The 57671-nt window shown below is 63.7% G+C and carries 51 protein-coding genes and 1 pseudogene (1 of these 52 running past the window's edge); 30 read left to right on the top strand and 22 right to left on the bottom strand.

The features are described from left to right. The 3 genes from mgtE to NFV80_RS15445 all read left to right on the top strand — a co-directional run. Window positions 1-834 carry the 3' portion of a magnesium transporter gene (mgtE, locus tag NFV80_RS15455; protein WP_295330076.1) on the top strand. Its footprint begins 561 nt before the window's first position, so the window shows 834 of its 1395 coding nt (coding positions 562-1395); the start codon falls outside the window, past its left edge; the stop codon is at window positions 832-834. Between the two features lie 87 nt (window positions 835-921). After that, complete coding sequence (locus NFV80_RS15450) at window positions 922-1446, top strand: hypothetical protein (protein ID WP_296759247.1); 525 nt, start codon at window positions 922-924, stop codon at window positions 1444-1446. 278 nt (window positions 1447-1724) lie between these two features. Continuing rightward, window positions 1725-3083, top strand: a complete 1359-nt coding sequence (locus NFV80_RS15445) for a CorA family divalent cation transporter (RefSeq protein ID WP_295330072.1) — start codon at window positions 1725-1727, stop codon at window positions 3081-3083. 146 nt (window positions 3084-3229) lie between these two features. On the opposite strand, the gene hemL is transcribed toward NFV80_RS15445, so the two are convergent. The 3 genes from hemL to NFV80_RS15430 are packed head-to-tail and all read right to left on the bottom strand — an operon-like array spanning window position 3230 to window position 5976. Beyond that, window positions 3230-4516 carry a glutamate-1-semialdehyde 2,1-aminomutase gene (hemL, locus tag NFV80_RS15440; protein WP_295330070.1) on the bottom strand — a complete coding sequence of 429 codons (1287 nt, stop codon included), beginning with the start codon at window positions 4514-4516 and terminating at the stop codon, window positions 3230-3232. Further along, window positions 4485-5153, bottom strand: a complete 669-nt coding sequence (gene thiE / locus NFV80_RS15435) for a thiamine phosphate synthase (protein WP_295330068.1) — start codon at window positions 5151-5153, stop codon at window positions 4485-4487. The genes hemL and thiE overlap by 32 nt, the downstream gene beginning before the upstream one ends. After that, window positions 5146-5976, bottom strand: a complete 831-nt coding sequence (locus NFV80_RS15430) for a hydroxymethylpyrimidine/phosphomethylpyrimidine kinase (RefSeq protein WP_295330066.1) — start codon at window positions 5974-5976, stop codon at window positions 5146-5148. The genes thiE and NFV80_RS15430 overlap by 8 nt, the downstream gene beginning before the upstream one ends. A gap of 115 nt (window positions 5977-6091) precedes the next feature. On the opposite strand from NFV80_RS15430, the gene NFV80_RS15425 reads away from it, so the two are divergent. The 6 genes from NFV80_RS15425 to NFV80_RS15400 all read left to right on the top strand — a co-directional run bounded on the left by NFV80_RS15425 (window position 6092) and on the right by NFV80_RS15400 (window position 15396). After that, complete coding sequence (locus NFV80_RS15425) at window positions 6092-6280, top strand: rubredoxin (RefSeq protein ID WP_295330064.1); 189 nt, start codon at window positions 6092-6094, stop codon at window positions 6278-6280. 126 nt (window positions 6281-6406) lie between these two features. Beyond that, window positions 6407-6766 carry a response regulator gene (locus NFV80_RS15420; protein WP_295330062.1) on the top strand — a complete coding sequence of 120 codons (360 nt, stop codon included), beginning with the start codon at window positions 6407-6409 and terminating at the stop codon, window positions 6764-6766. A 36-nt stretch (window positions 6767-6802) separates the two neighbouring features. Continuing rightward, window positions 6803-7165, top strand: coding sequence for a response regulator (locus tag NFV80_RS15415; protein ID WP_295330060.1), 363 nt, complete (start codon window positions 6803-6805; stop codon window positions 7163-7165). 14 nt (window positions 7166-7179) lie between these two features. Beyond that, on the top strand, window positions 7180-7689 hold the full coding sequence (locus NFV80_RS15410) for a chemotaxis protein CheW (protein WP_296759241.1): 510 nt from the start codon (window positions 7180-7182) through the stop codon (window positions 7687-7689). 69 nt (window positions 7690-7758) lie between these two features. Beyond that, complete coding sequence (locus NFV80_RS15405) at window positions 7759-9924, top strand: methyl-accepting chemotaxis protein (protein WP_295330056.1); 2166 nt, start codon at window positions 7759-7761, stop codon at window positions 9922-9924. Between the two features lie 123 nt (window positions 9925-10047). Further along, the gene (locus NFV80_RS15400) at window positions 10048-15396 is read left to right on the top strand and encodes an Hpt domain-containing protein (protein WP_296759238.1); all 5349 of its coding nucleotides are present in this window, start codon (window positions 10048-10050) and stop codon (window positions 15394-15396) included. Here NFV80_RS15400 and NFV80_RS15395 read toward each other — a convergent pair. Further along, on the bottom strand, window positions 15374-16819 hold the full coding sequence (locus NFV80_RS15395) for a deoxyribodipyrimidine photo-lyase (RefSeq protein ID WP_295330053.1): 1446 nt from the start codon (window positions 16817-16819) through the stop codon (window positions 15374-15376). The genes NFV80_RS15400 and NFV80_RS15395 overlap by 23 nt on opposite strands. A gap of 47 nt (window positions 16820-16866) precedes the next feature. Here NFV80_RS15395 and NFV80_RS15390 point away from each other — a divergent pair, with 47 nt between their 5' ends. The 5 genes from NFV80_RS15390 to NFV80_RS15370 are packed head-to-tail and all read left to right on the top strand — an operon-like array spanning window position 16867 to window position 20617. Beyond that, window positions 16867-17427 carry a YqgE/AlgH family protein gene (locus tag NFV80_RS15390; RefSeq protein WP_295330051.1) on the top strand — a complete coding sequence of 187 codons (561 nt, stop codon included), beginning with the start codon at window positions 16867-16869 and terminating at the stop codon, window positions 17425-17427. After that, the gene (gene ruvX / locus NFV80_RS15385) at window positions 17420-17893 is read left to right on the top strand and encodes a Holliday junction resolvase RuvX (RefSeq protein WP_295330049.1); all 474 of its coding nucleotides are present in this window, start codon (window positions 17420-17422) and stop codon (window positions 17891-17893) included. The genes NFV80_RS15390 and ruvX overlap by 8 nt, the downstream gene beginning before the upstream one ends. Beyond that, the gene (gene pyrR / locus NFV80_RS15380; RefSeq protein ID WP_295330047.1) at window positions 17890-18405 is read left to right on the top strand and encodes a bifunctional pyr operon transcriptional regulator/uracil phosphoribosyltransferase PyrR; all 516 of its coding nucleotides are present in this window, start codon (window positions 17890-17892) and stop codon (window positions 18403-18405) included. Before ruvX ends, pyrR begins: the two co-directional genes overlap by 4 nt. After that, window positions 18398-19357: an aspartate carbamoyltransferase catalytic subunit gene (locus tag NFV80_RS15375; protein WP_295330045.1), complete on the top strand. Its 960-nt coding sequence runs from the start codon at window positions 18398-18400 to the stop codon at window positions 19355-19357. Before pyrR ends, NFV80_RS15375 begins: the two co-directional genes overlap by 8 nt. 3 nt (window positions 19358-19360) lie before the next feature. Further along, a complete protein-coding gene (locus NFV80_RS15370) occupies window positions 19361-20617 on the top strand; it encodes a dihydroorotase (RefSeq protein ID WP_295330043.1) in 1257 nt (418 codons plus the stop codon). A gap of 53 nt (window positions 20618-20670) precedes the next feature. Here the strand turns inward: NFV80_RS15370 and NFV80_RS15365 are convergent, their stop codons facing one another. The 4 genes from NFV80_RS15365 to NFV80_RS15350 form a co-directional block, all read right to left on the bottom strand. Beyond that, complete coding sequence (locus tag NFV80_RS15365; protein WP_295330041.1) at window positions 20671-20961, bottom strand: DUF167 domain-containing protein; 291 nt, start codon at window positions 20959-20961, stop codon at window positions 20671-20673. Between the two features lie 115 nt (window positions 20962-21076). Continuing rightward, window positions 21077-21616 (bottom strand): YggT family protein, encoded by a 540-nt coding sequence (locus NFV80_RS15360; protein ID WP_295330039.1) that lies wholly within the window; start codon window positions 21614-21616, stop codon window positions 21077-21079. Then, window positions 21616-22431: a pyrroline-5-carboxylate reductase gene (gene proC, locus NFV80_RS15355; protein ID WP_295330037.1), complete on the bottom strand. Its 816-nt coding sequence runs from the start codon at window positions 22429-22431 to the stop codon at window positions 21616-21618. The genes NFV80_RS15360 and proC overlap by 1 nt, the downstream gene beginning before the upstream one ends. Beyond that, window positions 22428-23117: a YggS family pyridoxal phosphate-dependent enzyme gene (locus tag NFV80_RS15350; RefSeq protein ID WP_295330035.1), complete on the bottom strand. Its 690-nt coding sequence runs from the start codon at window positions 23115-23117 to the stop codon at window positions 22428-22430. Before NFV80_RS15350 ends, proC begins: the two co-directional genes overlap by 4 nt. Window positions 23118-23193: 76 nt before the next feature. Here NFV80_RS15350 and NFV80_RS15345 point away from each other — a divergent pair, with 76 nt between their 5' ends. From NFV80_RS15345 to NFV80_RS15335, 3 genes are all read left to right on the top strand, one after another. Beyond that, a complete protein-coding gene (locus tag NFV80_RS15345) occupies window positions 23194-24240 on the top strand; it encodes a type IV pilus twitching motility protein PilT (protein WP_295330033.1) in 1047 nt (348 codons plus the stop codon). Between the two features lie 27 nt (window positions 24241-24267). After that, window positions 24268-25404 carry a PilT/PilU family type 4a pilus ATPase gene (locus tag NFV80_RS15340; protein ID WP_295330031.1) on the top strand — a complete coding sequence of 379 codons (1137 nt, stop codon included), beginning with the start codon at window positions 24268-24270 and terminating at the stop codon, window positions 25402-25404. A gap of 486 nt (window positions 25405-25890) precedes the next feature. After that, complete coding sequence (locus NFV80_RS15335) at window positions 25891-27054, top strand: CaiB/BaiF CoA-transferase family protein (RefSeq protein ID WP_295330029.1); 1164 nt, start codon at window positions 25891-25893, stop codon at window positions 27052-27054. Between the two features lie 35 nt (window positions 27055-27089). Here the strand turns inward: NFV80_RS15335 and mobA are convergent, their stop codons facing one another. The 5 genes from mobA to NFV80_RS15310 form a co-directional block, all read right to left on the bottom strand. After that, on the bottom strand, window positions 27090-27689 hold the full coding sequence (gene mobA / locus NFV80_RS15330; RefSeq protein WP_295330027.1) for a molybdenum cofactor guanylyltransferase MobA: 600 nt from the start codon (window positions 27687-27689) through the stop codon (window positions 27090-27092). A 74-nt stretch (window positions 27690-27763) separates the two neighbouring features. Further along, the gene (locus NFV80_RS15325; protein WP_295330025.1) at window positions 27764-28345 is read right to left on the bottom strand and encodes a DUF3365 domain-containing protein; all 582 of its coding nucleotides are present in this window, start codon (window positions 28343-28345) and stop codon (window positions 27764-27766) included. A 53-nt stretch (window positions 28346-28398) separates the two neighbouring features. Further along, window positions 28399-29478 (bottom strand): GTP-binding protein, encoded by a 1080-nt coding sequence (locus tag NFV80_RS15320; protein ID WP_295330023.1) that lies wholly within the window; start codon window positions 29476-29478, stop codon window positions 28399-28401. Between the two features lie 160 nt (window positions 29479-29638). After that, window positions 29639-29836, bottom strand: coding sequence for a YbdD/YjiX family protein (locus NFV80_RS15315; protein ID WP_295330021.1), 198 nt, complete (start codon window positions 29834-29836; stop codon window positions 29639-29641). Window positions 29837-29875: 39 nt separating this feature from the next. Continuing rightward, entirely contained in the window at window positions 29876-31939 is a 2064-nt protein-coding gene (locus NFV80_RS15310) for a carbon starvation CstA family protein (protein ID WP_295330019.1), read from the bottom strand. 543 nt (window positions 31940-32482) lie between these two features. On the opposite strand from NFV80_RS15310, the gene NFV80_RS15305 reads away from it, so the two are divergent. From NFV80_RS15305 to thrC, 3 genes are all read left to right on the top strand, one after another. Further along, window positions 32483-32956 (top strand): hypothetical protein, encoded by a 474-nt coding sequence (locus tag NFV80_RS15305; RefSeq protein WP_295330018.1) that lies wholly within the window; start codon window positions 32483-32485, stop codon window positions 32954-32956. Between the two features lie 318 nt (window positions 32957-33274). Then, window positions 33275-34009 carry a GGDEF domain-containing protein gene (locus tag NFV80_RS15300; RefSeq protein WP_295330016.1) on the top strand — a complete coding sequence of 245 codons (735 nt, stop codon included), beginning with the start codon at window positions 33275-33277 and terminating at the stop codon, window positions 34007-34009. A 104-nt stretch (window positions 34010-34113) separates the two neighbouring features. Continuing rightward, on the top strand, window positions 34114-35595 hold the full coding sequence (gene thrC / locus NFV80_RS15295; RefSeq protein ID WP_296759227.1) for a threonine synthase: 1482 nt from the start codon (window positions 34114-34116) through the stop codon (window positions 35593-35595). A gap of 63 nt (window positions 35596-35658) precedes the next feature. Here the strand turns inward: thrC and NFV80_RS15290 are convergent, their stop codons facing one another. Then, window positions 35659-35802 carry a hypothetical protein gene (locus tag NFV80_RS15290; protein WP_295330012.1) on the bottom strand — a complete coding sequence of 48 codons (144 nt, stop codon included), beginning with the start codon at window positions 35800-35802 and terminating at the stop codon, window positions 35659-35661. Window positions 35803-35862: 60 nt separating this feature from the next. Further along, window positions 35863-36720: a carboxylating nicotinate-nucleotide diphosphorylase gene (nadC, locus tag NFV80_RS15285; protein ID WP_295330010.1), complete on the bottom strand. Its 858-nt coding sequence runs from the start codon at window positions 36718-36720 to the stop codon at window positions 35863-35865. A 59-nt stretch (window positions 36721-36779) separates the two neighbouring features. Here nadC and NFV80_RS15280 point away from each other — a divergent pair, with 59 nt between their 5' ends. Further along, window positions 36780-38288, top strand: coding sequence for an FMN-binding glutamate synthase family protein (locus NFV80_RS15280; RefSeq protein ID WP_295330008.1), 1509 nt, complete (start codon window positions 36780-36782; stop codon window positions 38286-38288). Here the strand turns inward: NFV80_RS15280 and recQ are convergent. The 4 genes from recQ to NFV80_RS15260 are packed head-to-tail and all read right to left on the bottom strand — an operon-like array spanning window position 38234 to window position 41921. Next, window positions 38234-40057 carry a DNA helicase RecQ gene (gene recQ / locus NFV80_RS15275; RefSeq protein ID WP_295330007.1) on the bottom strand — a complete coding sequence of 608 codons (1824 nt, stop codon included), beginning with the start codon at window positions 40055-40057 and terminating at the stop codon, window positions 38234-38236. The two genes, NFV80_RS15280 and recQ, sit on opposite strands and share 55 nt — an antisense overlap. 46 nt (window positions 40058-40103) lie before the next feature. Further along, window positions 40104-40835, bottom strand: coding sequence for a UDP-2,3-diacylglucosamine diphosphatase (locus tag NFV80_RS15270; protein WP_295330005.1), 732 nt, complete (start codon window positions 40833-40835; stop codon window positions 40104-40106). A 31-nt stretch (window positions 40836-40866) separates the two neighbouring features. After that, the gene (locus tag NFV80_RS15265; RefSeq protein WP_295330003.1) at window positions 40867-41358 is read right to left on the bottom strand and encodes a peptidylprolyl isomerase; all 492 of its coding nucleotides are present in this window, start codon (window positions 41356-41358) and stop codon (window positions 40867-40869) included. After that, window positions 41355-41921 carry a peptidylprolyl isomerase gene (locus NFV80_RS15260; RefSeq protein ID WP_295330001.1) on the bottom strand — a complete coding sequence of 189 codons (567 nt, stop codon included), beginning with the start codon at window positions 41919-41921 and terminating at the stop codon, window positions 41355-41357. Before NFV80_RS15260 ends, NFV80_RS15265 begins: the two co-directional genes overlap by 4 nt. Window positions 41922-42188: 267 nt before the next feature. Here NFV80_RS15260 and cysS point away from each other — a divergent pair, with 267 nt between their 5' ends. Next, on the top strand, window positions 42189-43562 hold the full coding sequence (gene cysS, locus NFV80_RS15255) for a cysteine--tRNA ligase (protein WP_295329999.1): 1374 nt from the start codon (window positions 42189-42191) through the stop codon (window positions 43560-43562). Between the two features lie 75 nt (window positions 43563-43637). Here the strand turns inward: cysS and NFV80_RS15250 are convergent, their stop codons facing one another. Together NFV80_RS15250 and NFV80_RS15245 are read right to left on the bottom strand one after the other, a co-directional pair. After that, window positions 43638-43865, bottom strand: coding sequence for a sulfurtransferase TusA family protein (locus NFV80_RS15250; protein WP_295329997.1), 228 nt, complete (start codon window positions 43863-43865; stop codon window positions 43638-43640). A 32-nt stretch (window positions 43866-43897) separates the two neighbouring features. Further along, on the bottom strand, window positions 43898-45358 hold the full coding sequence (locus tag NFV80_RS15245) for a M48 family metalloprotease (RefSeq protein WP_296759221.1): 1461 nt from the start codon (window positions 45356-45358) through the stop codon (window positions 43898-43900). Window positions 45359-45484: 126 nt separating this feature from the next. Here NFV80_RS15245 and moaC point away from each other — a divergent pair, with 126 nt between their 5' ends. Next, the gene (gene moaC / locus NFV80_RS15240) at window positions 45485-45967 is read left to right on the top strand and encodes a cyclic pyranopterin monophosphate synthase MoaC (RefSeq protein WP_295329993.1); all 483 of its coding nucleotides are present in this window, start codon (window positions 45485-45487) and stop codon (window positions 45965-45967) included. 124 nt (window positions 45968-46091) lie between these two features. On the opposite strand, the gene NFV80_RS15235 is transcribed toward moaC, so the two are convergent. Beyond that, window positions 46092-46295, bottom strand: a complete 204-nt coding sequence (locus tag NFV80_RS15235; RefSeq protein WP_295329991.1) for a cold-shock protein — start codon at window positions 46293-46295, stop codon at window positions 46092-46094. Between the two features lie 272 nt (window positions 46296-46567). On the opposite strand from NFV80_RS15235, the gene clpS reads away from it, so the two are divergent. From clpS to NFV80_RS15200, 7 genes and pseudogenes are all read left to right on the top strand, one after another. After that, on the top strand, window positions 46568-46876 hold the full coding sequence (gene clpS / locus NFV80_RS15230) for an ATP-dependent Clp protease adapter ClpS (protein WP_295329989.1): 309 nt from the start codon (window positions 46568-46570) through the stop codon (window positions 46874-46876). After that, the gene (clpA, locus tag NFV80_RS15225) at window positions 46876-49134 is read left to right on the top strand and encodes an ATP-dependent Clp protease ATP-binding subunit ClpA (RefSeq protein WP_295329987.1); all 2259 of its coding nucleotides are present in this window, start codon (window positions 46876-46878) and stop codon (window positions 49132-49134) included. Before clpS ends, clpA begins: the two co-directional genes overlap by 1 nt. A gap of 61 nt (window positions 49135-49195) precedes the next feature. Further along, window positions 49196-49690 (top strand): ribonuclease E activity regulator RraA, encoded by a 495-nt coding sequence (rraA, locus tag NFV80_RS15220; protein WP_295329985.1) that lies wholly within the window; start codon window positions 49196-49198, stop codon window positions 49688-49690. 131 nt (window positions 49691-49821) lie between these two features. After that, window positions 49822-50334, top strand: coding sequence for an ankyrin repeat domain-containing protein (locus NFV80_RS15215; protein WP_295329983.1), 513 nt, complete (start codon window positions 49822-49824; stop codon window positions 50332-50334). A 77-nt stretch (window positions 50335-50411) separates the two neighbouring features. Beyond that, window positions 50412-55520 carry a RecQ family ATP-dependent DNA helicase gene (locus NFV80_RS15210; RefSeq protein WP_295329981.1) on the top strand — a complete coding sequence of 1703 codons (5109 nt, stop codon included), beginning with the start codon at window positions 50412-50414 and terminating at the stop codon, window positions 55518-55520. A 239-nt stretch (window positions 55521-55759) separates the two neighbouring features. Then, window positions 55760-57058: an isocitrate lyase gene (gene aceA, locus NFV80_RS15205; RefSeq protein WP_296759214.1), complete on the top strand. Its 1299-nt coding sequence runs from the start codon at window positions 55760-55762 to the stop codon at window positions 57056-57058. A gap of 176 nt (window positions 57059-57234) precedes the next feature. Further along, window positions 57235-57671 (top strand): annotated as a pseudogene (locus NFV80_RS15200) (alcohol dehydrogenase catalytic domain-containing protein); the annotation flags it as partial.

Raw genomic sequence — 57671 nt, 5'->3', positions numbered from 1 at the left:
GTCACCGGTTTTGGCGGCCGCCTGGAAGGCGTGATTTCACTGCGACAACTGCTGCTGGCTCCGCCGAACGCACGGCTCGAAGAGCTGATGAACACGCAAACCATCAAGGTGACGACCGATACCAAACAGGAAGCGGTTGCTCGTCTGGTGGACAAGCACAACCTGCTCGCGCTGCCGGTAGTCGATGCCGATGGCGTACTGGTCGGCGCGGTCACGGTGGACAACGTACTCGACGTCATCCAGAGCGAAACCACCAAGGAAATGCTGCGGATGGCGGGTACCAGCGAGTCGGAGATTCTCACCCACTCGCCGTTCCGCATCGCCCGCATTCGTCTGCCCTGGCTGTTGGCGGCGTTCGGTGGCGGACTGGCCGCGACCGGGGTGATCGAACACTTCGAAGGAATTCTCGCCAAGGTGCTCGCGCTGAGTGCCTTCCTCCCGGTGATCATGGGCATGGCGGGCAACGTCGGCGTGCAGTCGGCGACCGTCGCGGTGCGTGGTCTGGCGACGGGCGCGATCGATCTGCACCACACCGGTCGCTTCCTGTTCAAGGAACTGCGCGTGGGCGCGATCCTTGGCGCGCTATACGGCAGCAGCCTTGCCCTTTTCGGCTATTTCGTCCACCACAGTCTTCAACTCGGCCAGGTCGTTGGCCTGACGATCTTCGGCAACATGACCGGAGCGGCCGTTCTCGCAGTCGTGCTGCCAATGATGTTTCACCGGCTCAAGATCGACCCGGCAATCGCGACTGGACCATTCGTCACCACCGCCATCGACGTCCTCGGCGTGCTCAATTATTTCGCCATCGCCACTGCGATCTATGGTCTCAACTGAGCGCCGCACGCACGGGCGTGAAATGCAAGCACCAGCGCAGGATCCTCGCTCGTCCGCTGGCAACAGTTCCCACGACAGGAGGCAGAAATGGTACGACCTTGTTTGACATTGGCGACGATGGCTCTGACGACCTTTGCCGGCCACGCGCTGGCACAGGTCACGCAAGCACCGGGAGAGACTTCGGTCAAGCTGATTGCTGCCGATTTCGCCCCGGAGGACGGAAGGAGTTACGACCCGAAATGGGCAGGACCGCCGAGAAGAGCGTGGACCGAAGCCGACAGGAAGCTCTACACGCTGACCGCGAAGCTCTCGATACCGGCACAGGAGGATTTTTCTGTCGCCTTTCTGGTTCGTGAAAACAAGACCTGGGATTTCGACCCGGTGCTCGCATCGGTGATCGTCAGTTTCGCCCGCGGCGATACCAGCGCGCAGGGAACGTTCTGGTTGGTGTGCAACAAGGAAGGCCGGATTCAGGGCAATCTCGGACGTGAATTCGACGGCTACGGAAATCTCTACCTGAAAGCCAACGCCCTGGTCACCGATCCGCTCCTCGATACCTGGAAATTCTCCATTTCGGCGCCGACGATTCCGCATCAGGTGCAGTGCAGATAAGCATTTCCGCATTGCTCATCTGCTTCGCATGTAACCGAGAAGATTCGTCCCAGCGCGCGCCGGATTCGCGATCCTGATGCCGGGCCGTGCCCGTGGGAGGGCATGCGTGTCGACACCGCGGGTTTGCCGAGACCGATCGCAAGCTCCTGCATTTGCACAGGAAAGACGCCTGGCGTCTTCCCCCGGCTCATCCGGCCGTGCTAGAATTTCGCGCTTTGCGAGGCAGTCAACGGGAGATTGGCAAGATGGGCGAAGAAAAGAAATCGAATGCATCCAGCATGGAACCGCGCAAGGGCATCGCCGACGTTCACCTGACCGAGGTGCGTTCGCTGCTCTCCCTGCAAAAACTGGTCGAAGACCTCGTCCCCGACCCGGATGCACACAGCCAGAACGAACCGGACCCGGAGATTCAACAGCAATATCGCAAGGAGCTTCGCGACAAGCTCAAGCGGATGCCGGCGAAGGAAATCGCCTACATTCTCGAATCGCTCGAGCCCAACGAGCGCTTGGTTGTCTGGGATGAAGTCAAGGAAGGGGCCGACCCGATCCTGGCACTGCTCTCCGACGACGTTCTCGAAGAACTGATCGACGACAGCCACTACCGCAACGAGAAGACGGTGATCACCGCTTTCGAGTTGCGCGAAGGCAAGTTGCGCCAGATCCAGGTGCATGGCCCCGACGATCTGAAGGACGTGCATCCGATCTGGGTGGACCTGATTGCCCCGACCAAGAAGATGCGCACCTGGCTTGGCGAGATGTTCGATGTCGAGATCCCGGACCCGAGCAGCCTCACCGACCTCGAAGCGAGCGCGCGCTTCTACGTTGAGGACGACGGCGAGGTGCATCTGCACTCCGACTTCCTGCTCGATACCCGCGACGAATCGCGCAACGTCCCGGTAGCGCTGATCCTGCACAACGAAATCCTGTTTACGGTGCGCACCGAAGAGCTTCCGGTGTTTCGCCTGCAGCGCGCACGCGCGCGCACCCGGCCCGGCTACGTCAGCGACGGCAAGGATGTTCTTCTCGATCTGTACGCCGCCGACGTCGAGTATTCGGCAAACGCCCTTGAGGACGTATACGGCGAACTCGAAAAAGTCGGCACGCAGGTCCTGCAGTCGCACATCACCGACGTCGAAGCCTCCCAGATACTGGCTGGCATCGCCGAGGCCGAGGATCTCAACGGCCGCACTCGCCGCAGCGTGCTGGATACCCGGCGCGCGCTCTCGTTCCTGATGCGCGGCAAGCTGCTGTCGGAGGCGCAACATGCCGATGTGCGCGAGATCCTGCGCGACATCGAATCGCTCGACGGCCACACCGCTTTCCTGTTCAACAAGATCAACTTCCTGCTCGACGCCACCGACAGCGGCATCAACATCAACGCCAACAAGAAAATCGAGCGCCTGACGATCATGACGGTCACCTTCATGCCGATCAACATCCTCGCCGGCATCGGCGGAATGTCGGAGTTTTCGGACATGGCAAAGACCATGGAATGGTCGCTGGTCACCACCTACGGCGCCTTTTTCGCAGCGATTCCCGTAGTCTCCGGAGTGACTTATCTCTGCCTACGCTTCATGGAAAAACGCGAGGCCAAGCGCGGACGTGGACGTACCGGCGGCATTCGCCGCACTGCATGAACGAGGCCGCGGCGAACGACGGCGAAATTCGCTGGCCATTCGCGGCGCACTGACCGACCGGTCGGACAATCGGCTAGCCGCGATTTCGCGAACCGCGGCGAGTCACCATCGGCCACCGGCGAATCGAGCCCGGCATCGCCGCAAATTCATCGCCAGGAGCTGAAAACGTCTTCGGCCGCGGCGACGGTGGCGGAGATATCCGGCTCGCCGTGCGCGGCCGAAACGAAACCCGCCTCGAAGGCCGACGGCGCGAAGTAGTGGCCGGTGTCGAGCATGGCGTGAAAGAAGCGTTTGAATGCCTGCGTGTCGCACTCCATGACTTCGGCATAGCTTCGCGGGCACTGCGAGCGGAAATAAAGACCGAACATGCCGCCGATCGACTGCGCAGAAAATGGCACGCCATGCCTGCCAGCAACGCCGACCAGCCCGTCTGCGAGTTGCCGGCTGCGCTGCGCCAGCGTCTCGTAGAAGCCTCGCTCGCGCAACTGCTGCAGCGTCGCCAATCCGGCCGCGACCGCCACCGGATTGCCCGACAGGGTACCCGCCTGATAGACCGGACCGAGCGGCGCGATCCGGCTCATGATTTCGCGCCGGCCGCCAAACGCGCCGACGGGCATGCCGCCGCCGATCACCTTGCCGAGCGTCGTCAGATCCGGGGTAATGCCGTACAGTCCCTGCGCGCCTTGCGGGCCGACGCGGAAACCGGTCATCACCTCGTCGAAAATCAGCACCGCCGCGTGCCGGCTGCACAACTCGCGCATGCTCTGCAGGAACTCGCGACTTGGCGCGACCAGGTTCATGTTGCCGGCAACCGGCTCGACGATCACCGCGGCGATGCGCGAGCCGTGCTCGGCAAACGCCGCCGCGAGCCCGACGCTGTCGTTGTAGTCGAGAACCAGAGTGTGCCGAACGAAGTCGGCCGGCACCCCGGAAGAGCTCGGGTTGCCGAAAGTGAGCATTCCCGATCCGGCTTTGACGAGCAGGCTATCGGAATGACCGTGGTAGCAACCCTCGAACTTGATCAACAAATCGCGCCCGGTGAAACCGCGCGCCAGGCGGATCGCGCTCATCGTCGCTTCGGTACCCGAGCTGACCAGGCGGACCATTTCCAGCGAGGGCAGCATCTCGCACAACAACTCGGCCATCTCGACCTCGCCTTCGGTCGGCGCGCCGAAGGACAGGCCATCGCGCACGGCTCTCTGTACGGCCGCCAGCACTGCCGGATGCGCGTGCCCGAGGATCAACGGCCCCCAGGATCCGACGTAGTCGAGATAGCTGCGGCCGTCGACGTCGCGAACGCGGGCGCCGGCACCGGCGGCGAAAAAGCGCGGCGTACCGCCGACCGAGCGGAAGGCCCGTACCGGCGAGTTGACGCCACCGGGGATGTGCTGCTGCGCACGCTCAAATAGTTGCTGACTGCGGGAAGTCGTCATCGTCTTGCTCGCAAAGTTGTCGATAGGCAGCGGCACGTGCCGCCACGTCAGGTGCGTCGAACAGGTCGCTGATCACCGCCAGCAGGTCGGCACCGGCAGTCAGCAGCGGCCGCGCATTGTCGATGCAAATTCCGCCGATGGCACAGGCGGGCACCCGCAGTTCGCTGCGGCAGCGGGCAAACAGCGACAGCGGCGCGCGCTCGGCCAGTGGCTTGGTCGGCGAATGGTGCACAGCTCCGAACGCGACGTAATCGGCGCCCGCCGCCACTGCGGCGCGCGCGCGCGCGAAGTCGGCATAGCAGGAGGCACCGAGCAGAGCGCCCGGGCCAAGCGCCTGCCGCGCCGCCGACAGGTCGCCGTCGGCGGCGCCGAGATGGACACCGTCGGCGCCTATCGCCAGCGCCAGCGCGAGATCATCGTTCACCAGGAGGCGGGCACCTGCCTGCCGACAGAGATACAGCAGGGCGCGGGCAACCTCGCTGCGTCGGTCGTCGTCCCGACTCTTGTCGCGATATTGGACGAGTACCGCGCCCCCACGCAAGGCTGCAGCGACGCGTCCGAACAGGTCCACCGCCGGCAGATCGGTCGGCGTCACGGCATACAGGCCACGCAGGCTCCCGTTGACCACTTCAGCCACCCTCCCCACCTCGAGCGGCGTAGGAATGGGCGAATCGATTCGGAATGAATTGCCCCCTGCCCGGCCGGAAGCCGGCCGCCAGAGCCTGCCAGGTGTACTCCTGCGCGGCCCACACCGCCTGCTCCACGGACATGCCCCTGGCCAATTGGGCGGCAATCGCCGAAGCCAGCGTACAGCCCGAACCGTGGTAACTTCCGGGCAGGCGATCCCAGGCATCGCTGCGCAGCGCGCCGAGCCGCCGGGCGTACAGCGTGTTCACCACGCGCTCGCCTGGTTCATGGGTACCGGTCACCAGCACGTACGCGCAGCCGAGGGCGAGCAGGCTGTCGGCACACTCGGCAAGAGTCCGCTGTTCGCCAGGCAGCAGGCGGCGGGCTTCGAGCGAATTCGGCGTCAGGATCGTCGTCAACGGTATCAGCAATTCACGCACACCGACTATCACTTTGTCATCGACCAGGCGTTCACCGCGCCCGGAAGCGAGCACCGGATCAAATACCAGCGGGATGCCGGGGTGCTCGGCGACGATTTCGGCGATCGCCGCGACGTTCTCGATGCTGCCCAGCAGACCGATCTTGAAAGCGGCAACGGGAATGTCCGCCAGCACGATCCGCGCCTGCTCGCTGACGCAGGCCGCATCGACCGGCAGGACGCGGCGAACACCGATCGTATCCTGCACAGTGAGGGCCGTGGTCACCGACAGAGGATGACAGCCGAGAGAAGCAATCGTCATCAGGTCCGCCGGCAGACCCGCGCCCCCCGAGGGATCGTTCGCGGCAAAGGTCAGAACAATCGGCGGCAGGGCCTGTGCGGAGAAAGCGTTCATCAGGAATGACTGGGTCGGCGAGAGCCGGCCGCCGATAAATCTTGGCAGCCGCAGAAAGGTTTGGCTAGAATCCGCAGATTTTCTTATCGATTCTAACTGAAAACCGCCAACAATCATGAATACAGCAAGTGACGAACCGTATCGCACGTGGATGTGCCTGACCTGTGGTTTCGTTTATGACGAAGCGGCAGGAATGCCCGACGAGGGACTGCCAGCGGGTACCCGCTGGCAGGATGTGCCGATCAACTGGACCTGTCCGGAATGCGGAGCCCGCAAGGAGGATTTTGAAATGATCGAAATCTGAAAGCAATGCGGTATAGTAATGCTGGCAGGGAATCATGCTGGACCCGGAAATCAGACAAGACGGTTACCCGCGACACTCTGGAGGAGAGAATTGGCTGAAGCGGCAAACCTGCGCGGTGTCAAGGTCATGGTCATCGATGACAGCAACACGATACGACGCAGCGCGGAAATTTTTCTGGTGCAGGCCGGTTGCCAGGTCCTGCTCGCGGAAGATGGTTTTGACGCCCTGGCCAAGGTCGCCGATCACCAACCCGAAGTAATCTTCTGCGACATCGTGATGCCTCGTCTGGATGGCTATCAGACCTGCGCCCTGATCAAGAAAAATCAGCGATTCCGCTCGACACCGGTAATCATGCTCTCCTCCAAGGACGGTCTGTTTGATCGTGCCCGTGGCCGTATGGTCGGCTCGGATCACTATCTGACAAAACCGTTCACCAAGGACAGCCTGTTGCAAACGGTGGCAACCTTCGCGCCGGCAGCAGCCTGAGGGCTTGCCACAGACAGCTAGGGAAACCGGAAGAAAATGACCATCAGGAAAATTCTCGTTGTGGACGATTCACCGACCGAACGCCATGTCCTCGCGGCATTGCTGACTGGTAGCGGCTATGAGGTCATCACCGCCGAGAGTGGTGAAGAGGGTATCGCCAAGGCGAGAAGCGAATTGCCGGACCTCGTCCTGATGGACGTCGTCATGCCCGGGCTCAACGGCTATCAGGCAACCCGAACCTTGACCCGCGATCCGGTGACGAAGGACATTCCGGTAATCGTGTGCACCAGCAAAGGTCAGGAAACCGACCGAATCTGGGGATTGCGACAAGGTGCGAGGGATTACCTGGTCAAGCCGGTCAACGGCCCCGAGTTGCTGGCCAAGATTGCAGCGCTCTGAGTGGCGGCAAGAGCATGGCGAAGAAAATCAGCCTACATGAATTTCAGACCTACCTCGCGGCGCGCCTCGCCGGCACCAGCAACCAGAGTTCCGCTGGCCTCATCGGAATTCAGGCCGGTTCCGATTTCTGGCTGCTCGACCTTGCCGACTCCGGGGAAATCGTTCCACTGCCGGTATTGACGAAGGTGCCCCTGACCAAGGGCTGGTTTGCCGGAATCGCCAACATTCGCGGCAATCTGTACTCGGTCGTAGACCTCTCCGCCTTTCTCGGCCGCGAGGCGACTCCCCAGAACACCAGTTCGCGGCTCCTGCTGATCGGCACCCGCCATGGCAGCAATGCTGCCTTGCTCGTAACGCGCATGATCGGTCTGCGTAATATCGAAGCCTTGACCCCGGCAGCGATTGCTTCCGACGCGCCGCCGTGGGCCAATGAAGCATACACGGACAAGGATGGACGCCACTGGAACAGACTCAAGGTGCGCGAACTGCTCAACGACCGGATGTTCATGGACATCGCGGCTTGAGCCCGCCTGCCGAGAAATCCTCAATGACGGTGCCTGACATCGTCGAGAATGTGTAACCGGAGGAGCAACATGAAGTTCACACCCAAGCTACCCGCTTTCTTGTCCCGGATACGCGCTGCGGCCAGCGAGGCTCTTTCCTCTCGCGCTGCGACCGATGGCGAAGCGGCGGTGAGCAGGAGAAAGTTTTCGTATTCGCCTGCACTGTGGAAGCAGCTTCCGGTAGCCAAACAGTTGCAGATGCTGGGAGGCAGCCTGTTGCTGGTGATGCTGGTGATTGCCATCGTGGTCTATCGCGATGACCGCCAGTCGAGCTACAACACGGCCTACATCGCTACTGCCGGAGAAATGCGCATGCTTTCGCAGCGCTTGGCAAAGGCGTCGAGCCTGGCTCTGCTCGGCGATGCCGTCGCCTTCCGGCAACTCAGGGAGTCGCGTGATGGTTTCGCCAGCAACCTCGACAAACTGACCAATGGTGGTGAGCTGGCGGGTACTCAGGTGCCGCCTTCTCCGGACAGTGTGCAGCCGCAGTTGCAGGCACTGACCCAGACATGGGAGAAGACCGACAAGAACGCGTCGCGCGTTCTCGAAATGGAGAAAAACCTGATCTCGCTCGGCAAGGACGTCAACCTGATCAACGACAAGAATCCGCAGTTGCTCGAACTGTCGGAACAGATCGCCGCGCTCAAGTTGCAGGGTGCAAGCAGCGTCCGCGAGATTGCCGCCGCCAACCTCCTGGTGATGCTGACCCAGCGGATCGCCAAGAACGCCAGCGCACTTCTGTTGGGCGACGCGATCGACCCGGAAATCGCCTTCCTGCTTGGCAAGGATACCAACACCTTTCGCGACACCATCCAGTCGCTGACCAAGGGTAGCGAGACGCTGCGCATTGCTCCGACGACGGACCCCGACACCCGGCAGAAACTCAATGAACTCGACGCCAGCTTTGGCGAGTATCGCACCGCCGTCGGCGGCATCCTCGGCAACATGCAGAAACTGATCATCGCCAAGCAGGCCGGCTCACAGATTTTCCGCGACAGCGAAGAATTGCTCGGCGCCACCTTCCAGTTGGCACAGGCGTATCAGGGTGGCTTCATGCAACGAACCGCCTACGCCATATCGCTGCTGGTGCTGATTCTCCTGGCAGTCGCGCTGGTGGTTCTGCTGGGAAGGACCTACCTTGCAGAGAGCAAGCGTCAGACCGAACAGGCCGATAAGCGCCGCCAGGAAACCGAACTGGTCAACCGCCAGAATCAGGATGCCATTCTGCGCCTGATGAATGAACTCGGCGACCTCGCCGACGGCGACCTGACGGTAACGGCAACGGTTTCCGAAGACATTACCGGCGCCATCGCCGACTCGATCAATTACACGATCGAAGAGTTGCGCGTGCTCGTCGGCCGCATCAACGATGCAGCTGGACGCGTCACCCTGGCGACCGAGATCGCCCAGCATACGTCCGCCGAACTGCTCGCGGCAGCAGAGCGACAGGCGGCCGAAATCCGGGGAGCTGGCCATTCGGCACTGGCGATGGCCAGCTCGATGACCAATGTGTCGAGTGAGGCGAAACAGTCGGCGACCGTCGCACGCCAATCGCTGGCAGCTGCCAGCAAGGGCGCACAGGCCGTGGAAGACTCGATCAAGGGCATGAACAAGATTCGCGAGCAGATTCAGGAAACCTCGAAGCGGATCAAGCGTCTCGGTGAATCGTCACAGGAGATTGGCGAAATCGTCGAGCTGATTTCAGACATCACCGAACAGACCAACGTGCTGGCGCTCAATGCCGCCATTCAGGCGGCTTCGGCCGGCGAGGCCGGGCGCGGCTTTACGGTCGTCGCCGAGGAAGTGCAACGCCTGGCCGAACGGTCGGGCGAAGCGACCAAGCAGATCGGGGCGATCGTCAGGACGATCCAGACCGACACCCAGGACACAATTTCGGCAATGGAGGAGTCTACCCGTGGCGTGGTCGATGGCGCCCAGCTTTCGGATGCAGCAGGCAAGGCACTGGCCGAGATCGGGGAGGTCTCCCGGACGCTGACGGCGTTGATCGAAAACATCTCCGGGGCAACCCGCCAGGCCGCCGAATCGGCAACCAAGGTGGCACGCAAGATGCAGGAAATCCTGCTGGTAACCGGACAGACGACCGCCGGCACGCAAAAGACGGCAACCGCGATCGGCGAACTCGCGGGCCTGGCCACCGAGCTGAGAGGTTCCGTTGCCGGGTTCAAGGTTTCCTGAGAACCGCCACAGGGATCGTGGTGAGCAGGGGGTGCCAGGCGTGAGCAGTGGCAAATCGGCCACGCAATAGAAACTCGTTCGCTGCCGGCAAGCCCGGAGACTGGATTGGAGAGACTGTCCCAGATGAATGCCCCGACGGACTTCGACATCGGCCCACTCACCTGGGTCAAGAGCGAGATCGACCTGGCGCTCGAGCGCAGCGACAAGGCATTGCAGCAGTTTACCGAGAGTGCAGTCGACGGTAACGGCGATCTCACCCAAATCAGGTTCTGCCGGACGCATCTGCACCAGGTGCAAGGTGCGCTGACGATCGTCGGGCTCGACGGCGTGACGCACTTTGCCGAAGCGCTGGAGCTTCTGCTTGAGTCGATCGAGCAGCAGCAAAGTCCTGCCAAGCCGGCGTCGATCGTCCTTGCCCAGGACGCCCTGGCCGCACTGCACCATTACTTGGACGATCTGATCCGCGGCCAGCCAAATCAGCCGCTTCGCCTGCTGCCGCTTTACCGTCGGGTGCAGGCGGCGCGCGGTCTGGAACGTGTCCCGCCGACTGACCTCTTCTTCCCGGACCTCAGCATACTCCCGCCAAACCACGGGGAGCCCGTGCCGAAGAGGACTCGGGAGGAACTTGCACATCGCCTGCGCCAGCAGCGAGCGCGTTTTCAGCGTGGACTGCTGGCATGGTTGCGCGCGCCTGGAGACGGCGTCGGAGCATCCGAAATGCTCGGTGCCGTGAAGCGCATCGAGGCAGTGCAGGAGATCCCCTCGGCGCGCGCCTTCTGGTGGGTGGCCACCGCCTTCCTGGCTGCGCTGGGTGAAGGCACACTGCCGCCAGACGCCGAGGCACGGCAGTTGTGCAGCCGCATCGACCTGCAGGCACGTCGTCTTCTCGAAGGTTCGAGCAATGTCGCCGAGCGTCTGATGCGCGACGCCTTGTATCTGGTTGGCAGTGCCAACAGTCGCGACAGTCGGGTACTCCAGGTACAGGAAACGTATCACCTGGCGACGTTGATTCCGGATGCGGCGGGCGCCCACGGCGCGCCTGCGGTGGCGGTCGAGTCTGTCCGGCGGCGCTTGCGCGAAGCGATCTCGGCGAGCGAAGAAGCCTGGAACCGATTCTGCTCGGGAATGGCGCAGGCGCTTCCGGTATTCCGGGCAAACACCGCCGCACTGTCCACCCTCGTCGAGGAACTCGGCCATGCGGACTTTCGCCGCCTGGTGCGGGCGATCACCGACGTCGCCGAACTGCTCGTGCAATCCCCGGCTCGCCACAACGATGCGCTGGCCATGGAAACGGCCACAGCCATCCTGCTCGCCCAGAACGCGCAGGAAAACATCCAGTACCTGGATCAGAGCTTTTCCCACCAGGTCGACGTGATGGTCGACCGGATCCGGGCGTGCATCGCAGGAGAGCTTCCGCAACCGGGATCCGAACTCCCTTCGCTCGACGAGATGTCGCGCGAGGCGCAGGAAAAGCTGCTCGTAGGCCAGGTCGCCAGGGAAATCAAGAGCAACCTGGCGCAGATCGAGCAGGTACTCGACGGTTTCTTTCGCGAAGTCGAGCGGCGCGGCGAACTGAGCAGCCTGGAGATTCCGGTACGACAGGTCGTCGGCGCGCTCACCATGATGCGCCACGATGGTGCGGTTGCCGTTCTCCGCCAGTGTGCCAAGAAAATCGAGGCTTTCTCGCTGCCGGAGTACGTGCCGCAGGACGGCGATTTCGAAGCGGTTGCGGAACAACTGTCGTTGCTCGGCTTCTTCGTCGATGCGATACCGCAAGGGGCGACCGATTTCGAGAATTTCGTCCGCAGCATGCGCGCCAGCACGGCACCGGCGCATGCCGACGAAACGGCTGCGGCCACGGTCGAACAGGAACTGGAGCAACAAAAGCGCGACACGCACGCACTGCTGGTCGCGCTCAAGGAACAGCCGGAACATGCCGGTCTGCGCCAGGAAGTGCAGCAGAATCTGACCTCGCTGCAAAAGGATGCCGACCTCGTGGCCGACAAGACGCTCGGCCAGCAAACCAAGCATGTGCTCTCGGCGCTGGCATCGGGTGGCGACGCGGTCGAGCAGATCGACGCAGCGATGGCAACGCTCAAGCTGCAGGTACCCGAGGCCCCGCCACCCTCGGCGGAAACCATCCAGCTCTCGCAAGCGAGTGCCGAAGAAGTCGACGCAGAACTGCTGGAAATCTTTCTCCAGGAAGCCGACGAGGTGCTTGCCAGCGTACAGGCGAACCTGCTCCTGCTGCACGAACAGCCGCATGATGTAGCGCTGCTCACCGCGCTCCGTCGTTCCGCCCACACCCTCAAGGGTAGCGGCCGCATGGTCGGGCTTCGCGACCTCGGCGAAGCGGCGTGGTCGGTCGAGCAGGTGCTCAACCTCTGGCTGCGGCAGGAACAGGTGGTCACACCCGAGCTCTTCGATTTGCTGGAACAGGCCTATGGCGTATTCTTCGCGTGGGTCGAGCACCTGAAGAGCGGTCAGGGCGAGTTGCCCGATGCGACGCGCATGGTCGCTCTTGCCAACGCGCTGCGCGACGGCAGCGAAGCCGCCCAGCCCTTGCCGCTGATCATCGAGGCAAAGGCAGTGCCGGCTGTCGAAATCGCGGAGGCCCCCGAGCTCCCCGAAGAAACCGAGCTCGCCTCGCCATCCGCGAAAGCGCCAGCGACTGGACTGACGCCCCCGACACGCCTTTCCCTCGCGCCCGCACTGGCCGCGATTTTCCACGGCGAGGCCGGCACCCACCTGGCCACGCTGCAGCGAGAGTTTTCCAGCCTGGAGGCCGACCACGCCGCCCCGACCACGCACGAAATCTACCGTGCCGCCCACACCCTCGCCGGCATCTCGGGAACGGTCGGCATTCCAGCGGTACAGGCGCTCGCGCACGCGCTCGAATGCGCGCTTCAGCGGCGCGATCACGGCGCGCGCCGCGAAGACGCGGACGCCTTGGCGACGGTCGGGGCGACGATCGCTGCGCTCGCCCGCATGCTTGCCGAAGTGGCTCGCGAGGATGAGCCGGAAGCGGCCCCCGAACTGTGCGAAGCCCTCGACAAGTTGTACCCGAAGGCGGCAGCCGAGCCGCCGCCAGCGCCGCCCAGCGCCGGCCCACAGAAAGGGACGGCAAGGGAGGTCGGCACGCCGGCACCAAGTCCGGCGGTTGCCGCGCCCGAGATATCGCAACTGCAGGACGAGCTCGACGAACAATTGCTGCCACTGTTTATCGAGGAAGCACTCGATCTCAATCAGAGCATTGCTGCGCAGTTGCACTCCTGGCGCAACGACCCCGCCGACGGCGAGGCACCCCGCCGCCTGGCGCGCCTTTTTCACTCGCTCAAGGGCAGCGCACGCATGGCCGGCGCGATGAATCTCGGCGAGCTCACGCATGCCATCGAGACGCGCATGCAGCAGGCACAGGACGCGGGCAGCGCGCCACTGCAACTGATCGACGACATCGACAATGCTTTCGACGTGATCGTGCAAATCGTGGAGGGACTGCAGCGAGGTGAAGCGGCGGAGTCGACGATCGAGATCGCGGACGCTGCGGCGACTGAAATTGCGTCAGCGGGCACGCCCCAGCCGGCACCGGGAATTCCGTCGACTCAGGCCGAGGCGCCGGAACCGGAAACCGAAGCGGCCGCACAACGGGCCATGCTGCGCGTGCGCGCCGACCTGATCGACCGGCTGGTCAACGAAGCCGGCGAGCTGTCGATTGCCCGTTCGCGGATCGAAGGCGAGATGCGGGCGATCAAGGAATCGCTGCTTGACCTGACCGAAAACGTCATCCGTTTGCGTCGACAGCTGCGCGACATCGAATTGCAGGCCGAACTGCAGATGCAGTCGCGCGCCGGACAAAGCGCCGAACAGCACGTTGATTTCGATCCGCTGGAATTCGACCGCTTCACCCGCTTCCAGGAATTGACGCGGATGATGGCTGAATCGGTCAACGACGTGGCGACCGTCCAACAGAACCTGCTCAAGAATCTGGACGATGCCAACGCCGCGATCGTCGCGCAGGCGCGCCTCAACCGTGAGGTGCAGCAGGAACTGATGTCGGTGCGCATGGTGCCGTTCGGCAGCGTGGTCGATCGGCTCTATCGGATCGTTCGGCAGGCGGCCAAGGAGGTTGGCAAGCGAGCCAACCTCGAAATTCGTGGCGCCCAACTGGAACTCGACCGAACGGTTCTCGACAAGATGCTGGCGCCGCTGGAACACATGCTGCGCAACGCCGTCGCACATGGCCTCGAAGACACGTCCACCCGTCTCGCCAAGGGCAAGCCGGAAATCGGCGAGATATCGCTGAAGCTGGCGCAGGAGGGCAACGAGATCATCGTCTCGCTCGCCGACGACGGTGCCGGTCTCGACCTCGAACGGCTGCGCGAACGCGGTCTGGAAGCGGGTCTGCTGACGGCCGATGCGGCGATCGACCCGACGCGTGTCGTCGATCTGATTTTCGCCCCGGGAATCTCGACCGCTGCCGAAGTTTCACAACTGTCCGGGCGCGGGATCGGGATGGATGTTCTCAAGAGCGAAGTCACCAGCCTCGGCGGGCGCATCGAAGTCTTGTCCAGCCCCGACCAGGGGACGACCTTCCGCCTGTATCTGCCGCTCACGCTGGCGGTGACGAAGGCGCTGCTGGTCCGCTCCGGCAAGCGACACTACGCGATCCCGTCGGTCATGATCGCGCAGGTGCTCGACCTCAAGGAACCGGCACTGGCGGATATCCGCGCGGCCAGGGAAGCGGTGTGGGCGGGAAACCCATACCCGTTCGGCTACCTGCCGCACCTTCTCGGCGAGACGCAGGCGTTGCCAGAGAAACGTTCGCGCTACTGGGTCCTTCTGCTGCGCAGCGGCAGCAAGCGAATCGCGCTGCAGGTCGACGAACTGCTGGGTAACCAGGAAATCGTCGTCAAGAATATCGGCCCACAGCTCGCCCGGGTGATCGGTATCGACGGTGCAACCGTCCTCGGCAATGGTCAGGTCGTGCTGATCCTGAACCCGATTGCCTTGGCCAGTCGCGATCGCATGGCGGCCGCCGTGTCGCCAGTACCCACCGTACGCGAACCGCAGGTGAGCGACAGTGTCACTGGCGCAGTGCCGACGATCATGATCGTCGATGACTCGCTGACCGTGCGCAAAGTCACCAGTCGCCTGCTGGCGCGCGAAGGTTACCAGGTGATGGCCGCAAAGGATGGCGTAGACGCCCTCGAACAACTGGTGGCGCTGGTCCCCGACGTACTGCTGGTCGACATTGAAATGCCGCGCATGGACGGTTTCGAGTTCACCCGCAACGTGCGCGCCGACAAGCGCCTGCAGTCCATTCCGATCATCATGATCACCTCGCGCACTGCCGACAAACACCGTCAGTACGCCTTCGAACTGGGCGTCAACCACTACCTCGGCAAACCCTACCAGGAAGATGAACTGCTCGGCCTGGTCGCCGGGCACGTCAAGGAACAGCGCCAGACCTGACGACCGCGTAGCGTTGCAGCGTTCGCTGCCGTGCCTGGGTGTGGTCGACCAGTGGCGCCGGCGTGTGTTCGCCGATGCGCACGCCACAGGCCGCCTGCTCGGCTGGACTCATCCGCCACGGAGCGTGCAGGAAGCGGTCGGGAACCATCGCCAGCTCCGGCAGATAACGGCGAATGAACTTGCCGGCCGGGTCGAAGCGCTGCGACTGCGTCACCGGATTGAAGATTCGGAAGTACGGCTGTGCATCACAACCAGAAGACGCCGCCCACTGCCAGCCGCCGTTGTTGGCCGCGAGATCGAAGTCATTGAGCTGACGCGCAAAGTATGCTTCCCCGCGGCGCCAGTCGATACCCAGATCCTTGCTCAGAAAGGAAGCCGTCAGCATACGCAGGCGATTGTGCAGGTAGCCAGTGCCATTGAGCTGACGCATTCCCGCGTCGACCAGAGGATAACCGGTGCGCCCGTCGCACCAGGCGGCAAAGGCGGCGTCCGCCTGCGCCCCCTGCTCCCAGACGATGGCGTCGTACGCCGGCTTGAACGAGCGTTCGCAGACATGCGCAAAGTGGTCGAGAATCATGAAGTAGAAGTCGCGCCAGATCAGTTCGGAGAGCCACGCCGCGGCCCCCTCGCCACCCATGCGCAAGGCACCGGCGGCGATCGCCTGCGACACCAGCTCGCGAATCGAGACGGTGCCGAATCGCAGATGCACGGAGAGGCAGGAGACACCCTGCAGCGCAGGGTAGTCGCGTTGTTGGTGGTAGAGGGCAATCCGTCCGAGAAAATCGGCCAGTCGCCGCCGCCCGCCGGACATTCCGGGTTCGATCCCGAGCGCTCGCAGATCGCTCGCGGCAAAACCGATCTCCGCCAGCGTCGGCACGCCGGTAATCGCCGGCGCCACCAGGCGGGCCCCGCTACCGTCGTGCGGCAGCCAGTCGTCCTCGCCGAGACGCCTGAGCCAGGCGCTGCGATACGGGGTGAACACGCTGTGCGGCCGACCAGCCTGGGTCAACACTTCGACATCGTCGAAAATGACCTGATCCTTGAACGACTCGAACGCAATTCCGTCGGCCTGCAATGCCGTCCGGACGCGGGCGTCACGCTGCTTGGCCTGCGGTTCGTAGTCGCGATTGGCGAACACCGCGGTCACTCCGAGTTCCCTCGCCAGCCGCGGGATCTCGCTGATTGCCCAGCCATGGCGGACGATCAGTGCGCCGCCACGCGCCCGCAAGGCCCGGTCGAGTTCGACGAGTGACTCGCGAATGAAGTCGACGCGACGATCGACCCGCCACTCGAGCGCATCGAGAATTTCACGGTCAAAGACGAAAGCGCAATAAACGCGGCGTCCTCGCCGCAGCGCCGTGCAAAGCGCCGCGTGATCAAAATCACGCAGGTCGCGCCGAAACCAGACAAGAATCGAATCCATCGCCGATTACCTTTGTGTCGGCCGCCACCGCCGATTAGAATATATCCATGCAAAGCATCAACCTGACCGACCATTTTCTCATTGCCATGCCGGCATTGGTCGATTCCTATTTTTCGAAGACGCTGGTCTACGTCGCCGAGCACAATGATCGCGGTGCGCTTGGGGTAATCGTCAATCGTCCGATCGACATGAGCCTTGGAACGCTCTTCGAGAAAATCGACGTTCCCTTGCAGGCCCAAGGCTTTGCCAACCTGCCGGTGCTCTTCGGTGGGCCGGTGCAGACCGATCGTGGCTTCGTCCTCCATCGTCCGGTCGGACATTGGCAATCGACGCTGGTGATCAACGCCGAGATCGGTCTCACCAGTTCACGCGACATCCTGCAGGCTGTGGCGCGCAGTGGCCAACCCCGCGATGTGCTGGTGACGCTTGGCTATGCGGGCTGGGCAGGAGGCCAACTTGAACACGAATTGGCACAGAACGCGTGGCTGACCGTACCTGCCGAAATCGGCATCCTGTTCGAACTGCCCTACGAGGAGAGACTCGCATCGGCACTCGATCTGCTTGGCGTGAACCTCGCCAACCTTGCCGATGCCGCTGGCCATGCCTGAGCCCGCCGGCACGGGCACCGTCCTCGCATTCGATTTCGGCGAAAAGCGCATCGGCGTCGCCGTTGGCGAGTGGCAACTGGCACAGGCCCATCCTCTCACCACCCTGCACGGTCAGTCGGCGCAGCAGCGCTTTGCGGCGATAGCCGCGCTGATCCGCGAATGGCAGCCCACAGCCCTGGTGGTCGGCCGGCCGGTGGCACTAGACGGCACGGCAACCGCCATGACCGCGCACTGCACTCGTTTCGCCAACCAGCTGCGCGGCCGCTTCGGCCTGCGCGTCGATTTTGCCGAGGAGCGTCTTTCCTCGGTCGACGCCGAGGATCGATTGCGTGCCGCCGGCCACGACAGTCGCAGCGCAAGGCGGAACCTTGACGCCGTCGCCGCACAACTGATCCTGCAGAGCCATTTCGCAGCGCATGCACCAGCAACCCTCCCTCCCACCGATTGCAGCCGGACACCGAGATGAGCAGCGAGCCCGCGATTGATCTCCCCGACGCCGATGCCCAGTGCGCGCAACTGGCCGAATTGATCCGACCACGGCTGCAGGAGGATACGGTCCTGGTCGGAATCCACAGCGGGGGCGCCTGGGTTGCAAGGCGCCTGCGGGAACTGCTCGGCCTCCACGCGGAAATCGGTCTGATCGACGTCTCGTTCTATCGCGACGATTACGGCGCAAGAGGTCTGCGCGCCCGGGTCAGGCCAAGCTCGATTCCGTTCGATGTCGAAGGTCGACCGCTGATCCTCGTCGATGACGTGCTGTATACCGGCCGCACCACGCGCGCGGCGATCAACGAACTCTTTGACTATGGTCGCCCGGCGAGCATCCAGTTGGCCGTACTCGCCGATCGCGGCCGTCGGCAGTTGCCGATCTGCGCCGACTTCTGCCCGTGGCGGGTCGATCTCGATCCATCACAGGAACTGGTGCTTTCGGCGGACGCCAACGGTCGCCTGCAGTGGAGCCTCGCGGCAAATGCATAATCCACAGCTCAACACCAACGGTGAGCTGACCCATCTGCTGTCGATCGATGGGTTGCCGCGCGCCGTGATCAACCACATCCTCGATACGGCGTCGAGCTTTCTCAAGGTTTCCCACCGGGATGTGAAGAAGGTGCCCTTGCTGCGCGGAAAGAGCGTGTTCAATGTTTTCTTCGAGAATTCCACGCGCACCCGGACCACTTTCGAGATCGCTGCCAAGCGCCTTTCCGCCGACGTGATCAACCTCGACGTGACGCGCTCCTCGACCGCCAAGGGCGAGACGCTGCTCGATACGGTAGACAACCTGGTCGCCATGCACGCCGACATGTTCGTCGTCCGACACGCGGCCAGTGGCGCGCCACACCTGATCGCCGACCACCTGCGCCGGCTCGGCCGCAACGACGTGCATGTGGTCAATGCCGGCGACGGCAGCCACGCGCATCCGACGCAAGGCCTGCTCGACATGTATACCATCCGTCACTTCAAGCAGGATTTCTCCAATCTGTCGGTGGCCATCGTCGGCGACATCCTGCATTCGCGCGTTGCGCGCTCCGACATCCACGCGCTGACCACTCTCGGTGCCGCCGAGGTGCGGGCTGTTGGCCCGCAGACGCTGTTGCCGACGGCAATCGAGAAAATGGGCGTGCGCGTCTGCCACGACTTGGCAAGCGGCCTGCGCGATTGCGACGTGGTGATCATGCTGCGCCTGCAGAACGAGAGGATGAACGGCGCCCTGCTCCCTTCGGCACGCGAATACTTCCGCTGTTACGGGCTGACCCCTGCGATGCTGGCGCTCGCCAAACCCGACTGCATCGTCATGCACCCGGGGCCAATGAATCGTGGCGTCGAGATCGATTCGGATGTGGCCGACGGCACACAGGCGGTGATCCTGCCGCAGGTCACCTTCGGCATCGCGGTGCGCATGGCGGTCATGGGAATTCTGGCAGGAAACTGAGCAATGAGTGAGCAAGCCCTGCAAATCAGCAATGCCCGACTGATCGACCCGGACAGCCGACTCGACGGCCACCACGAGCTGTACATCAGTGACGGACGAATTGTCGGCATTGGCCAGCCGCCACCCGGATTTTCCGCCCAGCGCCGGATCGACGCCGGCGGGTTGATCGCCTGTCCGGGCCTGGTCGATCTTTCCACGCGACTCGGCGGCATCGAGCCCGAACTTGGCGCAGCGGTTGCGGGCGGCGTAACTTCCCTGGCCTGTCCACCGGACACCAAGCCGCCGCTCGACGAACCTGGGCTCGTCGAACGCCTGGTTCGGCGCAGCGCGACTCTGGGCCTGGCACGGGTCTACCCGATCGGAGCGCTGACGCAGCAACTGGGAGGCGAAAGGCTCGCCGAGATGAACAGCCTGGCGCGCGCCGGCTGCATCGCTTTCTCGCAGGCCAGGAATCCGGTCGTGGACACGCAGTTGCTGCTTCGTGCGATGCAATACGCCGCGACGTTTGGCTACGCGGTACGACTGCGGCCACAGGATCGGTTTCTCGCGCGTGACGGCGTCGCACACGATGGTGAGGTCGCATCGAGACTCGGTCTCGCCGGCATTCCGGTGGCCGCCGAGACCGTCGCCATCGCCACGGCGCTGCAACTCGCCGCGCACACCGGCGTTCGCCTGCACCTGTCGCGCCTCTCGTCCGCCGCTGGCGTCGCACTGATTCGGGCAGCTCGGCAGTCGGGCGTACAGGTCAGCTGCGACATCGCGATCCATCATCTGCACCTGTCCGAAATGGACATTGGCTTTTTCGACAGCAACGCTCGCTTCGACCCGCCATTGCGCTCGGTAAGCGATCGCAATGCGCTGCGCGCCGCGGTTCGCGATGGTTTGGCGGCGATCTGCTCGGACCATACGCCGGTCGACGCCGACGGGAAGCAACTGCCGTTTGCCGACGCGCTGCCGGGAGCGACCGGCCTCGAACTGTTGCTGCCTCTGACCCTGCACTGGGCCGCTCAGGAGAAGCTGCCGCTGTCGCTGGCGCTGGCGCGCATCACCTGCGACCCGGCAGCGATACTCGGCATCGAGGCAGGCTCGCTGGCGGTCGGCCGCGCGGCCGATCTCTGCCTATTCGACCCGGACGAGTCCTGGCGCGTCACGCCGGAATCCCTGCGCAGCCAAGGGAAGAACACGCCGTTCCTGGGCCAAGAGATGTGCGGCCGGGTGCGCATCACCCTGGTCGGCGGGAGGGTCGTCTTCTCCGCCTGAAGTCGGGGCGATGCATGGGCGTGGGATTGCCACCGTTCTGCTCGCGCAACGACTCATTGGACCAGCAGGCGCCGCACCTCGTCGACCGATGCGCCAGATACCAGCAACAGCTTTTGCCGGGAAGTCTGGCCGCTACGGAGTTCGACCGACCCTCTTGGCAAGCCCAGTCGCTCGGCGACGAACGCCAGCAGCGCGGCGTTGGCCCTGCCCTCCGTCGCCGGCGCCGCAAGGCGGATCTTCAACGCATCACCGTGCAGGCCAGCCACTTCGCTGCGCTTGGCGCCCGGCTGGGCATGCACGTAGAGCCCGACCCTGCCATCGAGTTGGCGCAGCCAGTCACCCATGGCTCAAAGGCGGCGAAGGAACCAACCGGGCCAGAGGATCGGCAGTGCTGCTGACTCGCTGCCCCACGGCCGCCGGTACGCCCGCAAATGGCGCCACCGATCCTTGCCCAATGTGTCAGAGGAAGATCAGCAGCAATTGGGCGAGGACGATGGCAATCAGCGGCGACAGGTCGACCGTGCCGATCGGCGGCACGACGCGCTGGATCGGACGCAGCACCGGTTGCGTGAGCTGCGCCAGCGGCCGGCTCAACGGCGAGTACGGATTGACCCACGACAACACGGCCTGCACGACCAAGGCACCGATCAAGATATAGATGCTGAGCCGCACGGTGCTCAGCAAGCCCTGCCAAAGCAGCAGCGGCAACCAGGCTGCCGACGACCAGAGGTCCGCGCCGCCGCGCAATGCGAAGACCGCCAGAACAAGAACGACCTGCAGCAGGTACGCCGGCAAGAGACTGGCCAGATCCAGGCCATGGAAACCGGGCACCAGGCGGCGTAATGGCCTGACCAGCCAGTTGGTCAGTTCGACGACAAAAGTGCCGACCTGATTGTTGAACGAGACGCGGCAAACCTGCATGAAGAAACGCAGCAGCAGCGCAACGGTCAGGAAGCCGGTCAGCGCGTCGAGCAGAAACAGGCCTGCCTGTGCGATCATCAACCGTCCTTGCCGAGCAGTTCGCCCAGCTCGCGACCGCGGCTGTTGGCCGCCAGCACGCCGGCAACGAAACCCTCCTTGACGCCGCGTTCGGCCATGGTACGCAGCGCCGCCTCGGTCGTTCCGCCTTTCGAAGTCACGCGCTCGCGCAGCACACTGGCCGCTTCATCCGACTGCGAGGCAAGCTTGGCGGCGCCAAGAACCGTGTCGATCGACAGCTGACGAGCCTGCCCCGGCGTCAGCCCCAGTTCGTTGGCCGCCTGCTGCAGCGCTTCGATGAACAGGAAGACATAGGCCGGGCCACTGCCCGATATGGCGGTCACTGCGTCCATCTTGGCCTCGTCGGCGATCCAGACAGTGTTGCCGACCGACTGCAGGATGCGCTCGGCGCCGAGCCGCTCGGCCATCGACACCGCCGGCGAGGCACACAGACCGGTAATGCCTGCACCCACCAGCGCCGGCGTGTTGGGCATGGCGCGCACGATCTTGCCATACCCGCCGAGCCAACGCGAAACATCGGCCATGCGCAGCCCGGCGGCGATGCTGATGATCAGTTGCTGTTTGAGAAAGTTCGGCAGCGGCATGCAGGCTTCCCGCATCTGCTGTGGTTTCACCGACAACAGCACGGCATCGCAGTCAAATGCCGCCGCGCTCGGCGCTTCGTAGCAACGAACGCCATACACCAATCGCAGCCTGGCCCGCCCCTGTGCTCCCAACTCGATCACGGCGATGTCGGAAGCCGAAAAACCGGTCTTCACCAGGCCACCGATCATCGCGTTGGCCATGTTGCCACCACCGAGAAAAGTGATCTTCATGCTGTGATTCTCTCACCAAAAATTGCGGTACCGACCCGTACCAGCGTCGCACCCTCGGCAATCGCTGCTTCGAGGTCATGCGACATGCCCATCGAAAGTGTATCAAACGGAAGACCTTCGGCCTGCAGGTGTTCGGAAAGTTCGCGCAAACGGCGAAAGGGACGACGCTGGTCGAGAAAGTCGTCGCTCGGCGCCGGAATTGCCATCAGGCCACGCAATCGCAGCCGTGGCAAAGCCGCGACGGCATGCGCCAGGTCCGGCGCCGCAGCCAGCGAAACGCCCCTTTTCGTTGCTTCGCCACTGACATTGACCTGCAGACAGACCGACAGCGGCGGCAGCGACGATGGCCGGCTGGCGGAGAGACGCTGCGCGATTCGCAACCGGTCGACCGAGTGTACCCAGTCGAAGGATTCGCTGACCAGGCGCGTCTTGTTGGCCTGCAGCGCGCCGATGAAATGCCACTCCAGCGCCAGTTCGCGCAGCCGCCCGATCTTGTCGATGCCTTCCTGCACGTAGCTCTCGCCAAAAGATCGCTGCCCCGCTGCTGCCAGCTCCGCCACGGAAGTGGTGGGCCAGGTCTTGCTCACCGCGAGCAGGCGAACGTCGCTCGCGGCACGCCCGTACTGCCGCGCGGCATCGGCGATTCGCGCGAGAACGGCTTGCAGCCTGGCGGTAAGTGTGATCATAATCGGGCACTGCGCAGAATCCTGAGAGTATAGCACCGCGCCCTGCCCGCCGCCCGAGCACCGAGGATCGAACCGGATGGACATCACCGAATTGCTGGCCTTCAGTGTGAAGAACAAGGCCTCCGACCTCCACTTGTCGGCCGGCCTGCCCCCGATCATTCGCGTGAACGGCGATGTGCGGCGGATCAACCTGCCGGCGATGGAGCACCGCGACGTGCATGCGATGGTGTACGACATCATGAGCGACAGCCAGCGCAAGCAGTACGAAGACACGCGGGAATGCGACTTCTCGTTTGAAATTCCAAATCTTGCCCGTTTCCGCGTGAACGCCTTCGTACAGAATCGCGGCGCTGGTGCGGTGTTCCGGACCATTCCGTCGAAGGTGCAAAGTCTGGAAGAGCTCGGTTGCCCGCGCATCTTCAAGGACATTTCGGAGTATCCCCGAGGCATCGTCCTGGTCACCGGACCGACCGGCTCGGGCAAGTCGACCACGCTGGCGGCGATGATCAATCACGTCAACGAAAATGCCTATAGCCACATTCTCACCGTCGAGGATCCGATCGAATTCGTTCATCAGCCGAAGAAGTGCCTGATCAACCAGCGCGAGGTCGGACCGCACACGCTGTCTTTCCAGGCGGCGCTGCGCTCGGCGCTGCGCGAAGACCCGGATGTCATTCTGGTGGGCGAAATGCGCGACCTCGAAACCATCCGCCTGGCACTCACCGGCGCAGAAACCGGACACCTGGTGTTCGCCACGCTGCATACTTCGAGCGCCGCCAAGACGATCGACCGCGTCATCGACGTCTTTCCGGCCGCCGAAAAGGAAATGGTTCGGTCGATGCTTTCCGAGTCGCTGCGCGCAGTGATCTCGCAGACCCTGCTCAAGACCAAGGACGGACTGGGCCGAGTCGCCGCGCACGAGATCCTGATCGGCACGCCGGCGATTCGCAACCTGATCCGAGAGAACAAGGTAGCGCAAATGTATTCCGTATTGCAGACGGGGCAGCAGTTTGGCATGCAGACACTGGACCAGTGCCTGGGGGAACTGGTCAAACGTAACGTCGTTTCGCTCGCCGAGGCGCGCATGAAGGCGGCCAACAAGGACACCTTCGGCGGCGTTTGAGCGTACCTGACACGCAGGAGAAGAACCATGGAAAACGATCAGGCGCTGAAATTCATGCACGAGCTGCTACGCCTGATGACGCAGAAGAACGGTTCCGACCTCTTCATCACGGCGAATTTCCCGCCGGCGATCAAGGTGGATGGCAAAGTGGTACCGGTTTCCAATCAGCCGCTGCAACCGCAGCACTCGGCGGAACTCGCGCGCTCGATCATGAACGACCGACAGGCGTCGGAGTTCGAGGCGACCAAGGAGTGCAACTTCGCCATCTCGCCGGCCGGAATCGGCCGGTTCCGGGTGAACGCCTTGGTGCAGCAAGGGCGGGTTGCGGTCGTCTGCCGGACGATCAACCTGACCGTCCCGACACTTGAAGAACTCGGCCTGCCAGCCGTGCTCAAGGACATTGCAATGAGCCTGCGCGGCCTGGTCATTTTCGTCGGCGGCACAGGCACCGGCAAGACGACGTCACTGGCGGCGCTGCTCGATCACCGGAACCGTAACAGTCATGGACACATCATCACCATCGAGGACCCAATCGAATTCGTCCACGAGCACAAGAAATGCATCGTCACGCAACGCGAGATCGGCGTCGATACCGATAACTGGGAAGTCGCGCTGAAGAACACCCTGCGGCAGGCGCCCAACGTGATCATGATGGGAGAAATCCGGGATCGCAACACGATGGACTACGCCATCGCATTTGCCGAAACGGGCCACCTCTGCCTTGCGACTCTGCACGCCAACAGTACCAACCAGGCGATCGACCGGATCATCAACTTTTTCCCGGAGGAGCGCCGGCAGCAGTTGCTGATGGACCTGTCGCTCAATCTTCGCGCCATGATCTCGCAGCGATTGATGCCGAAGAAAGACGGCAAGGGTCGCGTGCCGGCAATCGAAATCATGATCAACTCGCCGCTGATTTCCGACCACATCTTCAAGGGCCAGGTACACGAAATCAAGGATGCGATGAAGAGATCGCGCGAACTGGGCATGCAGACCTTCGACCAATCGCTTTTCGATCTCTACGAGGCTGGACAGATCAGCTACACCGATGCCCTGCGCAACGCAGATTCGCTCAACGACCTACGACTGCAAATCAAACTGCACGGCAAGGAGGCGAAGGACCGCGATCTGACTGCCGGCATCGGTCACCTCGATATCGTCTAGTCCAGCGCAGCGCAGGCCGGCTGCGGTCGCGCTCCGCGGCCGGCGTCGAGGATTGAGGCGCCGACCGGGAACCGTGCGCCCTGGTCGACGTAGGAATGACTACCCGGTCCTCTCCCTAGGACTTCTTCTCTGCTTCCGAAGCGGGCGGCTCCGCCCCCGCCTTCGGTGCATCGCCGAGCACGGTTTTCAGGGGACAAATCGAAAAAGCCGGGCACTTCTTGCAGCCGGCGACAATGGCGATCGGGCAGACAGTCATGGCAGTTCCTTCGTCAGAGTTAATGACGACGCTCAGGATACCGTGTTTGCGGCAAAATGGGGAATCACTGCGGGCAGGTGGGACGAAGCCTCATCGCCTCGGGGGACGCATCCGGGCGGGGAGAGTGCGCCGATCGGCAGCTGACGTGAGCCAGGCGGCGGCCGCTGCGTGGGGCTACAATGGCAATTGCACATCTTCCCTGCAAGTCCTTTTCCTGAAAGCCGATCCCGATGCGTACTCCCCCTCTCGCCGGCCTCCGCGTGCTCGACCTGACGCGCCTGCTGCCAGGGCCACTCGCCAGCATGCACCTCGCCGACCTCGGCGCCGACGTGATCAAGGTCGAAGATACCGGCAGTGGCGACTATGCGCGCAGCGCGGGTGCGCTGCATGGCGACATCAGCTACTTCCAGTTGGTCAACCGCAACAAGCGCAGCCTGACTCTCGACCTCAAGCAGCCCGCAGGGGTCGAGACCTTTCTGCGCCTTGCCGCAACCGCCGATGTGATCATCGAAGGCTTCCGCCCAGGCGTCGTGGACAAACTCGGCATCGGCTACCAGACTGTCTGCGCCGTCAATCCGCGCGTGGTGTACTGCGCGATCACCGGCTACGGTCAGGACGGACCATACCGCGACCGCGCCGGACACGACCTGAACTACCTCGGCTATTGCGGACTGCTGGACCAGATCGGTGTCGCCGGCGGCGCCCCGGCGGTGCCCAATTTTCAGATCGGCGACCTGCTCGGCGGATCGTTGAGCGCGCTGGTCGGAATTCTCGCCGCCGTCGTCGACTCCCGCGCCAGCGGTCGCGGCCGTTACGTCGATGTGGCGATGACCGACGCCGTCTTCGCGCACACATTCTTCCCGCTGCTCGCCGTCCTCGGGCTCGGGCATGCGCTGCCGCGCGGCGAGGATCTGCTCTCCGGCGGCATGCCGAGCTACGGCGTCTATGCCACGAGCGACGGCCGCCACCTGGCGGTAAGCGCGATGGAACCCAAGTTCTGGCGCATGCTGTGCGCGGCAATCGAGCGTCCGGACCTCGAACCCTTCGCTTTCGCCACCGGTGCCGAAGGTCAGCGTATTCGCCGCGAACTCGAAGCCACTTTCGCAAGGAAGAATTTCGCCGAATGGACGGCGATGTTCGAGGGCGTCGACTGCTGCGTAACGCCGGTGTTGCGCTTCGAGGAGAGTCTGCAGAACGAACAATTGCGCGCACGCGAAATGATCGTCGAGGTTGCCGGCGTCAGGCAGTTCGCGCCGCCGTTCAAGCTCAGCGAACTGAATTTCGCGGCGCGCCTGCCGCCTCCCGAGGCGGGTGAGCACAGCGAAGAAGTTCTGCGCGAAAGCGGCTTCACCGCCGACGAGATCAACGGACTGCGCGCCGGGAAAACAATCTGATTCGGCTCGCGTGGCCCGCCGATGCCGCCGCGTGCCTAAGGCAGGCCACGGCGAATCGCCGCGAAGCGTTCGAGTTCGATGCCGGAGTTGATGTTGGCAAAAGCATCTGCGTAGTCATCGAACAGCACATGCTGCACCCGCAGCAGTGCGTGCCATTCCTCGACCTTGCGCCCGCCCCGAGCGAGGAACTCGCTCAGCGATGGGAGAACGTCGCGCCGACAGAGGCAGCACACCGGCTGCGTCCGCTCACCGCTGCAGGCGACGGCAAGGTCGGCGCCGCTCGCGTGCATTGCATGCAGCAATCGCGAGACAAGGTCGGTCGGAAGCAAGGGCGCGTCGCACGGAACGCTGGCGAGCAGCGGGTGACTGGCTGCGGTCAGTGCTGCGTGCAGTCCGGCGAGCGGACCGGCAAACCCCGGAATCGCGTCCGGCACGACGCGATGGGCGAAAGCAGCGTACCGCTCCCCGTTCCGGTTGGCGCTGATCAGCAGTTCGTCGACCTGCGGGGCAAAGCGTTCGACCACCCAGGCGACGAGCGGCCGGCCGCACAGTTCCTGCAGACCCTTGTCGCTGCCGCCCATGCGACGCCCGCGCCCGCCGGCGAGAATCACACCTGCAAGCTGCCCGCCACTCATCGCTGCCCCTCCTGCGATCCCGCTCTGGACGCCCTGCCTCGCTGCCGGACGACAGCGTCGACCGTGGCGCCGCTTCAAAGCGGCCGGATCACGCTCAGCGCCCCACGTACCTGCCCGGCAGCGTAACCGGTAGCGCGATCCTGCGGATAGTCCCTGGCGAGCGCCGCCTTGAGTTCTGCAGAAAGAGAATCGGCCGGACCATGGCAGCTCAGGCACACCTCGGCGACGGGCAATGCCTTCAGGTAGCGGTAGCTGCGCTGGCCACCAGCGGCGACCACGATTTCGCCGACTTCGAGTTGCTCGGGTTTCGCACCGTTGGCAAGGCGGATGTTGAAGTCCGCGAGTTGCCGAGCCTCCCAGGCATCAGGAGTCCCCGTCGCCGGATTGCGGGTTTTCAGGCTGACGCGACGAATGCTCCAGCCGGTCTGCTGGCGCACTTCCTGTAGAAGTTGCGGCGCTTTCTCCTTGCAGACAGGGATCGCGCCGACCGGGCCATTCTCCTGGACTGCTGTCTGCATGGCCTGGACGACCTTGGGCAACACCGGCAGCGCGGTCTTGCGCGTCTCGGCGAGCAGGGAAGCTTCCTCCTGCGCGCGGACAGCAGGCATGACGGAAACGAGCGAAAGCGAAGCGAGGAAGGCTACGGTGGGCTTCATCACGATCTCCTAGTATAAGCGTATGCTAATTTACCACTTTCCTCGTCGCACCGTCACCGTGCGGCGTGTGCGCAGGCGAGAAAGGACTCGCGCAGCCGCTCCTCCGGAAGGTGCCGCCCAATCAGCACGATGCGGGAGCGACGCGGCTCGCCGGGGGCCCAGGCTTCCCCGTAATCGAAGCCGGCAACTCGCTCGACGCCCTGGAAAATCAGCTTGCGCTCATCGTTGGCGATCGCCAGGATACCCTTGTAACGCAGCAGTTCGGTGCCGAGGTCCCTGAACTCATTCGAGCAGTCGATCAGCGACTGCACAAATGCGTCGACCTGCGGCAGATCGACGTCACCGGTTTCGAGCAGGCACGAGCTGACTTCGTCGCGCTTCACCCCCGGCCGGCGCGCCCAGCGCAAGCGTTCCTCCACAGCCCGCGGCGCGAAGCGCGCAGGCGCCTGCGTTTCGCCAGCAAGCAAGGAACTGTCGAGTTGGAACCCCCCGATTCCCAGCAGCGTGCCGGGGTTGGCCCGTCCATGCCGCAAGCGCTGTTGCGGGGCACGCGGATTGATCGCGGCCAGGCGCAGGGACAACTCGGCAAGCGCTTCCGGCGCTGCGAGGTCGCACTTCGCGAGCAGCAGGCGATCGGCAAAGCCGACCTGCCGCTGTACGACAGGATGTCGATCCAGCTGTTGCTGTGCGTGCAACGCATCAACGACGACCGCGATGCCATCGAGCAGAAAGCTGTCGCGCAGTTCGGGAGCGGCAAAGAAGGTCTGTGCGACGACGCCGGGGTCGGCCAGACCGGTGGTCTCGATGATGATCCAGTCGAACGACCATTCGCCCGCAGCACGGCGCTCGGCCAGGCGCTGCAGGCCTCGCACCAGGTCGGCGTTGAGCGTGCAACAGACGCAACCGTTGGTCAGTTCGATGATGCCGCCGCGGTTGCGCGATACGAGCTGGCTATCGATATTGATCGCGCCGAATTCGTTCTCGACGACCGCGATTCGCAAACCGTCGGCGTCGTTCAGCAAGGCGTTGAGAACGGTCGTCTTGCCCGCGCCGAGAAAGCCCGAGAGCAGGGTGACAGGGAGCGGTGCGGGCGTCACCTTCAGCACGCGTTCCGCCAGGAGCAACAGCGCCACCCATCGGTCACGGCCCCTTCTCCGCACCCCGACCCAGCAATGGCCTCACCCGTGCATCCGGTATTACCATAGACCACAGAGACCACATCGTGGCCACTGACGGCGAATCCCTTCGAGCGCACGCGTGGCGAACGGCACCGGCGCAAGCGTGACGGTGCGATCAACAGCAGCCGCCGGACCGCCCCGTGCCGTAACGCGCTTCCTGGCGATTGCGGAAGAATTCGACCTCGGTCATCACCGGCAACTCGGGGTGGGTGGTGCGCATGTGTGCCACGTAGGTCTCGTAATCGGGCAGGCCGACCATCAGCCTGGCGGCCTGCCCGAGATACTTGCCGAACCTTGAGAGATCGTTGAACATCTGCTTGGAAGCCGCGAATCAGATTCTGCCGCGCAAGCATCAGGCCTTGCCGGCCGGAATCGCTTCGTACGGCAACTCGCGGCTGGTAGGTTTGCCCTCCTGCCAGCCCTTGTGGCAGGCGATGATGGTGTAGAGCAGAATGGCAACCACGACGAAGATGAAGAAAATCGCCAGCACCGCGTCGAGATAGTTGTTGAAGACGATCTGCTGCATCTGCTCGACGCTCTTCGCCGGGGCGAGCAGTTCGCCCTTGTCGAGGGCCGCCTGGAACTTGTTGGCCAACGCCAGGAATCCGATCTTCGGATTGGCGTTGAATACCTTCTCCCAGCCGGCGGTCAGCGTGCAGATCAGCAGCCAGCAGGTCGGCACGATGGTCACCCAGGCATAGCGTTCGCGCTTCATCTTGAACAACACCACCGTGCACAGCATCAGGGCGACGCCAGCCAACATCTGATTGGAAATCCCGAACAGTGGCCAGAGACTGTTGATACCGCCGAGCGGATCGACGACCCCCTGATAGAGGATGTATCCCCAGGCGGCAACGCAGAGGGCCGTGGCGATCAGGTTGGCCGGCAACGAGCTGGTCTTCTTGAGCGCCGGCACGAACGTGCCAAGCAGATCCTGCAACATGAAGCGTCCGGCACGCGTCCCGGCATCGCAGGCCGTGAGGATGAACAGCGCTTCGAAGAGGATTGCGAAGTGGTACCAGAAGGCCATCATCGCCTGACCACCGAAGATCTGCGAGAAGATGTGCGCCATGCCCACAGCCAGCGTCGGTGCGCCACCGGCGCGCGAGAGGATGGTATTTTCGCCGACATCCTGTGCGGTTTGCACGAGCGCTTCCGGCGTGATCACGAAACCCCACTGCGAAATGACCTGCGCGGCGTTTTCGACGGTCTTGCCGATGATCGCCGCCGGGCTGTTCATCGCAAAGTAGACGCCCGGATCGATGACCGAAGCGGCCGCCAGTGCCATGATCGCCACAAAGGACTCCATCAGCATTCCGCCATAACCGATCATGCGGGCGTTCTTCTCGTTGTCGAGCAGTTTCGGCGTCGTGCCGGAAGAAATCAGCGAGTGAAAACCGGACACTGCACCACAGGCAATGGTGATGAAAATGAACGGAAAAAGGTTACCCGACCATGCCGGCCCCGTACCGTCGATGAACTGGGTAACCGCGGGCATGCGCAGGTTCGGCGCAACGACGACCATGGCCAGCGCCAGACCGACGATCGTGCCGATCTTCAGGAAGGTCGACAGGTAGTCACGCGGTGCCAGCAGCAGCCACACAGGCAGCACCGAAGCGACGAAGCCATAGACGATCAGCATCCAGGTGAGCTGTTTGGGACTGAATGTGAAGAGCGGGCCCCAGGTCGCGCTCTCAGCGACCTGACCACCGACGATGATCGCGGCGATCAGCAGGACGAAGCCGACGATCGAGATTTCGCCGACCTTTCCAGGCCGGATGAAGCGATTGTACAAGCCCATGAACATGGCGATCGGAATCGTCGCGGCAACGGTGAATGTTCCCCACGGGCTGTCCGCGAGCGCCTTGACGACGATCAGCGAGAGAACGGCGAGGATGATCACCATGATCATGAAAGTGCCGAACAGGGCGATGATTCCCGGCACGAAGCCGAGCTCGGTCTTCACCAGATCGCCAAGCGACCGCCCGTCACGGCGGGTCGACACGAACAGCACCATGAAGTCCTGTACTGCACCGGCAAGCACCACGCCGAAGATGATCCACAGCGTTCCCGGCAGGTAACCCATCTGCGCCGCCAGCACCGGCCCGACCAGCGGTCCAGCACCGGCAATCGCCGCGAAGTGATGGCCGAACAGGATGTACTTGTTGGTCGGAACGTAGTCCAGCCCGTCATTGTGACGAACTGCCGGGGTCGCCCGTGTCGGGTCGAGCTGCATCACCGTGTCCGCTATGTACAGGCTGTAGTAGCGATAGGCGACGAGATAGATTGAAACCGACGCCGAGACGATCCACAACGCGTTGATGGTTTCGCCGCGTGAGAGGGCTACCGTGGCAAGCGAGAATGCGCCGATAGCAGCGAGGAACCACCAGATGACATGTTTGGAAAGCAGATTCATGACCCCTCCCGATCCGAGTTACCGTCCATCGGCCGACGACGGCTCCTTGCGAAGTCGTCGCGCCGCCTCCAAAAACCCTGCCACGGGCTGGCGAACAGCCGGCCGGCGAGCAGTTGCCTCAAGTGGCACGGCCAATGCTACTCCGGATGTCGCGTGCTGTGAATTTGGAATCTCGCCAACATTGCGACCACTGGACACTCGGCAAGTTCAGACACCACGCTTCACCCCTGCGGAAGCAAGGAGGCGGAATGCGCAACCGCGCAGCGGGGTTTGATCCTTTGGCCATGGACCTGCATCCTTACTGCGCCGGGAACAGGCGAATCGTCGGGCTGACCCCGGTCGACTCCGGAAGACACCACTTCGGCACGAGCCGCCCTCCTCCTGCCGGGCTTGCCGGCACCCCGCCGGCACCGCCCGAGTACGGGCCAGACTGCTCCCGGAATCCGCTCGGGTCAACTGCAAATGAAGAAGGCCAGCCGGCCGTCTCTACTATACTTTCTCTTGTACGGTGTCGATCCGGAAGCTCATCTACGGGAGGAATTCATGCGACAGAGAGAAAATCCGAGCCGTCGGCATGGCATTACTGCCTTGCTGCTGGCAATCATCGGCGTATCCGGCTGTTACGTCGTACCGGTAACGGGTCCGGACGGCGCCGTTCATTACAGCAATTACCCGCTGCCACCCCCCGGCATCCCGGTGGCCGCCGCCAGCACGGCGGCGACGCTCACGGTCAGGCTCTACCCGGCGAACGAGCAGGCGACGCAAACCGGAGTCATCAATGGCACCGTCACCAACGTGATGACCGGGAAAGGGCGTTTCGTCGTCAACTACCTGGGCGAGGTCCTGAGCGGCGAAGCGACGCGCGTCTCGAACGAGGAAAAGAGGGGTGTGGCAAGCGCCTACAGTCCAGGCGGCATGTACATGTCCTGCGAGTATCAGATGAACACGCCTTATCAGGGAGCGGGGACTTGTTCGTTCGCCAACGGCGCCAAGTACCAGATGCACATCGGCAATTGAGCAGGGGGCAGGCTGACGTCGGCCCGGAGCAAGGACGGTTCAGCCGGGCACCCGCGGAATCGTGCCCACGGGACGCCAGCTCCCGAGTTCTCGACTTTGCCGAGAGGCCGGTTACACGTCTCGCCAGCGGCGGTGGCATCGCTTTCCTTCGTTCCCATCCTCTCGTCGACTGTGACGCGGCGGCGGGGATACTGGCAAGTATTGCATGAGAACAACGACCTAGAGGTCATTTGAAGAAAAAACTTAAAGATCTTCCGCAATCGTCCGTTGCCAACACTATGATCAGCTCTCACCAGCATCGTTGACGGAGCCAGCAAAATGTTCAAGCACGACGACTCTACTCTGGTCCATTCCTCGCGGCGCGCGTCACGCCGCCTGCACCGGCGCCCGCCCCAGGCAACGGCCGTTCTGGCGGCGCAGTGCGCGCTCCCGCTGACGATCGGGGGGCGTATCCACCATCCGCCCTTGCGCCGTCTTCTCGTACCCGAGGTGGAAAAGGTTTTCCTCGACTTGCTGGCCGCAGAAACACGCATCACCGATCTCGAGAATGCCTTGGCGGAAGCGCATTCGGCTGCTCTTACCGATACCCTGACGGGTGCCCTCAACCGGCGCGGCTTCGCCGAGGCCTGTCAGCGCGAATCGGCACGCGCCCGACGCAGCGGCAACCCACTGGCCCTGGCCCTGATCGACCTCGATGACTTCAAACGCCTCAACGACCGTGAAGGACACCAAGTGGGCGACGAAGCACTGGTCCATCTGGTGCAGGTTCTGCGCGCAGCGCTGCGCCCGTCGGACATCCTCTGTCGCTTCGGAGGTGAGGAGTTCGTCCTCCTGCTGCCCGACACCGCTTTGCACCAGGCAGCGGCGGCGATTTCCCGCTTTCAGCGGCAACTCGCCGTACGCGCCGTGCCGCGCAGGGATATCGTCCTCAGCTTCAGCGCCGGCGTCGTTGTCCAGCAAGCCGGCGAATCGCTCGAACAAGCACTCTTGCGGGCGGATGCGGCGACCTACGCTGCCAAACGCGCCTGCAAGAATCGCGTCGTCACCGGCTGAGTTCTCCCGGCGCGGTCCGCCGCCCGCGCCCGGGCGTTGGCGGGAGAGCGTGGTAGACTGTCGGTTGTTCGTCAATCTTCCGCTCAACGTCTACGGTTAACGCCATGCGCTACGTCTCGACCCGCGGCCAGTCCGCCAGCAACACGAATCCCTCGGGTCCGACCTTCAGCGAAATCCTGCTCGGCGGTCTGGCGCCGGACGGTGGTCTCTACCTGCCCGAATCGTACCCGCAGGTGAGCAGATCCGAACTCGAGCAATGGCGCGCGCTGTCCTATGCCGAACTCGCTTACGAGGTGCTCTCCCGCTTCATCGACGACATCCCGCCAGACGACCTCAAGGAGCTGCTCCGGAGGACGTACACCGCCGAGGTCTACTGCAACGGCCGTGTCCGCGAACGGGCGGGCGAGATCACGCCGCTGCACTGGCTGGAAGCGCCCGACCCGGCACGCGGCGAGGGCGGGCTGGCGATCCTCGAGTTGTCCAACGGACCGACCCTGGCCTTCAAGGACATGGCCATGCAACTGCTCGGCAATCTTTTCGAGTACGTGCTGGCCAAGCAGCGCGAAGAAATCAACATTCTCGGCGCCACTTCGGGCGATACCGGTTCGTCGGCCGAATACGCGATGCGCGGAAAGCAAGGCGTGCAGGTGTTCATGCTCTCGCCGCACGAACGGATGAGCGCGTTTCAGCGCGCGCAGATGTATTCGCTGCACGACGCCAACATCCACAATATCGCCGTACGTGGAACGTTCGACGACGCCCAGGACATTGTCAAGGCGGTGGCCAACGACCGGGCGTTCAAGGCCAGGTACAGGATCGGCGCGGTCAACTCGATCAACTGGGCGCGCGTCGCCGCGCAGGTCGTTTACTACTTCAAGGGCTATCTTGCCGCCACCAGCGACGCCGGCGACGATGATCGGCAGGTCGCTTTCGCCGTTCCTTCCGGCAATTTCGGCAACATCTGCGCTGGCCACATCGCGCGCATGATGGGGCTGCCGATCGGCCGTCTGGTCCTGGCAACGAACGAGAACGACGTCCTCGACGAGTTTTTCCGCAGCGGCGTCTACCGCCCGCGCGCCACCAGCGAAACCGCAGCCACCTCGAGTCCGTCGATGGACATCTCGAAGGCTTCCAACTTCGAGCGCTTCGTCTTCGATCTGGTTGGTCGCGACCCGACCGTGATCCGCGCGCTCTGGTCCGCAGTCGATGCAGGGTGCGGCTTCGACCTTTCCGGCACTCCTTTCCTGGCCCGGCTACCCGAATTCGGCTTCGTCTCGGGAAGGAGCACACATGCCGATCGCCTGGCGACGATCCGTGGGGCCTTCGAGCGCTATGGCCTGATGATCGACACGCACACCGCCGATGGGCTCAAGGTCGGCAGCGAGTGGCGGACGGCCGAAATGCCGATGGTCATCCTGGAAACGGCGCTGCCCGCCAAGTTCGAGGAAACCATGGTCGAGGCGCTGGGCAGGAAACCGGAGCGGCCCGCGGCCCTGCACGGCATCGAGAAGTTGCCGCAACGAGTCACCGTGATGGATGTCAGCGTCGAGGAAGTGAAACGCTTCATCGCGCGGCAGCTTGGCTGATCCGACGACGCCCTGGCCCGTTCCCGCGTCGCCATGGCAGCGAGCGGGCGGCCAGCCGAGTGTCTAGAGCGGCAGGAAATAGACCGCCGGAAAGACCGCCACGGCCAGCACGAGCACCAGCCATTCGGCATTGTGCCGGGCCAGAAGGCCGGTGAAGTGCATGATCAAAATTGCGATCGCCACCACGTAAAAAAGAATGAACAGCATCGGACCACCCTCTCTCGTCCCTGGTGCAGCTCCGCCGCAGAAGCACGCGGCGCCGCGGCGCTAACTCCGAAAGCGCATCGACAAATCAAGCGCATGCACGTCCTTGGTCAGGCTACCGATCGAGATGCGATCGACCCCGGTCTCCGCGATCGCACGCACGGTGTCCAGACCGACGTTTCCCGACGCCTCGAGCACGGCACGGCCGGCGGCAATCGCCACCGCCTCGCGCATCTCGTCGAGACCCATGTTGTCGAGGAGGATCATCTCTGCGCCGGCGGCGAGTGCCTGGCGCAACTCGTCCAGGTTCTCGACCTCGATCTGAACGAACTGGCAAGTGCCTGCCGCACTCTCGGCAACCTGCCTCGCGTCGCGCAGAGCAGCAGCAATGCCGCCGGCGGCGAGAATGTGGTTTTCCTTGATCAGGATGCCGTCGTAGAGGCCGAGACGGTGGTTGCCCCCGCCACCGCAGCGGACGGCATACTTTTGCGCCAGGCGCAGGCCCGGAATCGTCTTGCGCGTATCGACCACCTGCGCCCGCGTACCCGCCACCAGGTCGGCGTATTGGCGGGCACGAGTGGCAACGCCGGAGAGTAGTTGCAGAAAGTTGAGCGCGCTGCGCTCGCCGGTGAGCAGCCCGCGCGCATGCCCCTCGATTTCGCACAGCGTCTGACCGGGACAGACGCGCTCACCCTCGGTCGCCTTCCAGGCTACGGTGATTGTCGTGTCGAGCTTGGCAAAACAGCGTGTAAACCATGCGCCGCCGCAAAGGACCGCGTGCTCGCGGGCGATCACCGTGGCACGCCCGATTTCGCTGGCGGGGACCAGTCGCGCGGTGAGGTCGCCACTGCCGACATCCTCGGCAAGCGCGGCTGCAACGTTGCGCTCGATCTCGGCATCGAGCATGGCTGTAAGAGTCATGACAAATCTCGTACACTAGGAATCGACTCGTCCGATTCTAACACCGAAGGGGGTATCGAGTGCTCGACCTGCTGTTCGTTGCTTTGGGCGTGCTGCTTGCCCTTGCCTTCGCCGGCAGCCTGGTCTATCTGTACGTGCAGGACGTCACCCAGGAGAAACACGCGGTACTGCGGAATTTTCCACTGGTCGGTCATCTGCGCTATGTCTTCGAAAGGCTGGGCGAATATTTCCGACAGTATTTCTTCCTCGGCGACCGCGAGGAGATGCCCTTCGACCGCGCGACCCGCAGCTGGGTATACCGCATGGCCAAGAACGAGGGCGGCATCATCGGTTTCGGCTCCACCTACCGCATCCATGAACCAGGAGCGCTGGTATTCGCCAACGCACCATTCCCCGTCCTCGAAGAGGAGCAGCAAGAGACACCGCCGGTGGTGATTGGCGAGGGTTATTGCCGGACGCCGTTTGCCGGCAGGTCGTTGGTGAACGTGAGTGCGATGAGCTTCGGCGCGATTTCCCGACCCGCCGTGCTCGCCCTCTCGCGTGGCGCGGCGGAAGCCGGCTGCTGGCTCGATACCGGCGAAGGCGGTCTCTCCCCGTACCACCTCGAAGGTGGCTGCGACCTCATCTTTCAGATCGGAACCGCTAAGTATGGCGTGCGCGACGAAAATGGCCGACTCTCGGATCAGCGGCTGCGCGAACTGGCTGCGCAGGCGACCGTGCGCGCCTTCGAAATCAAGCTGTCGCAAGGCGCCAAGCCCGGCAAGGGGGGCGTTCTCCTGGGCAACAAGGTAACCGCCGAGATCGCGCAAATTCGCGGCATTCCCGAAGGACGCGATTCGCTGAGCCCGAACCGTCATCACGACATCGCCAACGTAGACGAACTGCTAGACCGGATCGAGCATGTGCGGGAAGTAACCGGCAAACCGGTGGGCGTAAAAACGGCGATCGGCGGCGAACGCTTCATGCACGAGCTGACCGCAGCGATCCGGCGCCGCGGTCCACGCGCCGCACCCGACTTTCTCACCATCGACGGCGGCGAGGGCGGCAGCGGCGCCGCACCGCAGGCGCTGGCCGATCACATGGCGCTGTCGATCGACGAAGCGCTGCCGCTGGTCGCCGATGCGCTGTTCGCCAGCGGCCTCAAGGAGCGCATCCGGCTGATCGCCGCCGGCCAACTGGTCACCCCGGCGCGCGTCGCCTGGGCACTGTCGGCCGGCGCGGATTTCGTCAATACGGCACGCGGCTTCATGTTCTCGCTCGGCTGCATCCAGGCCCTGCGCTGTCACAGCAACACCTGTCCAACCGGCGTCACGACGCACGACCCGCGCCTGCAACGCGGCCTGGTCGTCGAGGACAAGGCGCGACGGGTCGCCGCGTACTGCCGCAACATGAACAGGGAGATCGAGATGATCGCCCACTCCTGCGGGCTGCGCCACGCCCGCGAACTGCGCCGCGAACACGTACGCATCGTGCAGCCTTCCGGGCAGAGCATCGGCCTCGACCGACTCCACCCCTATCCGGTCTGTCGAGATGCGCCGGCGACGATCGCCAGCAACTCCCGGCCGTAGCGTTCGGCCTTGGCGACGCCGATCCCTGGCACGGCGAGCAAGTCCTGCGTCGACACGGGCAGCAGCGCAGCGATTTCGTGCAAGCTGCGGTCGTGCAGGATGACGTAGGCCGGCACTCCCTGCTCGTGGGCCTTTTCGCTGCGCCAGGCGCGCAGCTTTGCGACCAGTGGCAAATCCCCGACCCGCTCGAGTCGATCTGGCGCCGGCGGCCTTGCCACCGGCCGGCCCGAGGGCCGCTCGCTTCGCCGCCGCAAGGAAAGGCTGACCTCGCCCTTGAGGATCGGGCGAGCTTCGGCGGTCAGTTTCAGTGCTCCATAGGCCGTGGCATCGGCTTCGAGCACGCCGCGGACGAGCAGTTGGCGAAAGACCGAGCGCCAACCGATCTCGTCGAGCTCGACGCCGACGCCGAAGGTCGGCAGTCGGTCGTGGCCGAACTGTCTCACCTTGTCGGTGCTCTTGCCGCGCAGAATGTCGATCAGGTGGCCTGCACCGAAGCGCTGACCGCTGCGCAACGCGGCCGACAGCGCTTTCTGCGCGGCCACCGTTCCATCCCAGAGCCCCGGCGGGTCGAGGCACACGTCGCAATTGCCGCACGGGGCGGCATCCTCGCCAAAATAACGCAGCAGGAGCACGCGCCGGCAGTGTGCCGATTCGCAGTAGGCGAGCATGCTGTCCAGTTTCTGCCGTTCGACGCGCTTCTGCTCGCTCGGTGCCGAAGATTCCTCGATCATCTGCCGATGGATCACCACGTCATTGAGGCCGTAGGTCATCCAGGCGTCCGACGCTTCACCATCGCGCCCGGCACGACCGGTTTCCTGGTAATACGCTTCGAGGCTACGGGGCAGATCGAGATGAGCGACGAATCGAACGTCGGGCTTGTCTATGCCCATTCCGAAAGCGATCGTCGCCACCATGACCAGGCCGTCCTCGCGCAGAAAGCGCTGTTGGTGCTGCTGCCGCTCGCCGGAACTCAATCCGGCGTGGTACGGCAGGGCGGCAACTCCCTGGGAATTCAGCCAGATCGCCGTTTCATCGACCTTGCGGCGCGAAAGGCAGTAGACGATCCCGGCCGCCCCCGGACGAGCGGCGAGAAAGCCGAGCAGTTGCCGGCGCGGGTTGTCGCGCTCGACTACCGCATAGCGGATGTTGGGCCGATCGAAACTGGCGACGAACAGCTTCGCCTCTTCGAGCCGCAGGCGGGTAATGATTTCCTGCCGCATCAGCTGGTCCGCAGTCGCCGTCAGCGCGATGCGCGGCACCTCCGGGAAGCGCGCGTGCAATTGCGACAACTGCAGGTACTCGGGACGGAAGTCGTGGCCCCACTGCGAAACGCAATGAGCCTCGTCAATGGCGAACAGCGCGAGTTGCCGACGCGCGGCCAGCTGTTCGAGCAGGGAGAGGAAGCGCTCGGCGAAAAGACGCTCCGGCGCAACGTAGATCAGATCGAGTTCCCCGCCGAGCAGACGGCGCTCGACCTCGAGAGCCGTACGCGGATCCAGCGACGAGTTGAGGTACGCGGCATGGGCGCCAGCCTGGCGCAAGGCATCGACCTGATCCTGCATGAGCGCGATCAAGGGAGAAACCACCACCCCGACACCCGCCCGCAACAGCGCCGGAATCTGATAGCAGAGTGACTTGCCGCCGCCGGTCGGCATCAGGACCAGCGCGTCGCCCCCGGCGACGAGCTGTTCGACGATTTCCTCCTGCCTTCCGCGAAACGACGAGTAGCCGAACACTCGGCGCAGCAGCTCGCGGGCGGGAGAAGTCATCGCCGGACACCTCGCCAGGGCGCCGCGCCGGGAGCGGCGAAAGGAATCAGTGCAGGCGCTCCCGCCGCAAGGTCCGGCCATCCCAGACCAGACACTCGCCTTGTGTCTCCTGCCAATCGGCCAGTACCCAGCGCTCGACATGAATGCCGTCGACCAGATGGTCATGCGTCGCCGGACGGTGCGTGTGGCCGTGAATCATGGTGGCATAACCGTGCGCGCGCAGGAAATCGTCGCTCGCGCCGGCATTGACGTCCATCAGATAACCGGCCTTCTCACGCTTTGCCGATTCGCTTTGCCGGCGGGCAGCGCCCGCCATCGCCTTGCGTTCTGCCAGCGACCGGGCGAGGAAAGCGGACTGCCAGTCGGGCCGACGTGCCAGAGAACGGAACGCCTGGTACTCGTGATCATCGGTGCACAGTAGGTCGCCATGCGACAGAACGAACTGCCAGGTCGGCAGCGAAAGGACGTAGGGGTCGGGAAGTAGCCGGGCGCCGCTCCTCGCCGCGAAATGTTCTCCGAGCAGAAAATCTCGGTTGCCATGCAGCACCGAGACGGCGACACCCGCGGTCACCAGCGCACGCAGCGCATCGACGATGTCCGCGGCGAAGGACTCTTCAGGATCGTCCAGGCAATCGTCCCCCGGCCAGGCTTCGAATAGGTCGCCGAGGATGAACAACTGCTCGGCAGCGCGCGCACGGCCGGCAAGAAAGTCCCGGAAAATGCGCGTCACCCCCGGCGCCTGCGGCGCCAGGTGCAGGTCGGAAATGAACAGGATCACCGCAGCAGGCGGGACAGCGAGGATGGGCGTTTCAGCAGATTTCGGCGCGCTCGATGAGCACGTCCTCCACCGGAACATCGCTGTGCAGGCCCGAAGAGCCCGTCTTCACCGCCTTGATCCGGTCGACGACGTCGCAACCTTCGACCACCTTGCCGAAAACGCAATAGCCCCAACCCTGAGCGGTGGGTGCGCGGAAGTTCAGGAAATCGTTATTCACGACGTTGATGAAGAACTGTGCGGTCGCGGAATGCGGATCGTTGGTGCGCGCCATGGCAACCGTATAGGCTTCGTTGCGCAGCCCGTTGTCGGCCTCATTGCGAATCGGCGGCTTGCACGCTTTCTGTTTCATTCCCGGCGCGAAGCCACCGCCCTGCACCATGAAGCCCGGGATCACACGATGAAAAATGGTGTTGTCGTAGTGTCTGGCCGCCACGTAATCGAGAAAATTCGTGGCCGACAGTGGCGCCTTGTCGGCATCGACCTCGATGCCGATGACGCCGAAATTGGTGTGCAGCTTGATCATGACTTTCCTTTCTCCGGAATGACCTTGACCGATTGGATGATCACTGGCTCCAGCGGAACGTCCTGATGCACTGCGCGGTTGCCGGTCGCCACCTTGGCGATCCGGTCAACCACGTCCATGCCCTGGGTCACCTTGCCGAAAACGGTGTAGCCCCAGCCATCGGGCGAAGGATAGTTGAGCGACGCGTTGTCGCGGTGATTGATGAAGAACTGCGAACTCGCCGAGTGCGGATCCGCCGTACGCGCCATGGCGATCGTTCCACGGTCGTTCTTCAGGCCGTTCCTGCCCTCGTTCTCGACCTTTCTCGGTGCTGCCTTCTGCTCCAGGTCGACGGTGAAACCGCCGCCCTGAATCATGAATCCGGGGATCACGCGGTGGAAGACGGTGCCGTTGTAGAAGCCCTCATTGACGTACTGGACGAAGTTCTGGACCGTCTTCGGCGCTTTCGCCGAATCGAGTTCGATCACGATGCGGCCCATGCTGGTCTGCATCTCGACACTCGGACCAGCCCAAGCCCCAAGGGTCAGCAGCCCGCAGACCGCAAGAAGAAGTTTTCTGAACATCGGACGATTCCTTGGTAACGATTTTGGGGATGCCACCGTGCTGCGAAGGCCAGCCTCTGCGCATCTGCCTCGCGCGCAGCAGGCGGTCTGACGGCTAGCAGCAGCAAGCGCTTCGACCATGACGGCGGCAGGATCGGGCAGTCGTTCTGGTATATACTTGCCCAAGCAACGGCCACGTGTCGCCAAAGCAGGCGATTCTATCAAGAACCACGTCCACACCAAAGCACTCCGCGCGCCTCGCCGCGGAGTACGACGGCAAACCCGAAAATGCTGAAAATCTACAACTCACTGACCAGAGAGAAGCAGGAATTCGTGCCGATAACTCCCGGCAGGGTTCGCATGTACGTCTGCGGCATGACCGTCTACGATTACTGCCATCTGGGTCATGCCCGCGTCCTGGTGGTTTTCGACATGGTGCAGCGCTGGCTGCGCGCGAGCGGTCTGGAGGTATGTTACGTCCGCAACATCACCGACATCGATGACAAGATCATCAAGCGTGCGCTGGCCAGCCAGGAGAGCATCAGCGAGTTGACCAGCCGCTTCATCCGTTTCATGGACGAGGATGCCGTGGCGCTCGGCGTCGAGAAGCCCGATCATGAACCGCGGGCCACCGAGTACATCCCGCAAATGCTCGAACTGATCGGCCGGCTCGAGAAAAATGGCCTGGCTTACCGGGCGGCGGGCGGCGACGTGAACTTCTCGGTACGCAAGTTTCCGGGCTACGGCAAGCTGTCGGGCAAATCGCTCGACGACCTGCGCGCCGGCGAGCGCGTCGAGGTCGATGCCGGCAAGGAAGACCCGCTCGATTTCGTGCTCTGGAAACATGCGCGCCAAGGCGAACCCTTCTGGCCATCGCCCTGGGGTGAGGGCCGGCCAGGTTGGCACATCGAGTGTTCGGCAATGAGTTCGGAACTGCTGGGCACGCACTTCGACATCCACGGCGGTGGCCAGGACCTGCAGTTTCCTCACCACGAGAACGAGATCGCGCAGTCCGAGGGCGCGCATCGCGGCCGCTTCGTCAACTACTGGATGCACAACGGTTTCGTTCGCGTCGATGACGAAAAAATGTCGAAGTCGCTCGGCAATTTCTTCACGATCCGCGAAATTCTCGAGAAATACGACCCCGAAGTCCTGCGTTTCTTCATCCTGCGCGCGCACTACCGCAGCCCGCTCAACTATTCCGACCGTCACCTCGACGATGCCCGGCAGGCGCTGAGCCGCCTCTATACCGCGCTCAAGACCGTTCCGGGGGCAATCGTCGCAATCGACTGGAATGAGCGGCACGCGCAAGGCTTCCGGAAAGCGATGGACGACGACTTCAACACCCCGGAAGCCTGCGCGCTGCTCTTCGACTTGGCGGCCGAGGTGAACCGCAGCCACTCGTCGCAGCTGGCCAGCCAGTTGCGATCGCTGGCGGGCCTGCTCGGCCTGCTCCAGCGTGATCCGCAGGTCTTCCTGCAGGCAACGCCGGTGGACGGCGGCGAAATTTCCGCTGCAAGGATCGAATCGCTGCTCGCCGAGCGCATGGCTGCCAAACAGCGCAGGGATTTTGCTGCCGCCGATGGTATCCGCAATCAGCTGCGCGCGGCGGGAATCGTCGTCGAAGACGGCGCCGGGGGCAGCACCTGGCGGCGCGCGTGAGGTGGACTACCGGCAAGCTGCCGCCTGCCGCGCAGCACGCGCGTTCGTCAAGACCGCATGGCCACCGGCGCGTCGCTACTTCCGTTTGAGGTAGTACTCGAACACCCGGTCCACCTCGCTGCTTGAGAGCAGATCGTTACCGGTCTGTCGGGCGAAGGCCGCGAAATCCTTGAGCGAGCCTGGATCGGTCGCCAGCACGTGCAGCACCTCGCCGGAAGCCATTTCGGACAGGGCCTTCTTGGTACGCAGGATCGGTAGCGGGCAGTGCAGGCCCTTGACGTCGAGTTCTCGGTCGAAATGCATGGAGTGGTCCGCAAGAAAACGAAGCCGGCATTCTACCCGCCCTCGCGCTTCTGTTTCGCCTCTTCCGCCTGTTCCTTGCGCAATTCGCGCAGGCGTGCGTCGACCGCAGACTGTTCAAAGAAAGTGCCGTCAGCGGCCTTCTGCGCGAACTGCAACTGTTCGACGGCGGGTCCGAGCTGCCCCTGCAGGTAATAGAACTCGGCCTGCGCCCGATGCTGCTGCAAGCGTTTTCCGGCAGCAGCATAGGCCTTGGCCTGTAACCCGTACAACTTGTAATCCGAACTGTAGAGCTGCAACTCGGACTCCAGGAACGCCTGGCACTGCTCGTACTGCGCGCCCGCCAGCAGCGACTCGGCATAGCCATAAACCAGCGACTTGGACTGCGGATACCGTTGCAGAGCATCACGATAGATCGCCTGGGCTGCAGCCGGCTCATTGGCGGCCAGCCTGATCTCGGCAACCAGCCCGGCAATCATCGGCGACGACAGCTTGAGCGCGATCAGTGCCGTGACTTCACGTTGCGCCGTTGCAAGGTCCTTGGCGCGCAACAGCGAGTAGGCGAGACCGTAGCGAGCCGCCGCCTCCGAAGCATACTTCTTCTCGCGAAGCTGCGCGGCGAACTCTTTGACCGCTTCACGCGGGGTGACCATCTGCGCCCGCAGCTTGGCCCGCACGAGCTGGAATTCGAGACTGTCGGGAACCTGGCGATAGGGAGCGTTCTGGGCCCGGTTTTGCATGTCGGAGATACGCTCGACGGTCAGCGGGTGTGTCCGCATATACACCGGCGCGTTGTTCTCATACACCCTGCCGGACTGTTGCAGGCGACCGAAGAAATCGCCCATGCCGTGGGCGTCGTAACCCGCCTGCGTCATCGTCTGATAGCCCATCCGATCCGCCTCGCGTTCGAAGTCACGGCTGTAGGCGAGCTGCGCCTGGATCGAGCCGGCTTGGGCCGAGGCGATCGCCGCATTCGCCACTTGCGAGTTGGCGCGGGCAGCGAGAATGCCGACGGCCATCGCGATCATGCTCGCGATCGAATTCTGCTTTTCCTTCGCCATCTGCCGTGCCAGGTGGTTCTGCATGACGTGAGAAATTTCGTGTGCCAGCACCCCGGCCAGTTCCGACTCAGATTGCGAGGTTAGCACCGTACCGGTATTCACCCCGATGAACCCACCGAACATGGCAAAGGCATTGACGGTGCTGTCGCGAACGAAGAAAAACTGACAGTCACGCGCCGGACTCGCGCTGGCCGCGACCAGGCGACGACCCAGTGCGTTCAGATAATCGTTGAGTTCCGCATCGTCGATGTAACTCGGCTCGCGCAGGCGGATCTCGTTCATGATGCGCTCGCCGATCTTGCGCTCCATCTGTGGCGACAACTCGGCTCGGGCAGCCTCGCCGAGATCTGGCAAATCATCGCCGCGAACGGAAAACGAGGTACCCAGAAAAGCCACCATGGCAATCCAGGTGGCGACACAAGCGGCTCTGATCAATCTGGCTCCCGGACAAGAGTGAACACGGTTGATGCTATGATAACCAATGCGGAGGCAGCGAAATGTTACGAAGCGTTACCGAAACTTGCCGACTCGTCCGCGTTCATTCGCAACCTGGTGCACGCGATGACCGCTGACTCCCTGACCCACTTCAATACGCAGGGTCAGGCGCAGATGGTCGACGTCGGCGAAAAGAGCGAGACCCGGAGGCAAGCGAAAGCCGTCGGCAGCATCCGGATGCGAGCCGAGACCCTGGCGCTGATCGTTGGCGGATCTGCCAGCAAGGGGGATGTGCTCGGGGTGGCGCGGGTCGCCGCGATCCAGGGCGCCAAACGCACTGCCGAGTTGATCCCCTTGTGCCACCCGATTGCCCTGACCAAGGTCGCCATCGAATTCGAGGTCGATGCAGCCGCCAGCGCAGTCCACTGCACTGCGCTGGCCGAATGCTGCGGTCGCACCGGTGTCGAAATGGAAGCACTCTGTGCCGCCAGCGTCGGATTGCTGACGATTTACGACATGTGCAAGGCAGTCGATCGCGGGATGCGGATCGAGGGCGTTCGCCTGCTCGAGAAAACCGGAGGCAGGTCAGGGCACTGGACGGCGGGCTGAGCGAACAGAGGTCCAGCCAAACAGGGGACCACGCATTCGGTTTCGGCGGCCGCGCGTAGCGAGCAAGGACGCAGGGCAAAAAAAAACCCGCCGGAGGCGGGTCCGTTTTAGAAACCCAAATAAATCAGACGCGCGAGATATTCGACGCTTGCTTGCCCTTTGGACCTTGCGTCACATCGAAGGAAACCTTCTCGCCCTCTTTCAGAGTCTTGAAACCGCCCATGCTGATCGCGGAGAAATGGGCGAAAAGATCCTCGCTGCCATCATCCGGAGTAATGAAGCCAAAACCTTTAGCGTCGTTGAACCACTTCACGGTACCTGTTGCCATATTGCCACTTCCTTGAAAAAAGACTAAACCCGGGCATCACCCGACTTGCATGCCGCTAATTCAACACCAACAGATAGGGGATCTCAGACAGGGACAACCACCCACCAGCCGCTTGGAATGAGAGCATGCGGCCTTTTTACGCTAACTCTGGCGGCGGCGTCAAGCGTTTTCGGTGCGATTTCAATCCAAAACGGTCGCCACGTGGTTTTCCGGACCGGCAAATTGGCCGACACCGGTATTGCGGATCCGCTAGGACTGGTTAGAATTCACTCATGGCCACGAAGCATCAAGACGGCTCGCTGCTCGAAGCAAAACGCTCGCAAGTTGCGCCGCCGCCACTTTACAAGGTCCTGTTGTTGAACGACGATTTCACCCCGATGGATTTCGTCATCGTCGTTCTGCAAAGATTTTTCGGCCTCGATAGGGAGCACGCGACGCGCATCATGCTCAAGGTCCACACCGAGGGCCGTGGCGTCTGCGGCGTCTATTCGCGTGACGTGGCAGCCACGAAGGTTCAACAAGTCACAACCTTCGCACGCAGCAACCAGCATCCCCTGGCGTGCGTAATGGAGGAAAACTGATGATTGCGCAGGAACTGGAAGTCAGCTTGCACATGGCGTTTGTCGAGGCGCGGCAAAAGCGTCACGAGTTCATTACCGTAGAACACCTGCTGCTGGCGCTGCTCGACAACCCCTCGGCAGCCGACGCGCTGCGCGCCTGTGGCGCCGGAATCGAGCAACTGCGCAGGGATCTGACTCGATTCATCGGCGAGCACACACCCACCGTCGCCGGCGACGATGAAATCGACACGCAGCCGACGCTCGGTTTTCAGCGGGTGATCCAGCGGGCAATCCTGCACGTCCAGTCGTCCGGTCGCAAGGAAGTCAACGGTGCCAACGTTCTCGTCGCCATCTTCGGCGAGAAGGATTCGCACGCAGTGTATTACCTGCAGAAACAGGGAGTCAGCCGTCTCGACGTGGTCAATTTCATCTCGCATGGAATCAGCAAGGTGCCGCAGAGCGCGCCGCGCAACGAGCCCGAATCCGAGGCGGAAAGCGAACCGCAGAGCGCATCCGGACCACTGGAGAGCTATACCATCAATCTCAATGCCTTGGCCCTGCAGGGCAAGATCGATCCTCTGATCGGCCGTGATCAGGAACTCGAACGGGTGATCCAGACGCTCTGCCGTCGGCGCAAGAACAATCCCCTGCTGGTCGGCGAGGCGGGCGTCGGCAAGACCGCCATCGCCGAAGGGCTCGCGCGCAGGATCGTCGAATCCGACATTCCCGAGATCCTCGCCAAGGCGAACGTCTACTGTCTCGACATGGGCTCGCTGCTGGCCGGCACGAAATATCGCGGCGACTTTGAACAGCGTCTCAAGGGGGTGCTCAAGCAGCTCAGCGAAAACCCGCAGGCGATTCTCTTCATCGACGAGATTCACACCCTGATCGGTGCCGGGTCTGCCTCAGGCGGCACCCTCGACGCATCGAACCTGCTCAAGCCGGCGCTTTCGACCGGGCAGCTGAAGTGCATCGGCGCGACCACCTACAACGAATACCGCGGCATTTTCGAGAAGGACCACGCACTATCGCGGCGGTTCCAGAAGATCGACGTGAACGAACCGTCGAGCGCCGAAGCGGTCGAGATTCTCAAAGGACTCAAGTCCCGCTTCGAATCGCACCACGGCATCAAGTACTCGGCTGCCGCGCTGACCTCGGCGGTCGAACTCTCGGTGCGTTTCATCCCCGACCGCCATCTGCCCGACAAGGCAATCGACGTGATCGACGAAGCCGGCGCCGCACAGCGCATCCTGCCCAAATCCCGGCAGAAAAAAATGATCGGCAAGATCGACATCGAGGAGATCGTTGCCAAGATCGCGCGGATTCCTTCGACGCACGTCTCGTCCGACGACCGGAACAACCTGAGGAACCTCGACCGCGACCTCAAGGCTGTCGTCTTCGGCCAGGACGCCGCGATCGACGCGCTTGCCAAGGCGATCAAGATGGCCCGCTCCGGCCTCGGCAACCCAGGCAAGCCGATCGGCAGCTTCCTTTTCTCGGGTCCCACCGGTGTCGGCAAAACCGAAGTCGCCAAACAACTCGCGTACTGCCTGGGCAACGATCTGGTACGTTTCGACATGTCGGAGTACATGGAAAGGCACGCTGTCTCACGCCTGATTGGCGCGCCGCCGGGTTACGTCGGTTTCGACCAGGGCGGGCTGTTGACCGAAGCAATCACCAAGAAGCCCTACAGTGTTCTATTGCTCGACGAGATCGAAAAGGCGCATCCCGACATCTACAACATCCTGCTGCAGGTGATGGACCATGGCACGCTGACCGACAACAACGGACGCAAGGCGGATTTCCGCAACGTGGTGATCATCATGACCACCAATGCCGGCCAGGAGGCCATCCAGAAGTCCCTGATGGGATTCACGCCAAGCCGCCAGGCGGGCGACGAAATGGCCGAGATCAAGCGGATCTTCACACCCGAATTCCGCAACCGGATCGATGCCTGCATCTCGTTCAGGTCACTCGACCACGATGTCATCCTGCGCGTGGTCGACAAGTTCCTGATGCAGCTCGAGACGCAACTGCACGACAAGAAGGTCGAAGCCGTGTTTACCGCGAAGCTCAAGGAACACCTGGCGGCCAAGGGATTCGATCCGCTGATGGGCGCGCGTCCGATGGCGCGGCTGATACAGGACACGATTCGTGCCTCGCTGGCCGATGAACTCCTCTTCGGGCGACTCGCTGCCGGTGGCCACGTTACCGTCGATCTCGACGACGACGCGAAAGTTAAACTGATCTTCGAGGAAGAACCCGAGGTCATCGCCTGAGAGCGGGCGTTGTCGCAGGGCATGACCAATTCCCGAATCCAGGACCAGCGAGACGAGCAGCATGACTTTCAAGACCCCAGACCTCCTCGACAACAACGAAGCCGGGATCCGGAACGGCAGCGTCCGGGTCGTCTCCCCGATGTTCCGGCCCTACGGTGGCCGCCCTGTCTTCAGCGGCCAGATCGTCACGCTCAAGCTGTTCGAGGACAACAGCCTGGTACGCGAGGCACTTGCTGCCGACGGCCACGGCAAGGTGTTGGTGATCGACGGTGGCGGCTCCCTGCGCTGCGCACTGGTCGGCGATCAGTTGGCCATCCTGGCGAACGCCAACGGCTGGGAAGGAATCGTCGTCTACGGCTGCATTCGTGATTCGGGCGACATCGGCGGAATCGACCTCGGCCTGCGCGCGCTGGACACGCACCCGCTGAAAAGCGTCAAGAAGGGAGCCGGCGACCGCGATCTCGCCGTCATTTTCGGCGGGGTCACCTTCCGACCCGGCGAGTGGATTTATGTCGACGGGGACGGAATCGTCGTCAGCGAGCAGCCCCTCACATGAAGCACCAGGGGTCGTGCCGGCGGCAACGGCCCATCCTGGCGGTGGCGAAAGAAGAGCAAGAATTGACCCAGGTCCCGATAGCGGAGATACTTCGTACGCTGCGCTGAATTTGCATCAATCGGAGAGTACCTGTGAATGCTGCCATCGACCTGCTCAAAGCCATTCGTTCGGGCCGCCTCCAGGAGGTGCAGGCGGTCCTTGATGCGGGCGCCCCCGTCGAATTGCGCGACGGTCGCGGCGACCCCGGCCTGCCGCTCGGTGTGGCGTGTTTCATGGGCTACGCGGATATCGTCCGGGAACTGGTCCGCCGCGGCGCAAGAGCCAACTATCCCGATAATTCGCAGCCGACTTCACCCCTGTCGATGGCCATTCGCGGCAAGCGATCCGAAGTCGTCAAGACGCTGATCGAGCTCGGCGTCGAGGTCCCTCCCGGCATGAACACCGGCCTGAGCGAACAGGAAATGATGATCGCACGCTGGCGGGGACAACACTACGAGGCGATGAACGCCGGCCAGCCGGATTCTGGTGTGGAATCCCCGGCTTTCGAGGAAATCGAACTGATGAGCTGTTACGGAACCGATACCGCCGTGCTCGATGCAGACATGATCCGGGCGGCACGCGAAATGGACAGCAAGTACAAGTAGCGATCCTGGCAACGCCCTCCCCTCCAGACCCCCTGCCCCGCCAACCCAACTGCCTGTCGATCGACCTCGAGGTCGGCGTGCGCAGCGGGCGCATCCGGCAGCTTGCGGCAGTGCGTGGAAACGACGGCGAGAACCTGCGCTTCGCCGGCGGCGACCTGGCGGCCGCGCTCACCCGCCTGGACGCGCTGGCTGACGGCTGCGCCTTTCTCCTCGGCCACAACTTCCTCCATTTCGACCGCCCGCATCTCACCGCCGCCGAGCCTCGCCTGCGGCTGCTCGCGCTGCCGGTGATCGATACCCTGTGGCTCAATCCGCTGGCCTTTCCGCGCCACCCCTATCACCGCCTGGTCAAACACTATCAGGACGGCGGACTCAAGCGTGGGCAGCTCAACGATCCCTTGCTCGACGCGCAACTGACTCTCGATCTTTTCCACGACCAGTACCGCGCCTTGCACCAACGCCAGCGCGAGGCGCCGGAACTGATGCTCGCCTGGCACTGGCTGACGACGCTCGATCAGCGGCTCTCGGGGATCAACAGCCTGTTTGCCACCCTGCGCCGCCAGCTGCGCCCGAGCGACGGCGAAGCACGGGCGGCGATTGCGCGCCTGCTGGCGGACAAGGGCTGCCCCGAGCACGCCCGGCAGATGGTCGACGATGCTGCACACGGTAACTGGTCGCTCGCCTACGCACTCGCCTGGCTGTCGGTCGCCGGCGGCAATTCGGTGCTGCCGCCGTGGGTTCGCCATCAATTCCCCGACACCGCCCTGCTGCTCCGGCGGCTGCGTGACCTTTCCTGCCGAAGAACCGATTGCCCGTGGTGCAGCGAGTACCATGATGCAGACAGGGAACTCGCCCGCCACTTCGGTTTTGCCGCATTCCGCCCGGAGCCGGCCGACGCCGACGGTCAGCCGCTGCAACGGAAGATCGTCGAAGCGGCGCTCGCCGGGCAACACCTGCTCGCCATCCTGCCGACCGGCACCGGCAAGTCGCTTTGCTATCAGATCCCGGCACTGTCGCGCTTTGCCAAGACCGGTGCGCTGACCATGGTCATTTCGCCGCTGGTGGCACTGATGGCCGACCAGGTTGCCGGATTGCGGGCGCGCGGCATCGAATGCTGCGTGGCGATCAACGGCCTGCTCTCTCTGCCCGAGCGTGCCGACGCGCTCGACCGTGTGCGCCTCGGCGACGCCGGCATCGTGATCGTCTCGCCCGAGCAACTGCGCAACCCGACGCTGCGCAAGGTGCTCGCGCAACGCGAGATCGGCGCCTGGGTGCTCGACGAAGCGCATTGCCTGTCGAAGTGGGGACACGATTTTCGTCCTGATTATCGCTACGTCGGGCGCTTCATCCGCGAAAAGGCCGGCGACGGCCCGCTGCCGCCGGTAATGTGCCTGACCGCGACTGCCAAACCGGATGTCGTCGCCGACATCGTCGCGCACTTCGCCGAAAAGGTCGGCGTCGACCTTTGCTGTTTCGATGGTGGCGCCAGCCGCAGCAACCTCGATTTCTCCGTGCTGCCGACCACTCCCGCCGAGAAGCTGGCGCACATCCACGAACTGCTGACTGCCGAACTGCGCGCAGACGCGCCGGGCGGCGCCATCGTCTATTGCTCGACGCGCGGGAACACTGAGGAAGTGTCCGCCTTTCTGGCGCAGAAAGGTCTGGCGGCGGCCCACTTCCATGCCGGGCTGCCGCCGGAAAGCAGAAAGAACGTGCAGCAAGCGTTCATCGCCGGCGAACTGCGCGTGATTGCCGCGACCAACGCCTTCGGCATGGGAATCGACAAGCCCGACGTTCGCCTGGTGATCCACGCCGACATTCCCGGCTCGCTCGAAAACTATCTGCAGGAAGCCGGACGCGCCGGCCGTGATCAGCAGGCGGCGCGTTGTGTATTGCTCTACGCGCCCGAGGATGTCGAGCGGCAGTTCGGCATGTCGGCGCGCTCGCGACTCACGCGCAAGGAAATCCAGGCGATCCTGCGCTCGCTGCGCCAGCTCGACCGCAAGAAGCGCGGCGACGGCGAAGTGATCGCCACCGCCGGCGAAATCCTCGCCGAGGACGAGGACGGTGGCTTCGCGCGCGACAGCGCCACCGACGACACGCGCGTGCGCACCGCCGTCTGCTGGCTCGAGGAAGCCCACCTGCTGCGCCGTGAAGAGAACCGGGTGCAGGTCTTCCCCTCGTCGCTGCGCGTCGGCTCGGTCGAACAGGCGCGGCAGCGGCTGGCGCGCGCCGCTCTGCAGGGCGACTATCAGCGGCAGTTGCTGGCACTGGTCGAGGCGCTGATCGGTGCAGCCGCCGACGAGGGTCTGTCGACCGACGAGTTGATGGTCGTCAGCGGCCTGAGCCCGGAAAATCTGCGCAAGGCACTGTACGATCTCGAACGACTCGGAATCGCCAGCAACGACACCGCACTGACCGCCTACCTGCGCGCCGGCGTCGAGGATTCGTCGACGCAGCGTCTGGAGCGGGCAGCGCGGCTCGAAGTGTCGCTGATCGAACTGTTGCGCGAGCAGGCGCCCGATCTCGAGCGCGGCGAGTCCTCGCTGCTGCACCTGCGCCTGCTGGCACAGCGCCTGCACGATGACGGCCACGCCAGTGCGCTGCCGGAGCGCCTGCGCCGCCTGCTCGCCGGCCTCGCCGGCGATGGCCGCAACGACGAAGGCGGCATCGGCAGCATCGCGCTGCGCCGGGTCGACGCGGAAACGGTGGCGATCACGCTGCAGCGCGACTGGGCAAACCTGGTGAAAACGGCGCAGTTGCGGCGTACCGCCGGCGGCCACCTGCTCGCTCACCTGCTCGCCTGTCTGCCGAGCGGCGCGCGTGGCGCCGACCAGCTCGCCGAAACTACGCTGGGCCGCCTGCTCGCGGCACTCGAAGCCGACCTGCTGCTCAAGTCGGAGGTCAGGGAGACTTCCCGCCTGCTCGACCGCGCGCTGCTCTGGCTGCACGAACAGGAAGCGATTCGCCTCAACAAGGGCCTGGCGGTATTCCGTCCGGCGATGACGATCCGGCTCGACGCCGACTGGAAGCGGCAGTTCCGGCAACCCGACTTCGCGCCGCTCAAGCTGCACTACGAAGAGCAGGTGCTGCAGATTCACGTGATGGCCGAGTACGTGCTGCGCGGTCTGCAGACGATGGCCGAAGCGCTGCGCCTGACGCTCGACTATTTCCACTTGCCGCGCGACCAGTTCCTGCAGCGCTGGCTACCCGAACGCGAGGGCGAACTCGCACGGCAGACGACGCCCGACTCCTGGCGACGGATCGTGGAAGCCCTCGCCAACCCCGTGCAACAGGGAATCGTCGCCGACGACCGCGAAAACGCCAACGTGCTGGTTCTCGCCGGCCCGGGATCGGGCAAGACACGCGTCCTCGTGCATCGCATCGCCTATCTGCTGCGCGTTCGCCGCGAAAATCCGCGCGGCATTCTGGCGCTGGCCTACAACCGCCACGCCGCGGCGCAGATCCGCCAGCGCCTGGGCGAACTGATCGGCGACGACGCACGCGGAGTTGGCGTCCTCACCTGCGATGCGCTGGCCATGCGGCTCGTTGGCGCCAGCTTCGTCGGGCGCGAACGGCTGGCCGACGAAGGCTTCGAAGCCGAACTGCACGCCATCCGCCAGCGGGCGATCGATCTGCTCAAGGGCGACGCGCGGTCGCCGGAGCAAGCGGACGCCGATGCGGAAAGGCTGCGTGACCGCGTGCTCGCCGGCTTTCGCTGGATTCTCGTCGATGAGTACCAGGACATCGGGCCGCAGCAATACGAACTGATCGGCGCGCTCGCCGGACGCAGCCGCAGCGACGAGGAGAGTCGCCTCAATCTCTTCGCGGTCGGCGACGACGACCAGAACATCTACGCCTTCAACGGCGCTTCGGTCGAATTCATCCGTCGCTTCGAGAGCGACTATGCCGCGCGCACCGTCCCGCTCGTCGACAACTACCGTGCCACGGCGCACCTGATCGACGTCGCCAATCGCCTGATCGCGCCAGCCGCCAACCGGATGAAGGCGGCGCATCCCATTCGCATCGACCGTGCGCGCCGGCGGGAGCCGGCCGGCGGCGCCTGGGCGAAGCTCGATCCGGTCGCCAGCGGCCGCGTTCAGATCCTGCCCGCCGGCAGCGACGCACGCACGCAGGCGATCGCCGTGCTCGGCGAACTGCAGCGTCTGGCCGGCCTGGCGCCCGCATGGGACTGGGCACGCTGCGCGGTGATCGCCCGCGAATGGAAATGGCTGCAGCCGCTGCGCAGCCTTTGCGAAGTGCGCGGCATTCCGGTGCAGATGGCCAACGAGGAAAGCGCGCAATTCTGGCGCCAGCGCGACACGCAACTGTTGCTCGCCTGGCTGCACGAGGAAGCCCAGTCTCTCCTCGACGCGCGAACGATTGCCGCCTGGCTTGCCCGGCAAGCGGACAGCCCACAACGCCAGATGCTCGCGGAAGCAGTGGACGAATATGGCCGCGAGACCGGCAACTCCGAGTTGCCACGCCGGCACTTCATCGAATGGCTGGCGGAATGGGGACGCGAAGCGCGGCGCCGGCAGTGCGGCCTGCTGCTGCTCACCGCGCACCGTGCCAAGGGGCTCGAATTCGATCACGTCGCGGTGCTCGACGGTGCCTGGCGGGCAGGCAGCGAAACCGCGAACGAAGATCCCGACGCCGAGCGCCGGCTGTACTACGTGGCGCTGACGCGTGCCCGGCAGACGCTGCTGCTGGCGCGCTTCGCCCGCGGCCAGCAGTTCCTCGACCAATTGCCTGCCAGCCCCTCGCTGCTGCGCCGTAGCGCCATACCGCTGCCGCCCCCTGCCCCCGAACTGTCCTGGTACTACCGGCAACTCCATCCCGGCGAGGTCGATCTCAGCTTTGCCGGCCGCCATCCGCCCACCCACCCGATCCAGCAGGCGATCGCCGCACTGACGCCGAGCGCGACGCTGCATCTGCGGCACGAACACCGCCACTGGCTGCTGCGCGACGACGGGGAGAACGTGGTCGGCAGACTCGCCGCCGCGTACACCCCACCGGCCGGCATGCACTGCATCGCCGCGCGCGTCGGCGCGATCCTCGTTCGCCGCCGTGAGGACAGCGAACCCGAATACCGCGCCGGGATTCGCTGCGAACGCTGGGAAGTCGTCCTGCCGGAACTCGTCTTCGCACCGGCGAGCGATCACGACCCGTGCCGAACGGGCTGATCGGCATTTCACGAAAGAGAATTTCCTTTCGCAATCCGGGAAGACCTCGACAAATCCTTGTTTCACTGCAGCAAAAAATACATCTTATGTCTTATATAAGACTGTTGTCGGCAGGCAGAAAGCCCTATATACTGCACGCCATTGGTCGCCCAGATTTGGTGCCCGGGAAGGCAACCGGTTCCAATTTGGTGCGTCGCCATGGTCCTGACCGCACTTCACAATTTTCGCGAGGAAGAAGCATGAGCACTAGAGAGCAACAGATCGCCGAACTGGAAAAAGACTGGGCAGAAAACCCCCGCTGGAAGGGAATCAAGCGCGGCTATTCGGCCGCCGATGTCGTCCGCCTGCGCGGTTCGTTCCCGATCGAATACACCGTCGCTCGCCGCGGTGCCGAAAAGCTCTGGAATCTCGTCAACAATGAACCCTACGTCAACTGCCTGGGCGCGCTGACCGGCGGTCAGGCCATGCAGCAAGTCAAGGCCGGCGTCAAGGCGATCTATCTGTCGGGCTGGCAGGTCGCCGCCGACAACAACTCGTACGCCGCGATGTATCCCGACCAGTCGCTGTACCCGGTCGACTCGGTGCCGAAGGTCGTCGAGCGCATCAACAACTCGTTCCGCCGCGCCGACGAAATCCAGTTCTCGAAGGACATCAACCCCGGTGACAGGGGCTACATCGACTACTTTGCGCCGATCGTCGCCGACGCCGAGGCCGGTTTCGGCGGCGTGCTGAACGCCTTCGAACTGATGAAAGCGATGATTCGCGCCGGCGCCGCCGGGGTGCACTGGGAAGACCAGCTCGCTTCCGTCAAGAAGTGCGGCCACATGGGCGGCAAGGTCCTGGTGCCGACACAGGAAGCGGTGCAGAAGCTCATCGCCGCCCGCTTCGCGGCCGACGTCTGCGGCGTGCCGACGCTGGTGATCGCGCGTACCGACGCCGAAGCCGCCGACCTGCTGACCTCCGACTGCGATTCCAACGACACCCCCTTCGTCACCGGCGAGCGCACCTCGGAAGGCTTCTACAAGACGCGCAAGGGTCTCGAGCAGGCAATTTCGCGCGCCGTCGCCTACGCCGAATACGCCGACCTCGTCTGGTGCGAAACCGGCACGCCCGATCTCGAATTCGCCCGCAAGTTCGCCGAAGCCGTGCGCGCCAAGCACCCCGGCAAGCTGCTCGCGTACAACTGCTCGCCGTCGTTCAACTGGAAGAAGAACCTCGACGACGCGACGATCGCCAAGTTCCAGCGGGAACTCGGCGCCATGGGCTACAAGTACCAGTTCATCACCCTCGCCGGCATCCACAACATGTGGTACCACATGTTCGACCTGGCGCAGGACTACGTCGCCCGCGGCATGACCGCCTACGTCGAAAAGGTGCAGGAGCCCGAATTCGCTGCCCGCGACCGCGGCTACACCTTCGTCTCGCATCAGCAGGAAGTCGGCACCGGCTACTTCGACGACGTCACCACCGTCATCCAGGGCGGCAGCTCGTCGGTCACCGCGCTCACAGGTTCGACCGAGGAAGAGCAGTTCCACTGAGCCGCCGCGCCTCAGCGTGAAGCCCGAAAGCCGCGCCCACACGGGCGCGGTTTTTTTTGCGTGCCAGTCCACCACTCGGCCCAATCGGAGCGGAAAGGCGCCCGCCGCGCTCCGCCACATGGCGAGTTCGCCTATCATCGATAGCTGCTGCCAAACATTGCAGAAGGAGAACGGCCATGCTTGCCACCGTCCTTTACGGGGCACGCGACATCCGCCTGGAAAGCCGCGAAACGCCGAGAATCGTCGAGCCCACCGACGCAGTGATTCGCATCTCGGCGACCTGCGTCTGCGGGTCGGACCTCTGGCCGTATCGCGGACTGCAGCGGGCCGACCGCCCACTGCCCATGGGCCACGAGTACTGCGGCATCGTCGGGGAAGTCGGTAGCGCCGTCCGTTCGATCCGACCCGGACATTCGTCGTCGGCTCGTTCGCGACTTCGGACAATATCTGTCCGCACTGCCAGTACGGCTACCAGTCGTCGTGCAGGCAACGCGAGTTCATCAGCCGGGCACAGGCGCCGGTGCTGCGCGTGCCGCTGGCCGATGGCACGCTGGTAGCGACTCCGGAAGTTCCGCCGGACGATCTGCTCCCCGGCCTGCTGACCGCCTCGGAC

Origin of the sequence: Accumulibacter sp., assembly GCF_023806565.1 — a bacterium.
In the GTDB taxonomy this organism is placed as follows: Bacteria; Pseudomonadota; Gammaproteobacteria; order Burkholderiales; family Rhodocyclaceae; genus Accumulibacter.
Note: the sequence above shows the minus strand (reverse complement) of the source record. Positions and strands in the feature narration are given on the sequence as shown.

Excerpts from the sequence above, each read along its gene's own strand:
- NFV80_RS15450 (WP_296759247.1), top strand. The coding sequence starts at position 922 with ATGGTACGACCTTGTTTGACATTGGCGACGATGGCTCTGACGACCTTT.
- NFV80_RS15445 (WP_295330072.1), top strand. The coding sequence starts at position 1,725 with ATGGAACCGCGCAAGGGCATCGCCGACGTTCACCTGACCGAGGTGCGT.
- hemL (WP_295330070.1), bottom strand. The coding sequence starts at position 4,516 with ATGACGACTTCCCGCAGTCAGCAACTATTTGAGCGTGCGCAGCAGCAC.
- NFV80_RS15430 (WP_295330066.1), bottom strand. The coding sequence starts at position 5,976 with ATGAACGCTTTCTCCGCACAGGCCCTGCCGCCGATTGTTCTGACCTTT.
- NFV80_RS15425 (WP_295330064.1), top strand. The coding sequence starts at position 6,092 with ATGAATACAGCAAGTGACGAACCGTATCGCACGTGGATGTGCCTGACC.
- NFV80_RS15420 (WP_295330062.1), top strand. The coding sequence starts at position 6,407 with ATGGTCATCGATGACAGCAACACGATACGACGCAGCGCGGAAATTTTT.
- NFV80_RS15415 (WP_295330060.1), top strand. The coding sequence starts at position 6,803 with ATGACCATCAGGAAAATTCTCGTTGTGGACGATTCACCGACCGAACGC.
- NFV80_RS15410 (WP_296759241.1), top strand. The coding sequence starts at position 7,180 with ATGGCGAAGAAAATCAGCCTACATGAATTTCAGACCTACCTCGCGGCG.
- NFV80_RS15405 (WP_295330056.1), top strand. The coding sequence starts at position 7,759 with ATGAAGTTCACACCCAAGCTACCCGCTTTCTTGTCCCGGATACGCGCT.
- NFV80_RS15400 (WP_296759238.1), top strand. The coding sequence starts at position 10,048 with ATGAATGCCCCGACGGACTTCGACATCGGCCCACTCACCTGGGTCAAG.
- NFV80_RS15395 (WP_295330053.1), bottom strand. The coding sequence starts at position 16,819 with ATGGATTCGATTCTTGTCTGGTTTCGGCGCGACCTGCGTGATTTTGAT.
- NFV80_RS15390 (WP_295330051.1), top strand. The coding sequence starts at position 16,867 with ATGCAAAGCATCAACCTGACCGACCATTTTCTCATTGCCATGCCGGCA.
- ruvX (WP_295330049.1), top strand. The coding sequence starts at position 17,420 with ATGCCTGAGCCCGCCGGCACGGGCACCGTCCTCGCATTCGATTTCGGC.
- pyrR (WP_295330047.1), top strand. The coding sequence starts at position 17,890 with ATGAGCAGCGAGCCCGCGATTGATCTCCCCGACGCCGATGCCCAGTGC.
- NFV80_RS15375 (WP_295330045.1), top strand. The coding sequence starts at position 18,398 with ATGCATAATCCACAGCTCAACACCAACGGTGAGCTGACCCATCTGCTG.
- NFV80_RS15370 (WP_295330043.1), top strand. The coding sequence starts at position 19,361 with ATGAGTGAGCAAGCCCTGCAAATCAGCAATGCCCGACTGATCGACCCG.
- NFV80_RS15365 (WP_295330041.1), bottom strand. The coding sequence starts at position 20,961 with ATGGGTGACTGGCTGCGCCAACTCGATGGCAGGGTCGGGCTCTACGTG.
- NFV80_RS15360 (WP_295330039.1), bottom strand. The coding sequence starts at position 21,616 with ATGATCGCACAGGCAGGCCTGTTTCTGCTCGACGCGCTGACCGGCTTC.
- proC (WP_295330037.1), bottom strand. The coding sequence starts at position 22,431 with ATGAAGATCACTTTTCTCGGTGGTGGCAACATGGCCAACGCGATGATC.
- NFV80_RS15350 (WP_295330035.1), bottom strand. The coding sequence starts at position 23,117 with ATGATCACACTTACCGCCAGGCTGCAAGCCGTTCTCGCGCGAATCGCC.
- NFV80_RS15345 (WP_295330033.1), top strand. The coding sequence starts at position 23,194 with ATGGACATCACCGAATTGCTGGCCTTCAGTGTGAAGAACAAGGCCTCC.
- NFV80_RS15340 (WP_295330031.1), top strand. The coding sequence starts at position 24,268 with ATGGAAAACGATCAGGCGCTGAAATTCATGCACGAGCTGCTACGCCTG.
- NFV80_RS15335 (WP_295330029.1), top strand. The coding sequence starts at position 25,891 with ATGCGTACTCCCCCTCTCGCCGGCCTCCGCGTGCTCGACCTGACGCGC.
- mobA (WP_295330027.1), bottom strand. The coding sequence starts at position 27,689 with ATGAGTGGCGGGCAGCTTGCAGGTGTGATTCTCGCCGGCGGGCGCGGG.
- NFV80_RS15325 (WP_295330025.1), bottom strand. The coding sequence starts at position 28,345 with ATGAAGCCCACCGTAGCCTTCCTCGCTTCGCTTTCGCTCGTTTCCGTC.
- NFV80_RS15315 (WP_295330021.1), bottom strand. The coding sequence starts at position 29,836 with ATGTTCAACGATCTCTCAAGGTTCGGCAAGTATCTCGGGCAGGCCGCC.
- NFV80_RS15310 (WP_295330019.1), bottom strand. The coding sequence starts at position 31,939 with ATGAATCTGCTTTCCAAACATGTCATCTGGTGGTTCCTCGCTGCTATC.
- NFV80_RS15305 (WP_295330018.1), top strand. The coding sequence starts at position 32,483 with ATGCGACAGAGAGAAAATCCGAGCCGTCGGCATGGCATTACTGCCTTG.
- NFV80_RS15300 (WP_295330016.1), top strand. The coding sequence starts at position 33,275 with ATGTTCAAGCACGACGACTCTACTCTGGTCCATTCCTCGCGGCGCGCG.
- thrC (WP_296759227.1), top strand. The coding sequence starts at position 34,114 with ATGCGCTACGTCTCGACCCGCGGCCAGTCCGCCAGCAACACGAATCCC.
- NFV80_RS15290 (WP_295330012.1), bottom strand. The coding sequence starts at position 35,802 with ATGCTGTTCATTCTTTTTTACGTGGTGGCGATCGCAATTTTGATCATG.
- nadC (WP_295330010.1), bottom strand. The coding sequence starts at position 36,720 with ATGACTCTTACAGCCATGCTCGATGCCGAGATCGAGCGCAACGTTGCA.
- recQ (WP_295330007.1), bottom strand. The coding sequence starts at position 40,057 with ATGACTTCTCCCGCCCGCGAGCTGCTGCGCCGAGTGTTCGGCTACTCG.
- NFV80_RS15265 (WP_295330003.1), bottom strand. The coding sequence starts at position 41,358 with ATGATCAAGCTGCACACCAATTTCGGCGTCATCGGCATCGAGGTCGAT.
- NFV80_RS15260 (WP_295330001.1), bottom strand. The coding sequence starts at position 41,921 with ATGTTCAGAAAACTTCTTCTTGCGGTCTGCGGGCTGCTGACCCTTGGG.
- cysS (WP_295329999.1), top strand. The coding sequence starts at position 42,189 with ATGCTGAAAATCTACAACTCACTGACCAGAGAGAAGCAGGAATTCGTG.
- NFV80_RS15250 (WP_295329997.1), bottom strand. The coding sequence starts at position 43,865 with ATGCATTTCGACCGAGAACTCGACGTCAAGGGCCTGCACTGCCCGCTA.
- moaC (WP_295329993.1), top strand. The coding sequence starts at position 45,485 with ATGACCGCTGACTCCCTGACCCACTTCAATACGCAGGGTCAGGCGCAG.
- NFV80_RS15235 (WP_295329991.1), bottom strand. The coding sequence starts at position 46,295 with ATGGCAACAGGTACCGTGAAGTGGTTCAACGACGCTAAAGGTTTTGGC.
- clpS (WP_295329989.1), top strand. The coding sequence starts at position 46,568 with ATGGCCACGAAGCATCAAGACGGCTCGCTGCTCGAAGCAAAACGCTCG.
- clpA (WP_295329987.1), top strand. The coding sequence starts at position 46,876 with ATGATTGCGCAGGAACTGGAAGTCAGCTTGCACATGGCGTTTGTCGAG.
- rraA (WP_295329985.1), top strand. The coding sequence starts at position 49,196 with ATGACTTTCAAGACCCCAGACCTCCTCGACAACAACGAAGCCGGGATC.
- aceA (WP_296759214.1), top strand. The coding sequence starts at position 55,760 with ATGAGCACTAGAGAGCAACAGATCGCCGAACTGGAAAAAGACTGGGCA.